The organism is Oscillospiraceae bacterium (assembly GCA_031265355.1).
In the GTDB taxonomy this organism is placed as follows: Bacteria; Bacillota; Clostridia; order Oscillospirales; family UBA929; genus JAIRTA01.
In genome coordinates this window covers 1-57,671 of sequence record JAISCT010000032.1, presented here as the reverse complement: position 1 = coordinate 57,671, position 57,671 = coordinate 1, and the positions used below count along the sequence as shown (strand labels likewise).

General features: G+C 62.1%; 30 protein-coding genes (1 of these 30 running past the window's edge). 15 read left to right on the top strand and 15 right to left on the bottom strand.

The genetic code is table 11. From position 1 onward, the window contains the following. A protein-coding gene (locus LBK75_04665; protein ID MDR1157585.1) for a copper amine oxidase N-terminal domain-containing protein crosses the window boundary here: on the bottom strand, positions 1-821 show its 5' portion. 529 nt of this gene lie to the left of the window's left edge; the window shows 821 of its 1,350 coding nt (coding positions 1-821); its start codon is at positions 819-821; the stop codon falls past the left edge of the window. Between the two features lie 353 nt (positions 822-1,174). Between LBK75_04665 and nifJ the strand changes: the two genes are divergently transcribed. The 7 genes from nifJ (at position 1,175) to LBK75_04630 (ending at position 27,880) form a co-directional block, all read left to right on the top strand. Further along, the gene (gene nifJ, locus LBK75_04660) at positions 1,175-4,768 is read left to right on the top strand and encodes a pyruvate:ferredoxin (flavodoxin) oxidoreductase (protein ID MDR1157584.1); all 3,594 of its coding nucleotides are present in this window, start codon (positions 1,175-1,177) and stop codon (positions 4,766-4,768) included. 257 nt (positions 4,769-5,025) lie between these two features. Further along, positions 5,026-5,898, top strand: coding sequence for a DegV family protein (locus LBK75_04655; GenBank protein MDR1157583.1), 873 nt, complete (start codon positions 5,026-5,028; stop codon positions 5,896-5,898). Positions 5,899-5,906: 8 nt separating this feature from the next. Further along, positions 5,907-7,793, top strand: a complete 1,887-nt coding sequence (locus LBK75_04650) for an ABC-F family ATP-binding cassette domain-containing protein (protein MDR1157582.1) — start codon at positions 5,907-5,909, stop codon at positions 7,791-7,793. A 44-nt stretch (positions 7,794-7,837) separates the two neighbouring features. Further along, entirely contained in the window at positions 7,838-8,659 is an 822-nt protein-coding gene (locus tag LBK75_04645) for a YdcF family protein (GenBank protein ID MDR1157581.1), read from the top strand. A 467-nt stretch (positions 8,660-9,126) separates the two neighbouring features. Further along, positions 9,127-26,079, top strand: a complete 16,953-nt coding sequence (locus LBK75_04640) for an Ig-like domain repeat protein (protein ID MDR1157580.1) — start codon at positions 9,127-9,129, stop codon at positions 26,077-26,079. A gap of 96 nt (positions 26,080-26,175) precedes the next feature. Then, complete coding sequence (locus tag LBK75_04635; GenBank protein ID MDR1157579.1) at positions 26,176-26,523, top strand: helix-turn-helix transcriptional regulator; 348 nt, start codon at positions 26,176-26,178, stop codon at positions 26,521-26,523. After that, a complete protein-coding gene (locus LBK75_04630) occupies positions 26,510-27,880 on the top strand; it encodes an FtsW/RodA/SpoVE family cell cycle protein (protein MDR1157578.1) in 1,371 nt (456 codons plus the stop codon). Before LBK75_04635 ends, LBK75_04630 begins: the two co-directional genes overlap by 14 nt. 17 nt (positions 27,881-27,897) lie before the next feature. Here LBK75_04630 and LBK75_04625 read toward each other — a convergent pair whose 3' ends face one another. Genes LBK75_04625 through murB form a run of 4 tightly spaced genes read right to left on the bottom strand, consistent with a single transcriptional unit; the run spans position 27,898 to position 34,115 of the window. Continuing rightward, complete coding sequence (locus LBK75_04625) at positions 27,898-31,374, bottom strand: DNA polymerase III subunit alpha (protein ID MDR1157577.1); 3,477 nt, start codon at positions 31,372-31,374, stop codon at positions 27,898-27,900. Next, on the bottom strand, positions 31,371-32,306 hold the full coding sequence (gene whiA, locus LBK75_04620) for a DNA-binding protein WhiA (GenBank protein MDR1157576.1): 936 nt from the start codon (positions 32,304-32,306) through the stop codon (positions 31,371-31,373). The genes LBK75_04625 and whiA overlap by 4 nt, the downstream gene beginning before the upstream one ends. 4 nt (positions 32,307-32,310) lie before the next feature. Then, positions 32,311-33,171: an RNase adapter RapZ gene (rapZ, locus tag LBK75_04615; GenBank protein ID MDR1157575.1), complete on the bottom strand. Its 861-nt coding sequence runs from the start codon at positions 33,169-33,171 to the stop codon at positions 32,311-32,313. Beyond that, the gene (gene murB, locus LBK75_04610; protein MDR1157574.1) at positions 33,171-34,115 is read right to left on the bottom strand and encodes a UDP-N-acetylmuramate dehydrogenase; all 945 of its coding nucleotides are present in this window, start codon (positions 34,113-34,115) and stop codon (positions 33,171-33,173) included. The genes rapZ and murB overlap by 1 nt, the downstream gene beginning before the upstream one ends. A 149-nt stretch (positions 34,116-34,264) precedes the next feature. Between murB and LBK75_04605 the strand changes: the two genes are divergently transcribed. The 4 genes from LBK75_04605 (at position 34,265) to LBK75_04590 (ending at position 41,830) form a co-directional block, all read left to right on the top strand. After that, positions 34,265-34,489: a hypothetical protein gene (locus LBK75_04605; GenBank protein MDR1157573.1), complete on the top strand. Its 225-nt coding sequence runs from the start codon at positions 34,265-34,267 to the stop codon at positions 34,487-34,489. 4 nt (positions 34,490-34,493) lie between these two features. Further along, the gene (locus tag LBK75_04600; protein MDR1157572.1) at positions 34,494-34,895 is read left to right on the top strand and encodes a HEPN domain-containing protein; all 402 of its coding nucleotides are present in this window, start codon (positions 34,494-34,496) and stop codon (positions 34,893-34,895) included. Then, positions 34,871-35,188, top strand: a complete 318-nt coding sequence (locus LBK75_04595) for a nucleotidyltransferase domain-containing protein (GenBank protein MDR1157571.1) — start codon at positions 34,871-34,873, stop codon at positions 35,186-35,188. Before LBK75_04600 ends, LBK75_04595 begins: the two co-directional genes overlap by 25 nt. Before the next feature lie 612 nt (positions 35,189-35,800). After that, positions 35,801-41,830, top strand: coding sequence for a discoidin domain-containing protein (locus LBK75_04590; GenBank protein MDR1157570.1), 6,030 nt, complete (start codon positions 35,801-35,803; stop codon positions 41,828-41,830). Positions 41,831-41,944: 114 nt separating this feature from the next. Here LBK75_04590 and LBK75_04585 read toward each other — a convergent pair whose 3' ends face one another. The 8 genes from LBK75_04585 to LBK75_04550 all read right to left on the bottom strand — a co-directional run bounded on the left by LBK75_04585 (position 41,945) and on the right by LBK75_04550 (position 48,418). Then, positions 41,945-42,166 (bottom strand): hypothetical protein, encoded by a 222-nt coding sequence (locus LBK75_04585; protein ID MDR1157569.1) that lies wholly within the window; start codon positions 42,164-42,166, stop codon positions 41,945-41,947. A 92-nt stretch (positions 42,167-42,258) separates the two neighbouring features. After that, on the bottom strand, positions 42,259-43,131 hold the full coding sequence (gene nifH / locus LBK75_04580; protein ID MDR1157568.1) for a nitrogenase iron protein: 873 nt from the start codon (positions 43,129-43,131) through the stop codon (positions 42,259-42,261). After that, a complete protein-coding gene (locus tag LBK75_04575) occupies positions 43,128-43,484 on the bottom strand; it encodes a dinitrogenase iron-molybdenum cofactor biosynthesis protein (protein MDR1157567.1) in 357 nt (118 codons plus the stop codon). Before LBK75_04575 ends, nifH begins: the two co-directional genes overlap by 4 nt. Positions 43,485-43,489: 5 nt before the next feature. Then, positions 43,490-44,998 carry a nitrogenase gene (locus tag LBK75_04570; protein MDR1157566.1) on the bottom strand — a complete coding sequence of 503 codons (1,509 nt, stop codon included), beginning with the start codon at positions 44,996-44,998 and terminating at the stop codon, positions 43,490-43,492. Between the two features lie 39 nt (positions 44,999-45,037). Next, positions 45,038-46,375: a hypothetical protein gene (locus LBK75_04565; GenBank protein ID MDR1157565.1), complete on the bottom strand. Its 1,338-nt coding sequence runs from the start codon at positions 46,373-46,375 to the stop codon at positions 45,038-45,040. A 32-nt stretch (positions 46,376-46,407) separates the two neighbouring features. After that, positions 46,408-47,292 (bottom strand): radical SAM protein, encoded by an 885-nt coding sequence (locus tag LBK75_04560; GenBank protein MDR1157564.1) that lies wholly within the window; start codon positions 47,290-47,292, stop codon positions 46,408-46,410. Between the two features lie 5 nt (positions 47,293-47,297). Continuing rightward, positions 47,298-48,239 (bottom strand): cysteine synthase A, encoded by a 942-nt coding sequence (cysK, locus tag LBK75_04555; GenBank protein MDR1157563.1) that lies wholly within the window; start codon positions 48,237-48,239, stop codon positions 47,298-47,300. 20 nt (positions 48,240-48,259) lie between these two features. Beyond that, complete coding sequence (locus LBK75_04550) at positions 48,260-48,418, bottom strand: YezD family protein (protein MDR1157562.1); 159 nt, start codon at positions 48,416-48,418, stop codon at positions 48,260-48,262. A 314-nt stretch (positions 48,419-48,732) separates the two neighbouring features. On the opposite strand from LBK75_04550, the gene LBK75_04545 reads away from it, so the two are divergent. From LBK75_04545 to LBK75_04530, 4 genes are all read left to right on the top strand, one after another. Further along, positions 48,733-49,179, top strand: a complete 447-nt coding sequence (locus LBK75_04545; GenBank protein MDR1157561.1) for an Rrf2 family transcriptional regulator — start codon at positions 48,733-48,735, stop codon at positions 49,177-49,179. A gap of 87 nt (positions 49,180-49,266) precedes the next feature. Further along, positions 49,267-50,421, top strand: coding sequence for a PLP-dependent aspartate aminotransferase family protein (locus tag LBK75_04540; GenBank protein ID MDR1157560.1), 1,155 nt, complete (start codon positions 49,267-49,269; stop codon positions 50,419-50,421). Positions 50,422-50,424: 3 nt separating this feature from the next. After that, a complete protein-coding gene (locus tag LBK75_04535; GenBank protein ID MDR1157559.1) occupies positions 50,425-51,600 on the top strand; it encodes a pyridoxal phosphate-dependent aminotransferase in 1,176 nt (391 codons plus the stop codon). An 85-nt stretch (positions 51,601-51,685) separates the two neighbouring features. Then, positions 51,686-52,615: an NAD-dependent epimerase/dehydratase family protein gene (locus LBK75_04530; protein ID MDR1157558.1), complete on the top strand. Its 930-nt coding sequence runs from the start codon at positions 51,686-51,688 to the stop codon at positions 52,613-52,615. Positions 52,616-52,870: 255 nt separating this feature from the next. On the opposite strand, the gene LBK75_04525 is transcribed toward LBK75_04530, so the two are convergent. Both LBK75_04525 and LBK75_04520 read right to left on the bottom strand, forming a co-directional pair. Beyond that, complete coding sequence (locus LBK75_04525; protein ID MDR1157557.1) at positions 52,871-54,181, bottom strand: putative DNA binding domain-containing protein; 1,311 nt, start codon at positions 54,179-54,181, stop codon at positions 52,871-52,873. 313 nt (positions 54,182-54,494) lie between these two features. Further along, the coding region (locus LBK75_04520) for an S-layer homology domain-containing protein (protein MDR1157556.1) at positions 54,495-57,671 on the bottom strand (3,177 nt) is incomplete at its 5' end.

The window sequence follows — 57,671 nt, the reverse complement described above, 5'->3', positions numbered from 1 at the left end:
TCGGCAAAACGGAGCAGAGCGCCGCCCAGCAGGGTCTGGTCCGACACCGCCGGCGTCTGCGGCGTGAAAACGAGGTAGGAGAGACCGCCGCCGACGGTCTTGACGTCGGCGTATTGATAACTCTCGTCGAACTGGGCCAGCCGGGCGTCCTCCCGGAGATCGCCCGTGCTGGTGCACAGGAGCGAGGACGCGTACACCTCCATCGTCTGGTTATGTGCAGAGAGTATGAGCCATGTTTCGTTGTCGTTGGACGGGGCGGGCCCCATGACGTCGGTGGCCGTGAGGGGGACGTCCCGTGTCCCCGCCGGCATATTAATAAGGAACTGACCGTTTAGCGGAGAGAAGGACTCCGAAGCCGTCTTGCCCTCCAAAAGCGGGATGCGTACTGGGTCGGAGAGCAGAACGAAACGCGCGTCGCTGTCCCACTCGACGCCAAGGCCGAAGCTTTCTCCCAGGAAACGGAGCGGGACAAAAGTGCGCCCGCCCACGAGCCGAGGGGGCACGTCGAGCGCTACAGATTCATCGTCCACATAGGCCATGTCGACCCCCAGGGCCATTGCCAGAGTGGGACCCGCGCGGCGGTCCGGAGTGATCACGGCCATGTCGGACTCGGGGTACCAGTCGACGAGGCAGCCCAGCGCCTCCGCAATGGCGCGCACCGGGACCAATGTCCGACCGTTCTCAATGAATGGATCGACGTCGAAAATGATCTCCTCGCCGTCCAGAAATACGCGGATCTTGTCGGGCGCGGCCAGTGCCGCCGGGCCGGCGCACAGTAACAGGCACGCCAACGCCAGCAACAGACAGATGCTTTTTTTCATGGCTTATGTCCCCTTTCATCTTCCGACTTGTCGTGACTTGTATGTTTATTATAGAAGGAAGATCAATGAAAGTAAAGAAAAATTTGTGTCATGTGCCGTAACCTTCTCATTGACCGGGAAAATACCGACAATTGTTAATGCGTTCAAACATTTCTCTTTTTTTTGCTTTTCGGTTTACATAGCCGGAAAATGATGATAAAATATGAGAGATTAGTGAGAGTGTCAGACATGCGCGCCGCGCTGACCCGCCGAGGGCGGGGTGTTTTTGGGTCGTTTGCAGCCCACCTCGCGAATCAGTTTGGATGAGATTTCCCCAAAAAGTGTGAAGATTCTACCAAGGAGGAAAACGTCGTATGGCAAGAAAGAAAAAAACAATGGACGGAAACACCGCGGCGGCGCACGTCGCCTACGCATTTACCGATGTGGCGGGCATCTATCCGATCACACCATCTTCGGTGATGGCGGAACTCGCGGACAAGTGGGCGGCTTCGGGGCAGAAAAATGTGTTTGGGCAGACAGTTCGCGTCGCCGAGATGCAGTCGGAGGCGGGGGCCGCCGGCGCGGTGCACGGTTCGCTCGCCGCCGGCGCGCTGACCACCACCTTTACGGCTTCGCAGGGCCTGCTCCTCATGATCCCCAACATGTACAAGATCGCCGGTGAACTGCTCCCCGGCGTCATCCATTGCTCGGCCCGCGCCCTGGCCTCTCATGCGCTCTCGATCTTTGGAGATCACTCCGACGTCATGGCCTGCCGTCAGACCGGCTTTGCGATGCTGGCTGCGACCAATCCGCAGGAGGTCATGGATCTCGGCGCCGTCGCCCATCTCTCGGCCATCAAGGGCCGCGTGCCGTTTTTGCACTTCTTCGACGGCTTCCGCACCTCTCACGAGATGCAGAAGATCGAGGTGTGGGACTACGACACCCTCGACAAGATGCTCGACCACGAGGCCGTGGACGCGTTCCACGCCCGCGCGTTAAATCCCGACCACCCCGTACTGCGCGGCACGGCGCAAAACCCTGACATTTTCTTCCAGGCGCGTGAGGCCTGCAATACATATTACAGCGCCCTGCCGGCTGTCGTGGAGGCTTACATGGACGCCGTAAACGCCGAGACGGGCGCCGACTACAAGCTGTTCAATTACTACGGCGCGCCCGACGCCGACCGGGTCATCGTGGCGATGGGAAGCGTGTGTGACACCATCGAGGAGACCATCGACTTCCTGGCGGCCCGCGGTGAGAAGGTCGGCCTTGTCAAGGTGCGGCTGTACCGCCCCTGGGTGAGCGAGAAGTTCCTGCGCGTCTTGCCGAAGACGGTCAAAAGCGTCGCCGTGTTGGACCGCACGAAAGAACCGGGCGCGCTGGGCGAGCCGCTCTACCTCGACGTCGTCACGACGCTCTCCGCTTCCGACCGCGCGGGCGTGCGCGTGGTGGGCGGCCGCTACGGGCTCGGGTCCAAAGATACGCCGCCCAGCAACATCTTTGCCGTCTACGCCAATTTGAAGAGCGGCGCGCCGAAGAACAGTTTCACAATTGGCATCTGTGACGACGTGACGGGTCTGTCGCTGCCGCTGGATGAGAACCACGACACGACGCCAGAGGGCACGGTCTCCTGCAAATTCTGGGGTCTCGGCGCGGACGGTACGGTGGGCGCCAACAAAAACTCCATCAAGATCATCGGCGACCACACCGACCTCAAAGTGCAGGCCTACTTCGCTTATGACTCCAAAAAGTCCGGCGGCGTGACCGTCTCCCACCTGCGGTTCGGCGAAAAGCCGATCAAATCCACTTATTTTGTCTCGAAGGCGGACTTCGTGGCCTGCCACAACCCGAGTTACGTCGACAAATACAAGATGGTGGAGGACGTGAAGCCCGGCGGCACGTTCCTGCTGAACTGCGCTTGGGATGTGGACGAGCTGGAGGCGCGTCTGCCCGGTTCCATGCGGTGCTGCATCGCCGCGGGCGGCATCACGCTGTACACGGTGGACGGCATTGGCCTGGCCCGCGAAATCGGTCTCGGCGGGCGCATCAACATGATTTTGCAGGCCGCCTTCTTCAAGCTCACGGGGATCATTCCGATCGATGACGCCGTAAAATACATGAAGGACGCCGTGGTGGCCACTTACGGCAAGAAAGGTGAAAAGGTCGTGGCGATGAACCACGCCGCGATCGACGCCGGCATAGAACATGTGAAGAAAATCGACGTGCCCGCCTCCTGGAAAGACGCGCAGGATGAGATCGTCCACAAAGATGTTCGGGGGGACCGGGAAGAGATCGTCCGGTTTGTAAAAAACATCCTGACGCCGGTCAATGCGCAGCTTGGCGACGCACTGCCGGTTTCGGCGTTCGCCGGCGCGGAGGACGGTACCTTCCCGCAGGGAAGCGCCGCCCACGAGAAACGCGGCATCGCGGTGGATGTGCCCGAGTGGATCCCGGCCAACTGTATCCAATGCAACCAGTGCGCCTATGTCTGTCCTCACGCGGTGATCCGCGCCTTTGTGTTGGACGGCGACGAGGCCGCCGCCGCGCCCGAGGGGTTTAAGACGGTCAAGATGACGGGTCGGGGCTGCGAGAACTACCGTTTTTCCATCACCCCGACCGTGCTCGACTGCACCGGTTGCGGCTCCTGCGCCAATGTATGCCCGGCTAAGGAGAAGGCGTTGGTCATGCGTCCGCTGGAGAGTCAGACGGCGGTGCAGGAACAATATGACTATGCCTTTGAGAAGGTCTCCGAAAAGACGATCGCCGCCTTCGCCCCCACTACGGTCAAGGGCAGCCAGTTTAGGCAGCCGCTGATGGAGTTCTCGGGCGCCTGCGCCGGCTGCGGCGAGACGCCGTACGCCCGTCTCATCACCCAGCTCTTCGGCGACCGCATGTACATCGCGAATGCCACCGGCTGCTCGTCGATCTGGGGCGGCAGCGCGCCGGCTACGCCCTACACGGTCAACAAGCAGGGCAAGGGCCCGGCTTGGGCCAACTCCCTCTTTGAGGACAACGCCGAGTACGGGTATGGCATGGCCCTTGGCATCGGCCAGCGCCGCGAGAGGCTGGCCGAGACGGTGAGAAAGCTCATTGCCGTCGATTGGTGCGTGCCGGAGCTGAAAAAAGCCGGCCAGGATTGGTTGGATGTCCTGTACGACGGAGAGGTCTCCAAGACGGCCTCCGAGGCGCTGCTGGCCGCGCTGCGCGACGGGATTGATCTGACGGGCACCGAATGGGAGGGGAAAACCTGCGACTGCGACGCCTGCCGGCTGGCGCGCGAGGCGCTGATCGACGCCGACATGCTGGTCAAGAAGTCCGTATGGGTCTTCGGCGGCGACGGCTGGGCCTATGACATCGGCTTTGGCGGGCTCGACCACGTCATCGCGTCGGGCGAGGATGTGAACATCTTTGTCTTTGACACCGAGGTCTACTCCAACACCGGCGGTCAGGCGTCGAAGGCGTCTCAGATCGGCCAAGTGGCCCAGTTTGCCGCGGCCGGTAAGACGCAGCCGAAGAAGGATCTGGCGCAGATCGCCATCAGCTACGGGTATGTCTACGTGGCGCAAATAGCGATGGGCGCGAACTACAACCAGACGATCAAGGCCATCACAGAAGCCGAGAACTACAAGGGACCGTCCCTCATCATCGCCTACGCGCCCTGCATCAACCATGGTCTGAAGGGCGGCATGGGCAACTCCATCGCCGAGACCAAGGCTGCGGTGGAAGCCGGGTACTGGCACATGTTCCGCTTCGACCCGCGCCTGCGGGAGGCGGGGAAGAACCCGTTCCAGCTCGACAGCCGAGCGCCGAGCGCCAATTATGGCGACTTTGTGCGCGGCGAGGTGCGCTACGCATCTCTCCAGCGCGCCTTTCCGGAGAGAGCCGAGACGCTGTTCGCGGCCGCGGAGAAGGCCGCCGCCGAAAAGTTCGCCCGCCTGGAGCGCATGAAGACGCTGTACGAATCATAAGGCAGTACGTCACCCAGCTTGCGCTTACAAAATGGCACAAAAACGGGCGCCGCGGGAGCAATTCTCTCGCGGCGCCCGTTTTTGTGCCGAAATGCTTGCCAGGTCTCCTGAATTTCTATATAATGAAGACCGTAGCGTCCCCAACCGCCCCCCTCTCCCGAGAGGACGATTTCTGTTTTTCATCATCCGCAGCCGTGAGGGCGGCGTTTGGCCGCCCTCAGAACCACCCATTTCATCATGCGAGGAGAGACAGCCAGATGTCGTATGTGTTGATGACAGATTCCGGGAGCGACCTGCCGCACACCTACTATCGGGCGCACGATCTCACGATGCTCTCGATTTATTTTTCCTTTGGGGACAAAACCGTGCCGGACGACGCCGGGCAGAGCATGACATACGCGGACTTCTATCGGACCGTGCGCGAGGGAGCCATGCCGACCACATCGATGGTTACCCCGGAGGACTACACGCGGGCGTTTGAACCGGTGCTGGCGTCGGGGCGGGATATCCTGTATCTCGCGTTCAGCTCGGGACTGTCCGGGTCCTGTCAGGGCGCCTGCATGGCGGCGGGAGAACTGGCGAAGAAATATCCGGACCGCCGCACCGTGGTGATCGACAGCCTGTGCGCCTCTCTTGGGCAGGGGCTGTTGATGGACTATGTGGTCTGCCAAGTGCGTGCGGGCCGCTCGCTCGACGAGGTGCGCGCCTGGGTGGAGGAGAACAAGATGCGCCTCAACCATCTGGTCACGGTGGACGACCTCATGCACCTGCATCGGGGCGGACGCGTGTCGCGCGCCTCGGCTATGATGGGCACCCTGATAGGGATCAAGCCGATGATCTACGTGAACCACGAGGGGAAATTGATTGTGGATTCTAAGAAGCGGGGACGCCGCCACGCGCTGGACCGTTTGGTCGAGTGGATGGGGGAATATGTGGACGACACGGAGTTTGACGCGATCGCCATCAGCCACAGCGATTGCGAGGCGGACGCCCAGTATGTCGCGGATCAGGTCTGCAAACGGTACCGGGTGGGGCGCGTCATCATCAACTACATCGGCGCCGTCATCGGATCCCATACGGGTCCGGGTACGGTGGCGCTGTTCTTCCTCGGGAAGATCCGGCAGCGGTAGCGCGCGGTATGATCGAAATCGCGGTATCGGGACTCGGCAAAGCCTATGGGGACAATCAAGTGCTGCTGGGTCTCTCGATGGAGGTTCACAGCGGGGAAAAGGTCGCGCTGGTCGGCGCCAACGGCGCCGGCAAGACGACGCTGCTGCGCATCCTCACAGGGGAGGAGAGAGCCGACGGGGGCACGGTGTCGGTGGCGGCCGGGCGGCGCGTCGGCGTGCTCTCGCAGATCCCGGCCTACCCGCTCGGGTACACGGCCGGCGATGTGTTGCGTACGGCCTTTCGGCCGCTCATCGCGCTGAGAGACGAGATTGAGCGGCTGGCGCTGCAGATGCAAAGCGACCACACGCCGGCGCTGCTGGCGCGTTATGGGGCACTGACCACCGAATTTGAGATGCGCGGCGGGTTTGACATGAAGACGCCGCTGGCCCGCGTGCGGACGGGGCTGCAGATTGACGACGACCTGTACGGCCGCGCCTTCGATACCCTCTCCGGCGGAGAGAAGACGCGGGTGACGCTGGCCTGTCTGATTCTCACGGATCCCGGCCTGTTGCTGCTCGACGAGCCGACGAACCATTTGGACATCGAGTCCGTCGAATGGCTGGAGGCGTACCTGGCGCGGGACAAAAACACCCTGTTGGTCGTCTCTCACGACCGGTATTTTCTGGACCGCGTCGCCACGCGCGTGATCGAGTTGGAGGCGGGCCGGGCCGAAAGCTACACCGGCCGTTACAGCGATTATGCGCGGGAGAAAGCCGCGCGCGTCAAGGTGCAGCGGGAGCGTTATGAACGGGAACAGCGGGAGAAGAACCGCCTGTTGGCCACGGCTCGGCGCATGCACGACTACGCCGGCGGCAACGCCAAACTGCACCGCCGGGCCTTTGCCATCGAGAAGCGGGCCGAGCGGGTCGAGGCGACCGGCCGGCCGCCGGCCGCGCTGGGGTCTTTCCACGTCCGGTTTGGAGAGACCGCCTTCCGGGCGGCCGACGTACTCCGCCTGCACGACATCGGGAAATCGTACGGTCGCCTGCTCTTTCGCGGCGTCACATTGGATGTGCGCGGCGGGGAACGCGTCGGCATTTTGGGCGCCAACGGCGCCGGCAAGACAACACTGCTGCGCGTGCTGGCCGGCGAACTGGCGCTGGACGCCGGCCAGATCTGGCGCGGTCCCTCGGTGCGGCAGGCGTATCTGCCGCAGGCCGTACGTTTTGCCCACCCGGAGCGCACGCTGCTGGACACGCTGCTTTACGAACAAAACGAGACGCCGCAGGGCGCGCGCGATCGGCTGGGGCGCTTTTATTTTCGGGGCGACGACGTATTCAAACAGGTGGAAAGTCTCTCCGGCGGTGAAAAAAGCCGGCTGATGCTGTGCCTGCTGATGAAAGATCAGGTCAATCTGTTGCTGCTCGACGAGCCGACGAACCATCTGGACATCCGCTCGCGCGAGTGGATGGAGGAGGCGGTGGCGGCCTACGGAGAGACACTGCTCTTCATTTCGCATGACCGCTATTTCATCGCGCGCTTTGCCACGCGGCTCTGGGTTTTCGGAGAGGACGGCCGTGTGGAAGATTTTTGCGGCACCTTCGACGAGTACCGAGCCCGAGCCGCCCAGCCCCCACCCGAGCGGACGAAGCGGGCGGAGCCCGTGCCTGGGACGTCCGCACCCGCGGACACAGTGCCCAAACGGGGTCGGGAACAGCGGGTGCGGGAGGCGCGTCTGCGGGGGTTGGAAAACGAGATCGGACAGCGGGAGGCGCGCCTGCGGGCGATTGAGGAGGAGATGGCGCGCTGCGCTACCGACGCCGGGGTCTTGACCGCCCTGCTTGAGGAGCAGAGCGCGCTTACAGAAGCGCGCGACGCCCTGCTTGAGGCGTGGCTGTCCCTGAGCGAGGTGTAGCGCGGTGTGAACCCCGCACCGGCGGCGAAAGGGGAGGATGCGCAGTGGCGGGGCCCGTTCGGCGGCCGCCGCGAGACGGCCGCGATAAAAATAGTAAAAAATGGAAAATAAAGGGCGGCGTCTCTGAGCGCCCCTCGTTGTGGGCGCTCTATTGGGCGCCGTCGGCTGCCGCAATCGGTGTGGCGTTTACATGGATTCCGGGGCTCTCGTTTTTGGCGCGGCTTCTGTGGTTGAGCGCGGCGGCGCTCGCGGTCTACGGTCTGACCGCGCTGTTGGGCCGCCGCACCCGGTGGCGCCGTCTGGCTCACGCCGCGCGCCGGGTCATGCAGGGGTTGTTCCTGCTCCTTTTGCTGAGTTTTTTTGCGGTGGAGGCGCTGATCTGGTCCGGTGCGCACAGCGACCCGGATACACCGGTGGACTGTGTGCTGGTGCTGGGCGCCGGGCTGCATGGAGAGACGCCCTCTGCGGCGCTCGCGGCCCGGCTGGAGACGGCGGCCGACTATTTGCGCCGGCACCCGGAAGTGCCGGTGATCGTGTCGGGCGGGCAGGGGCCGGGCGAGAGCATCTCCGAGGCGGAGGCCATGCACCGCTATCTTGTGCGCCGTGGGGTGGAGACGGAGCGTATCCGCAGGGAGGGAGCCTCGACCAGTACGGAGGAGAACATACGATTTTCCGCCGCGTTGCTGCCCGCGGGGCCGTTGCGCGTGGCCGTCGTCTCCAATGAATTTCATCTCTACCGTGCCCGCCTGTTGGCGCGGCGGCAGGGCTGGATACCCGTTGCAGTCTCCGCTCCAACGCCGTATCTCTATTTAAAAATCGCCGGCTTCATCCGCGAATACGCCAGCCTTTTATGGACGCTCTGGTAGCGTCCATAAAAATTTTTGTGGAAAGACAAAAATTCCTGAAAAAAGAAAAACAGGGAAGCCGGTTGATTTTGCAAAAAAAACCCTGTATAATATAGGTATCATTCGGAGTGCACAGACGAAAATCGTGCATTCCGTTCATATAAAGCAGAATGTTGCAGATTTTTCTATGCGGCTTAGCCATCGCGATTTGCTGTAGTCTATGCAGATACGACAGAATCTAATTTTTGAGAAATTCTTAAAATCAAGAAACTCCGCCCACTTAGACAGAGCAAAATATCACTGGACACCATTCTCACCACTTCTTAATTTTAAAAATGCACTATTTTCCGAGCCGCCAAGGGCGGTTTTGTGGGAAAGTTAACCATGGACGTCGCTGTCACAGGGCAGCGCGGCCGTCGCCCGGCGGGGGCGGCATTGATGGAAAATATTGGCACAAATCGTTGGTTTGCTATGGCGGGAGGGTTGGTATGAGGCTGCGCATTTCGGGAGCGGTACGTATGGCGCTAGTATGCCTGCTTGCCTTCATCCTGGTGCTGGTCACGGTGTTTGTGGGGCTGGGCGTACGGCAGGCCCGGGCCGACACGCAGCCGGCGGCGGCGCCGCAGTTCACGCGGCATCCGGCCGATTCCACCTACGCGCAGACTGCCAGCGCGCGCTTCTACGTCCGTGCGGCGTCCACCGACGGGGGGTACCTCACCTACCAGTGGTACCGCTCTGAAGGCTACGATGAGCCGCTCGGCACGGGCGGCGTACTCTCCGACGACGAGCAGCAGGCCATCAAGGAGAGCTCTGTCGCCATCGACGCTGAGGACAGCGGCACTTTCTCGGTACTTACCACCACGACGCCCACAGTCGAGGACACCACCTGGTATTATTACTGGGTCACGGTTGTCAATCACAAGGACTTAAGCGGCGACGGGGATACCGACGATCCAGGCGAGGCCGTTCCCCACGACAGCGCGTTGGCGCTTACCAAAGTGGTGGCGAGGACACTGCCCGACCATATCACAAATGGGGACTTTTCGACCCTGTACGCGCCGAACGGACAGAATACGATCTACTGGAGCAATGGCGGCCAGAATGTGAACGGTTGGTATACGATAGCCGCGCAAAGCCGACTCCCAAACTGGAAAACCACAGATTACAATGCCAGTGGAGCCAATATTGCCAATTTTGGCGATACGCGCCAGTCATTTCAGGTTTTCGCTCTGAACCTCAAACCGTTCGGGTACTCTGCCGAAAGCGATGCCGATGCGGTCGCCGAACCCGAAAACCCGACACGCGTACCGGCCAGCCCCTCTACGGGAATACGTCCAGGCGGTCAAAGTGCAGCAATGCAGACAACCGTGAAACACGGCGACAACGGAGGCGACACGGGCAATTTCGGCGCCATAGAGCTTGCGAACGCCAATACTTCGAGTGTGTATCAGGAAGTGGCGACCGTTCCCGGCAAGATATACGAGTGGTCGCTTGACCATATCCGGCGCGCTGACACCGGAAACAATGATGTGATGGCCGTCGTTATTGGTTCGGCTATCAATGAGCCGAGCGAACTCGGTATCGATTCTAATTTGCCGCAAACATACCCTGCCAGTGCTGCTAATGGTTCCAGTGAACTTCACTATCCCTATGGCATAAACTCCTCTACCTATTTCTATAAAATCGTCCAGGCTTTGGCCACGAGGCTAGGCGTGGGGTCTATCAATAATCTGACTAATTATGGTGGACAGAGTTTTACGCAGGAATACAACGGGCATACGTACTACATTTATATCGCCTCGACCGGTTCGTCATGGAAAACCTATTCGGGATCGTACACTGTTCCCGCAGGGCAGGGCACGACTGTGTTCGGATTTGTGGGCATCTATCCTGTGGGAGCGACTGGCAACGTCCTCGACAACATCTTCTTCGCCTCCGGCACCGATCTCAGTCCCACACAAGATGTCACCTATACGGGCGAGACTTCGATTGTCACTCCCACCAAGGCAGGCTTCGCCTACGCGCTTGCCGAGGTGCGCGGCTCGTCGATAAACGAGCTCACGGGGCTGTCAGCCTGGTATGACCCGGACGCAGTTGACTCCGGCGCCGCCGAGGTCGCCGTCGAGCCCTCTGCCACACTCGGCGCCGGCGGCTGGTACACCTCGTACGGTGCAGAGACCGGCACGGCTTTCGCCGCCGGCGGCGCGCTCACATTTAAAGATCTTGTGCCCGGCAAAACCTATCGTGTCGTCGGCATCCCGCAGGGCGCCGTCAACACCGGCCTGCACACCAACGAGTCCCCCGGCAACGTGCTCGACGACGGCTACTATCGCGATGTAAAGATCCAGGCCGCCTATGCGGGCGCTCCGTACGTACTGCCATCCTACGACGTGGAGATCTATGACGCGGACAAGGCGCGGATCACGCTGAAGAACACCAATTCTTCGGTGCAGTACGCGTTGCTGGCCGGTGACAGTGCGGCGCCGGTGACCTCGGGGCCGGCCTTGCCGTCCACGGCATGGAAGAGCGGTGCGGGCGGTACGACGGTCTTTGAAGAACTCGCGCTGGGCACAGATTACTGGCTTGTTTCCCGTCCCGCGAATTATACCGAAGTGAACTACGCCGTCGCCGCCTACAGTGATGACGGCGCGCTCGCGGCGCTCAGGATTGTCACGCCCGTCGTCGACGCCGTTGATCTCGCGGCCGCCGACGTCACGCGCGCGATGGGCGGCACCGGTATCGTCATCCGCGCGGCCGGCACGCGCGCGGGCTACAATTACGCCTTGGCGGACCCCGCGAACGGGGAGATCGTCTCCGGACCATTTGCGTATACCGGCGCCGCCGTCACCTTTTCAAGCCTCGACCCAGCCGCCGTCTATCAGGTCGTCAGCCGGGTGGGGGAGGGCACGTGGCTCAAGGGTGTGCGCGTCTATCCGTACCCGTCGGCCTTTGCGGTGGATTATGGCGCCGAGGTCGTGCGCAGCAACGCTGTCTCGGCGGGGGCGGCGGGCTTTATCCCGGCCGATACCGAGTACCGCGTGCGCGCCTCGGGCGGCGCGGCGCTGTGGCTTGTGGGCGACAACGCCGTGTGGCGGCGCGGGACGGGCACCGAGTGCTTGGAACTTACCCAGGCCGGCGTGGCCGTGGGCGAGGCGAGTGTCTTTGACGCGTTGGACGACGCCGGCGCGAGCGTCGCGACGGTCTTCTACCGCCTGGCCATCACAGACGGTTATGTGGGCCAAAGCGTGCAGCCTGAGTTGAGTCTGGCGGCGCCCGCGCGTCCGACGGCGCCCTTGGCGGGGGCGGGTGTTTGGAGCGTTGACTACATAAACGAGCGTTTGGTCGCCGGCGGCGCGGCGCTCCAGTGGCGGACGGAGGCATCCTCCAGCTATACCGCGCTTGCCGCCGGCGATTTTGCGGACTTTGCCGCGCTCGGTTGGAGCGCGGCCGTGGGGCAGCGTGTAGTGCTGCGTTATCCGCAGGGCGCCGCGGTCTTCGCCTCCCGTGACAGTGAGCCCGCCACGCTGCCGGGACGTCCGGCGGCGCCCGAGGGGCTGACGGCGGCGCTCGTCGAACCCGACGACCCGAGCGCCGGCATCACCGTAGGCAACCTCGAACCTGGCCGCGCTTATCAGTACAGCCGCGGCGTTGACACGGGTGAGAACAGGCTCTGGACGGATTTTATCCCAGACGCATCGAGTGTGAATCTGTTCTATGACGGGGAGGGCGGCGATTACGGCCTGCGCTATCCCGCGACGGACGAGGCGCCCGCCTCCTTCTACGCGACTGCGGTGCCTTCGCCCCTCAACGCCTCGGCCTTGAACCTCGGCTCGGCTACTTTCGGTGCGATGAACGCCGCGCCGCACGCGCTTACCATCAACAACATCGCTTCCGAGTCCATTACTTTGTTCGCCGATCAGGTTTCCTTAAGCGGTGCGGGTTCGCACTATTTCGTCCTTAACAATCCCGGTGCCGTCATCGTGCCCGCCGCGACGGGCGGAGCGGTGGGGCAGAGTCAGGCGTGGACCGTCACGCCGGTGGCCGGAATACCCGCGGGCAGTTATACCATCCAGGTAAATATCGCCTACTCCCATGACGAGCACGCGTATACCTGCAGAAGCAACGGGTATTTTACCGTGAACAAGGCGAATTGGAACCTGAGCGGGCTTGCCGCCGAAACGCTTGGCCTTACGAGCAGCGGTTTTGGGCTTGCGGTGACCGGCGCGCCTGAGGGCGTACAGCTCTCTTACCAGTTGGGCGGCGATGCTTTCAGCGCGTGGGATGGGGCGGTGGGCGCCGATGGAGTCACCCACCATCACTTCAGCGGGCTTGCCGCGGCGAGCAGCTACGCGGTGCGCGTGCGCGCCGCGGGCGATGACGACCACAACGAGAGTGCCGCCGTGGTGCTCCTCACGGCCTACACTGCGCAGGCCACGCCGGATGCGTCTGCCGTGGTGCGTGCCAACTACGCCGATGAGACGCTGGTGTTTGCCAGTGGCTGCAACCCCGCTGATTATGCCGTGACGGTGGCGGACAGTGGGGCTGAGCTCGGCAACCTCGCGTCGCTTACGTCACTGGCCGACGCGGGTGACTTCAACCTGTCGGTTGTGCGCAAAGCGGCCGGGCCGTACCCCGCTTCGGCGCCCGCATTTTTGTCGGTCGCCCGCCGGGCCGCGGCGCCGGCGGGCACCGCCGTCACCCCCGCTTCCGACGACAACACCGCCGATGGCGCCGTCAGTCTTGCGGGGACATTCCAGTACCGTGCGAGCCGCAATGGCGCCGATGTGACAAGTGGTTGGACGAGCGTTGCGGGCTCCGTCAGCGTGACGGCCGGGCGATACGAGGTGCGGCGCGCACCCACGGCCTCGACCTTTGCCTCGGCCATCGCGCAGGTGCGGGTGCTCTCTCTCAAACCGTCGGTGACGCTGCATGTGAAGACCTATGCCATCGCCGACGGCGGCGAGACCGTCTCGCCGAGCTACCTGACGCTGCCTGCGGGCTGGGCGCTTTCCACCGACCCCGAGCGCGCGGGGCAGTACGATCACAGTTACCTCATAAGTCCGCTGGCGCTGCCGGCGGTGGGGGCTGTGACAAGCCGAAGCCACGTGTTTAAGGGCTGGTATGAAAACGCCGCTCTCACGGGACCGACCGTGACGATGACCCCGAACGATGAGATCCTTGAGCATCGCGATTATTGGGCGAAGTGGGTTGTGCGTCCGACGGTCGCTACTGTGGCCAGTGTTGTGCCCGCGGCGGATGTGAGTACGGCAGCCCAGGGGCTTGCCGCAAACACGCCTGCGAAGCTCTCGGCGGCGCTGCCGGCGGGCAAGAGCACGCTTGCGCTGGGCGACCTTGTGGTTGTGGGGCAGTCGGGAGAGGGCGGGGCTGCGGCGGCCGTGCTGTACTCCGATCCCGGCTTTGTTTCCGTTGTAAGCGATTCGCTGCCGCTGGCTTGGGCGGACGAAGCGAACTATCCCACGCGGGCTTGGCTGGGGACGGTCTCGGCCGACGACGATGCGACGGCGGTGTACTACGAGCTTGCGCTGTACACAACGCGTCGGGTAAATGTGGCGGCCGTGACGCAGACGGGCGGCGCGTCGGGCGTCAGAACATCAACCGGTATCTCGCTGACGTTTGACGCGCCGGTCGCGGGACTCACCGCAGACGCCGTCAGCGTCGCCGACGGCACGGGGCGCGCCGTGAAGGGCGCGCTCAGCGGCGCGGGGGCCTTCTATACGCTCGATGTCTCCGGTGTGACGGAGGGCGCGGTGAACGTGACGCTGGCCGATTGGGTGGGCTATGATGTGGACAACGCGCCGCATGAGGTGGATATATATAAGGATACGGCGCCGCCGACGGGCAGCATCATCATCCAGGGCCATGCCTTTACGCAGTTTCTGGACACCGACACCTTTGGGCTGTTCTTCAAACAGACGGTGGATGTGACGATGACGGCCGCCGACACGGACGGCGACGGGCTTGTGAAGATTGAGTACCTCAAGGCTGCCTCGCCGTTTGCGAGCGCGGGCGCCGCGCAGGCGGCCTCCGGCTGGCAGACCTACACCGCGCCGGTCGCCGTGTTGCCCGGCGAGAAGTTCTTTGTGTACGCGCGGCTTACCGACGCGTCGGGCAATGTGGCCGTACTCCGCTCGGACGGCACGGTGGTCTACATGGACAGCGCAGCTGATACCGACAAGGTGAACTACACAAAGCTCTCCAGCGAGAGCAAGACCGTGAGCGTCGTGCGCAACGGCAACGTGATAGACGCCGTTACGCTGCCGGGACCTGCCTTTACGCCGCTGCCGGAGGGGGCCTATACGGTCTCTGAGGGCGGCGCGGGCAGCACCATTGCGCTGGCGGGGTCCTACTTGGAGACGCTTTCGGCCGGCGCGGCGGGCATAGACAGCTTCACACACAACTTTGTGGTGCACTACAGGCCGCTGGGCGTGGCGTATGTGGACGACGCCGGCGTGGGCACCGCGAACCAGGCGCCCGCGACCACGGCTTTTGACGTTGAGGTGCTTAAGGCCGTGCCGGCGCTCGCGCTTTCCGTGCCCCCCGCGCAGGCGGGCGGTGCGACCTACGGCGAAAACAACGTGACCTTGCGTGTGGACGTTGAGAGCGGCGGCGCGGTGCCCACAGGCGCCGTGAACTTCTACGACGGCGTTGTTGACGCCGCGCACCTGCTCGGCGGCGGTCCGATCAACGTAGAGCCCCATAGTACCGGCGGGCGGGCCAGTGTGACCGTTACCTTGTCCGCCGGTGTACATACGCTGCTTGCGGCCTACTCGGGCGATGACAATTACGCCGCGGCCGCGCCGCAGCGTCTCGTCGACTATACGGTGGCCCAGGCATCCCAGGGTGCGCTTATGGTGAAGGAGGGCGGCGCGGCGGTGACCGCGCTGAGCAAGGCGCGCGAGGACGTCTCCTTTACGCTCACCGTCGAGGGCGGCTTCGCGCTCGGCAGCGGAGCGGGCGCGAACAGTTATGTGTGGACAAGCAGCGCCCCGACCGCGGTCGGGGTGGCCCCCGTCGCGGACAGCGGCGGTGCGGCGGCCACTGTTACCCTGCTTACGGCGGGCAGCGCCACGCTCACCGTGACGCGGGCCGGCGACGCGAACCACCTCGCCGCGACGCCGGCGGAGGTGGCGCTTTCCGTAGCCGAGGAGACGACCAAGCCCGTGCCGGGCGGTGCGGCCGACGATACGCCGGACAGCACGCTTGCGGCGGCGAACCTCAGCGAGACGGGTCTCACGCTTTCTTGGAGCAAGGCGACCGACGCCTTTCCCGCCGGGCGGGACGCGGCGCTGCGCTACTTTGTGTACCTTTCCGTCTCGACCACCAACAACATCTCCACCCCCGAGGACTGCGCGGTGAGCGGCACACTGCTCAACACCGGCGGCAGCGCGGACATTGCCGCGTATGCCGTGAGCGGGCTTGCCGCCGATACGCCGTATTGGTTCAATGTGGTGGTGAAAGACGAGGCGGGCAACGCGGCCGCCTACGCGAGCCGGCGCGTGGTGACGCCGCTTGCGGTGGCGCTCGTGAGCGCCGCGCAGTACGGCGGTAAAAATGGGCGGGTGGCCTCGACGGGCGTCTGGCTTGTCTTTGACCGGGCTGTGACGGGCTTTGACGCCGCTCATGTGGATGTGACGGTCGGCGGCGCGTCCAGCACACAGCGCGGCGCCATCTCCGCCGGCGGTGACAGTGACGCTGCCACCTGGCTTGTGACATTTGCGCCCTTTACCGGGGCAAACGGCACGCAGGCCAGCATCGCGGTGAGCGGATGGACCAACGCCGCGAGCGGGCACAGCTACTTCTTTGCGGGTGGCAGCGGCTCGGGCAGTGACCCAGAGGGCAGCTCTGCCGCTTCGATGGCCTTTGCGTTGTACGCGCCCGTGGCCTGGCCTATGCCCGCGGCGTCTATCGATTATATCGGCGAGCGGCTTACGGGTCTTGCGCCGGGTGGGACCTACGTCTTTGCCAACGAGTCGCACGGGTACGGCGGCGAGAACGCCGTTGACGTGGACGGCGTCTACGATCGCATACCGTTCAGTGAGCTGGGCGTCACGCTGAGGATTGTGCGCAAGGGCGTTTCCGCAGGCGTGACGCTCGGTGATGACGACTTGGGCGCCGTCGATTCACCGGCGCAGGCGCTCGTCGTGCCCGCGCGGCCCGTGGCGCCGAGTGGGTTTGCTGTCGAACAGCCCGCCAGCATGACGCCGACGGGGATGCTCAGCAATGTAAACGCGGCGATGGAATACCGCGCGGCGTCTGAGGATGCGTGGACGCCCATCGGCGGCGAGAGCGTGAGCGGCCTCGTGCCAGGTACTTACTACCTGCGCGTCAAGGCGGTGGCGGATGAGAAGTTTGCCAGCGCCGAAGCGGTCTTTTATGTTCACGCTTACAACGCGATCCGTTTTGATGACGCGCTGCAGGGCTATGCTGTGGGCGGAGAGCCGGGCCAGGCGGCGCCGCAGACGGTGATCGGCGACGACACCATAGCGAATGTGACGTTTGTCTCGGGTGCCGCGGACGCCTTTACGCTGCTTGGCACCGGCGTGGACTGGACGATTGCGCCCAAACCCGGCCTTGCGCCCGAAACCCATGCCGCTCAGATAGAGCTGACCTACGAGAACAGCTCGACGTCTACCCAGGATGTCAGCTTCACCGTACATCCCAAGGCTGAGCTCGTGTCCGCCGCGGCCTCCTCTTCAGCGGGTGCAGACGGTCTGACCGATACGCTTACCCTCGCCTTCACCTATCCCGTCACGCTTGCCTGGGACAGTGTGACCGTGGGCGGTGCCGCCCACAAGCGCGCCGATGCACAGGCGGAGCTGGGCGGTTTTGTGGGCGTGAACGCCGATAAGACGGTCTACACATTGAAGCTCAGCCCGCAGTACGCTTATCACACCGGCGACGCCGTCGACGTCGCCGTCAATCTGGGGTCCGCTTACGCATTTCAGATCGCGCAGACGGGGCAAGGCGTGCTTACCGCGCACCCCCCGGTTGCCATCCCGCGCGCCCTCAAGGAGGCGCGGGTGTTGCCGGGGCCCGATGACTGGACATCTCTTATCCTTCAGATTACCTTTGACGACACGCGCGCGGTGACCGATCCGGCCACGCTGGAGTGGTTCGGCGACGGCGATTATACCGGACCGATCGTGCTCTCGGGCGAGGCGGCCGAGACCACCGCCGTCAATGGCGTGTTCCGCGTCACCGAGCGGGAGGGCTGGACCTACCGCGTGATGCTCGATGTGAGTGCGAGCGGCGCGCTTTTCGTCGGTCTGCCGACCTGGGATGTGGCGGCGGTGGATGCCGGACAGGTGGTGCTGGCGTCGAAAAGCGTCGGAGACTTTGCGTATTTCCTCGACGGCGAGGGGCACAACTACCTCACGAATATCAACGCCGAACAGGTACTGCCGGCCGCCCACGCGCGGGGCGGGTACGTAGCGCCCGCCTATGGGCTGCGCACGAGCAAAGAGATCGGCGTCGGCGTTGCGGACATCTATCTCGACGGCGCGCCGCTTGACGCCGGGCTCTGGCGTGTGAGCGGCGGCGGCCCCGCGCAGTTCATCTTCGATGGCGGCGCGCCCGTGTCCCTCGCCGATCAGCTCATTGTGACGCTTGAGGCGGACTGGACACGCACCGAGGGCGCGCATACCGTCCTGGCGGCCTTTGACGACGATTCGGCGGCGCAGGCCGTCGTCGCGGTCGAGGGCATCACGCCGACCTGGCCTTTGACGCTGCTCGGCTCCGAGGGGGCCGTGGGCTTTGCGGGCGGCGACCCCGGCGCGGGCGGTGCCGGCATGGCCACAGGCGCTTACGGTCCGGGCGACGGTTGCTTCGCGGCGGGCAGCGCGGTTGTCGTTACGGCCGCCGCCGCTGCGGCGGGCTGGCGTTTCGACGCGTGGGCGCAGACTTCCGCGGGCGCTGTCGTCGCGCTGCCGCAGGGCAGTCCGGGTACGATTACCATGCCGGCTGAGCCGCTCACGCTCACGGCGCGCTACACCGACGGTGCAGCCCCCGTGAGCACGCTGACGCTCGGCGGTTCCGGCGGCGTGGCCGACGGGGCCTGGACGGCCACCGGTTTGCTCACGCTTTCGGCCGTCGATGATGACGTGCGCGCGGGCGGCGACACCAACCCCACCGGTGCGGACCTGGGTACGGTCGCCTCCGTCAGCTACCGCGTTGACGGCAGGCCGACGGTCACTGTGGCGGGCGGCGAGACGGACGTCAGCTTGAGCGCCCTCGGTGCGGGTTGGCACACGGTCGTCCACTGGGCGACGGATGCGGCGGGCAACGCCGAGGTCGCGCATACGGCTGTGGTGGGTTATGACGCCGCCCCGCCGAGCGGTTCGATACGGTTGCGCGGGCTTGTGTTTGACAGATTTATCGCCGCTCCTGCGTTCGTGCGCTTTTACCGCGGCGACGTGGCTGTGATGCTGACGGGCGGTGATGAGACGGACGGTTCAGGTGTGGCGCGCGTCGAGTACTTGGTGCGCGACGCGGCCTTTGGCTCTGAGGCCGAGGCCGCCGTCGCTGTCGGTTGGGCGGAGGCGGACGAGTTCTCCCTCGGCGCGGATGGCGCGTACATCATCTACGCACGCATGACCGATAACGCCGGCAACGTGCGTGTGATCGCCACCGACGGTGTCGTGCGCTATACGGACGGCAGTCTTCTGACGGCGCCTGCGCCGTTTACCAAGACTTCTGAGTACGGCGTGAGCGCTGTGATGGCGCTGCACGGCAACACAGTCGCAAGCGTGAAGCGCGGCGATGACGTGCTCACTCCGGACGTCGCGTACGGCGTCACGGACGAGACGCTCAGCTTCACCGCCGCGTATCTCAACGATCTGCCGGTACCCGAGGCGGGCAGCCACAGCTTTGTCGTGCAGATCAACCCGCAAGGGCGTCCCTATGTGGCCGACGGCGCTGTCGACGGTACGGGCGGCGGCAATGGGAGCGGTAACGACGCGCCGGCGGAGATCATCGTCGCCCTCTCGATGGCCAAAGCGGCCTCGGCGCTTACACTGTCCGCCGAGCCGGCGGCGACCGTCTATGGAAACAGCACGCTGCTGAGCGCGACGGTGGCGCCGGGTGCCAATGGCACGACGGCGACGGGCGAGATGCGGTTCTTTGACGGCGAGACACTTTTGGGCGGCGCGGTGGCGCTGACTGCGGTCGAAGGGAAAGCCGTTGCCGCACTGACGGTTGGACTTGGCGCGGGCGGCCATGAGCTGCGCGCGGAGTACTCCGGTGATGGTAACTTCTCGGAGGGCAGCAGCGTGGCCGTCAGCTACGACGTCGAGAAGGCCGCGCAGGACGCCGTGAGCATTGTGAACGCGGACGGAGATGCGGTCGTCGGTCCGCTTGTGGTGGATTACGGCGATGACGCGTTTGTTCTGCGCGCCACCGGCGGCAGCGGCGCGGGCGTCTGGGTGTGGGCGAGCAGCAATACGGCGGTGGCTGCGGTGGATGAAGCCTCCGGCGAGGTGACTGTGGTCTCTGTGGGACATGCGGTGATCTCCGCGCAGCGGACGAGTGACGACAATTACAACGTCTCGGCGGTGGCCTCGTTTGTGCTGGAGGTCGAGCGGCGCCCCGTGCGCATCGAGGCTGTCGCGGTAAAGGACAAGGTCTATGACGGGACGGATTTCGCTGAGTTTGCGGCGGTGCCCGCGCTTGTGAATGCGGCGCCGGGCGACGAGCAGGCCATCTATGTGTCGCTCGCCGGCGCCTCGGCGCACTTTGTCTCAGACGGTGTTGGGGACCCGGCCGATGTCGGGGCGAACAAGACCGTGCAGGTCGGCGGCTTTGTTTTGGCCGGTGCGAAGATAGCCAGCTACGAGCTAGTGAGTGTGCCTTCCGCCGCGATTGCGGCGATTGAGAAGGCCGCGCCTGTTTGGGATGGGGCCGGCCCTGTTGTGAGCGGTGGGGTTTTGGGTGACGGCACCCTGTTTTATGGGCAGCGGCTTGCGAATCTCATGCTCGATGGTGTCGCCCGCGACATACGCGGGATGCCTCTGGACGGTACCCTTACGTGGGCGCCGACGGTTGACGTGACGCAGATACCGGGTAGCGACGCCGAGAGTGCCGCGGGTGGGCTTGCCAGTGGCTATGCCTACGACGTGGTGTTTGTGCCGGCCGACCCGTTTGTGACGAACTACCGCGCGCTTGCGGACACGGTTACGGTTGCGGTGCGGCAGGCGGCGCCCGAGATGGCGGGCAGGGTGGATGCGACTACCCCAGGACCGGCGCCGGTTGGCTCGCCGATCTTTGCCTCCGACTCCGGCCGGCCTGAGACCGAGACGCTGGCGGACTCGACCATCACGGGCGATGTGGTGTTTGCGTACGGCGGCGTTGAGACGGCGGTTGTGGGTATGTGGGTCTGGGATGACGACGCCAACGGCACTGCCGCCGCGGACATCGCGTACGCGAGCACGGATGCGGGCATTCACCACCCTTATGCACTCTTTGTGCCGGAGGATCCGCGCATAGCGCCTCTCTCGGTTGAGGCCGACGTCATCGTCTACTCGCCGCGCAGCGTGGTAGCAGCGCTGCCGACGATGGGGGCGGTGGCGTACGGCGGTACGGTTGGCCGCGCTGCGATAGGCGACGACGGGCGGGTGCTCGCTGTGAGCGCCGACGACGCTGACCCCGACGATTATGAGGACATCACGGCGTTTGGCGGCTGGCATTGGAAGAGTCCGGATACCCTTATCACATCCAAGACCGGCCGGCAGACCGCCGTGTTGGTGTTTACGCCTGACGGTGCGCACTTGGTCGACTTCGCTGTGTCGGCTCCAACGGGCTATCTCCCCGTCGAGAGGGCGGTCGAGCTTGAGGTTGCGCCCGTGACGCCGGAGCTTGCCTCGGCGGTGACCGATGTGCCGGCCGTCATTTTGGGCCAGGCGCTTTCCGCCTCCGACGTGGGTACGTCTACCTACGAATTTGGCGGCGTCGCGAATTTTGGCGACGAGGTGCTGAGCGGCCATCTTGCGTGGGAGGACAGCTCCCTCGTGCCGGGCGCCGCCGGCCATGAGGCAGACGGGCTGGGCGGCGCGGTGCGCGAGAGCGGGCTGTTTGTGGCGCGCGCGACCTTTACGCCGGACGATGCGCTGTATGGGAGCGCCTACGCGTCGGCGACGGTGGACGTGCGGCTTGTCGTCGCGGCGAGCGCGGCGACCCGGCAGGCGCTGAGCGATCGCTGCGACGACCTGCGCGATAGGGTGCTGCCCGCGGTGCAGGCCGCTTTGGCGAACTACGGCGCGGACGCCGTCGACGCCGTTGAGGACGCCTTGAGCGATGCCCGCGCCCTTCTTGACGCGGGCGTCGATTCCGAGGATGCCTTTGCGCGCGCGCTTGACGCGCTGAACGACGCGGCCGACGCGCTTGTCCACGACCATCCGATCATCCGGCAGGAGCCCCCGGGTACGTCTGTGGATCTGGACGAGGCGATGCTTGTTGAGGCGAAGGGCGACTTTGCGAGCGTGACATCGGTACACCTTGACGACACCGCGCTTGCGTGGGCGCCGGCGGCAGACCCAGGCGGATTGACGCTCTCGTTGCCGCCCGCGGCGGGTGGCACCGCGGTGGGCAGCCTCTTTGAGGGCGCCGACGGACGCAGTGCCGTTGCAGTGCTGCTTCCGGCGTTCGTCAATACGCTGGCGAAGGGCGAACATGTTGTCGTCCTGCAGTTTGCGGACGGCTATGCCAGCGGCTTTGCAGAAGTGCGGTTTACCATTGCGTATGCCGACAATGTGGCGCCGAGCGGCGCGATACGACTGCGCGGACTTGTGTTCGATGCCTTTATCGCCGCGCCTGCGTTTGTGCGCTTCTACCGCGGCGACGTGGCGGCGGAGCTCACGGGCGCCGACGTTGGCGGCTCGGGCGTGGCGCGCGTCGAGTACTTGGTGCGTGACCGTGGGGCGGCGTTTGCCACTGAGGCCGCCGCTGAGGCCGCCGCCGGTTGGGTGGCGGCAGACGGGCTTACCCTTGACGTGGACGGAGCCTTTATTGTCTATGCGCGTATCACTGACCGAGCCGGCAATGTGCGCGTAATCAGCACCGACGGCATCGTGCGCTACACGGACGGCGCACTGGCGGCGCCGCCGCCGCCGTTCACCAAGACCTCAGATACAGGCGTGAGCGCCGTGCTGGCGCTCCGGGGCAGTACCGTCGCGGCGGTGAAGCGCGGCGACGATTGGCTCCCGTCGGCGGCGTACCAGGTTGCGGGCGAAACGCTCACTTTCAATTCTGCCTATCTCAACAGCCTGCCGGCGCCCGACGCGGGCGGGTACGGCTTTCATGTGCTGCTCAACCCGCAGGGGCTTGCGTACGTGGAGGACGGCGGCGGGAGCGGAAATGACGCGCCGGCGCCTATCGAGCTCACCCTGTATGTCGTGAAGGCCGCGCAGGTTGCGGTGAACATTGTGGACGCCGGAGGCGCGCCGATGACGGGCGCGCTTGAGAAGATTTACGGTGATGCGGCGTTTGTACTCGGCGCCGAGGGCGGTTTGGGTATGGGTGCCTTTGTGTGGGAGAGCAGCGACGCGGAGGTGGCTGCGGTGGACGCTTCCACCGGCGAGGTGAGCCTGCGTTCCGCGGGCAGTGCCGTGCTCTCGGTGCGGCGGACGGCTGACGATAACTACAGCGCGTCGTCGTCGGCTTCGCTTGCGTTGCACATTGCGCGAAGGCCGGTGCGCATTGAAACTGTGGAGGTGGCCGACAAGGCTTACGACGGAACAGACGCCGCCGCGTTTGCGGCGGTGCCCGCGCTCGCGGGTGTGGCGCCGGGCGACGAGAACGCCGTCGGCGTGTCGCTTGCGGGTGCGTTCGCGCGCTTCGTCTCCGTCGACGTCGGAGAGGAGCCCAAGGTCGTGCTGGTTGGCGGCTTTGCCCTCGTGGGTGCGAAGGTCGACAGCTATGAGCTGGTGTACGTCCCCGAGCAGACGACCGCAACGATCGAGCAGGCTTTGCCGGTTTGGGACGGCGGCATTGCCGTGGGCGGCGGGCCGTTCGGCGACGGCACGCTGGTCTTTGGACAGCGGCTCTCGTCCCTGACCCTTGCGGGCGGTGCGCTTGGTGTAGACGGACTTGTGCTGCCGGGTACGCTTGCGTGGGCGCCTTCTGTCGGTGCGGCGGTGCCGGGCAGCGATGCCGAGAGCGCCGCGGACGGGCTTGATCCGGCCGGCTATGCCTGCGAGGTAGTGTTTGTGCCCGATCTTGCGTTCCAGCAGAATTACCGCACGCTTGAGGGTATGGTTGTGGTTACGGTGCTGCCGGCGGAGTCCGCGGCGGCCGGCGGCACGGCGCCGGTCGGCTCGCCGATCTTCGCGTCCGACTCCGCGCGGCCCGAGACGCTTTTGGACGCCCTGCCCATCACGGGCGATGTGGTATTTGTGTATGACGGAGTCGAAACGGCGGTCTTAGGCCATTGGACCTGGGACGATGAGAAAAACGGCGGGGAGGCCGCCGGCATCTCTTATGCGGGCATAGGGATTCAGCATCCCTTCGCGCTCTTCACACCTGAGGATCCGCGCATCGCGCCGCTTTCCGTGCCGGCCGATGTCATTGTCTACTCGCCGCGCAGCGAGATCGGCATGCTGCCGACGATCGGGACGGTTGGCTATGGCGGCACGGTCGGCGACGCTTGGATAGGCGACGACGGGCGGGTGTTCGCCGTGAGCGCCGACGACGCCGACCCCGCCGACGCGGAGGATATCACGGCGCAGGGCACTTGGGTGTGGAAGAATCCGGGGATGCGCATCACCGCCAGAAACGGCGTGCAGCGGGCCGTATTGGTGTTTAGGCCGAATGACGACGTGCTGGCCGATCTCACTGGGGAGAACCCCACGGGCTATCTCCCCGCGGAGGCGGCGGTCAGCATCGGGGTCACACCGGCCGTCCCGGTGGCCGTCTCCCTGTCCGATGTGCCCGGCATCACCTTTGGGCAGCCTCTCTCGGCCTCCGATCTGGGCGCGGCCCATTGTGAATTCAGCGGAGTGGCGGCCTTTGGGCAAGATGTTCTGGTTGGCGGCCTTATGTGGGATGAGCCTTCGCTCGTGCCCGGCTCCGCCGGCCACGAGGCCGACGGCCTGGACGGATTGGTGCGCGAGAGCGGATGCTTTGTCGCGTACGCCACCTTTGTGCCCGATGCCGCGCTGTATGGGGATGTCTACACGTCGTGTCCGGTTCAGGTGGTGCTGTCCGTGACGGCGAGTGAGGACACCCAGGAGGCGCTTTCCGAAGCCCGCGCAGCAGGGATTGAAGTGACGCTGCCCGCGGTCATTTCCGCCGTGGAGAACTATGACGCCGCCGCCGTTGCCGCGTTTGAGAAGGCCTTGGAGGCGGCCGAGAGTTTCCTCGCGGCGGGAGACGGTTCTGAGGACGCCTGTGAACGCGTGCTTTTGGCGGTTGAAACCGCGCTGGCCGCGCTTGTGCACGACCATCCCATCATTCGGCAGTCCCCCATGCGACCGATTGTGTCCACGGGCACGGTCGGCGTGAGTGTGGAGATAAAGGGCAGCTTTGAGACAGTGGCGTCCGTGACGTTTGACGGCGTTGCGCTTGTGGTGGCTCCTTCGACGGCGCCCGACACCCTGGTGCTCTCGATGCCCGTTCCGGAGGACGCCGCCGCGGTGGGCCTCCTTTCGAAGGGCAGCGCCGTGGTAGAATTGTTCCCCGCGTTTATCGACAGCCTGGGAAACGGCGTTTATACGATCGGCGTGTGGTTTGTCGACGAGCACGCCGGCGCGTTCCAGGAGACGACATTCGTCATCGAGCGTTCCAGCGGCGGCGGTTCCGGCAATGGCGGCGGTTCCGGTTCCGGCGGGGGCAATGGCGCCGGGGCCGACAGCGGCGGCGCCGGCGGGAACGATGATGATGATGACGCCGGCGAGGGCGATGTGTCCGACGGGAGCGATCCCGGCGACGGTTCCGGCGCCGACGACAGTGAGCCCGGCGGCCCCGACGCAGGCGACGGGACCGGCGATGCGGGTGACGGGCCTGGCGATGCGACCGGCGCCTCCGGCGGTGACAGTGTCGGTTCCGGTAGGAGCGGTGGGCCCGGCGGCGGTTCCGATGTCACCCGCGGGGGCGATGGGTCCGGCGATGGCAGTGTCGACGCCGGCGCTCCCGATGATCCCGCCGACGCCGACAGCGGCGGCGCCGGCGGTCCGGCTTCGAACGAGGATGCCGCCGGAAACGGCGACACGGAGGCGAATGAGGCAAGTGACGCGAATACGGACGGCGGCGGTGGTTCCGGCGGCCTGAATGCGGGCACGGACCAAGATGTGCCCGATGACGCCGTCGCGCCCGCCGGCGTTTCCGACAGTCCGCTGGTTACGGCGCTTGCGATTGGACTTCCTGTTATTGTAATTTTTCTGTTGATCATCTCTTTCGTACGGCGCCGCGCGCGCCGCAAAAAGACAGGCTGACGCCGCGGGGGTAAAAAAGTTCCATACCCCTCTTGACATAAGTAGATCATCTACGTATACTGATATGTAGATGATCTACTTATAGGGGGTTATAGGATGGCGCACGAAAAAAATTCTCTGTCGGGGCATACGACGATGCTGATCCTCAAACTGCTCGAATCCAAGGATCTGTACGGATATCAGATCATTGAGGAGCTTGCGCAGCGGTCGGAGGATTTATTCTGTCTCAAAACGGGCACGCTGTATCCCATTTTGCACGGTCTTGAAAGGGATGACATGGTCAGCTCCTACGAAAAAAATGCCGACAGCGCGCGGGTGAGAAGATATTATCGGCTCACCGGCAAGGGGAAGGGCCTGCTTTCGGAAAAGCAATCGGAATGGACGACGTATGCAACGGCGGTGAATCGAATCATGGAGGGAGGTGTGCGTTGTGCAACCGCATGAAAAAATCAAATCGTATGTGCACCTGGTGTGTGAGCAGATCCGGTGGAAAAAAGCGCACCCTCGAATTCACCAAGAAATGGAAAATCACATTGTCGACCAGCGAGACGCTTTTATGACGCTGGGACTGGATGAAGAGGCGGCCACAGACAAGGCCATTGCGAATACCGGCGATGCGGCGATGATCGGAGCGCAGCTCGACAGGACGCACCGGCCAAAGCCACAGTGGGGGATGTTTGCGGCGACGGCGGTGCTGTTGACATTCGGGTTGCTCGTCAGATTGTTTGTGTTTAACGATGAAGACAGGGTCGGTCTCATCTCTGTCCGGCTCTTTTTCACCGGTGTCGGCATGGCGGGCATGTTCATCGCGTATTTGGCCGATTTCTCGCTGCTTGGCAAATATCCAAAGACAATCTATTTTTCCATAACCGCGTTTTCGCTGGTTCTTCTTTTTCTTTCACCCGAGCTCAATCGCGGCCTGTATTACGCCCAATATGCCGCGCTGCTGTTCCCGCTCGCATGCGCGCTGGCGATTTTTGCTGCGAGAAACAAAGGATACATCGGTATCGCCCTGTGCGGACTGGCATTTGTGCTTCCGGGCCTTGTTTTGATCACGGCACGCGCCATCACTGGGTTTCTGCACTTCGCGATTGTCGGTATGGTGGTGTTCGGTGCGGCCGTTTGGAAGAACTGGTTTAGTATAAAAAGATTCCATGGATTCCTGCTTGTGCTGGCGTCTGTTGTCTTGCTCGCGATCGTATTGACGGCCAACATGAACGATTATCATTGGAAGCGGTTCGCGGCGGCCTTGCACCCCTCAGCCGATCCATACGGTATGGGGTATTGGGCTATGATGACACAGGAGTTGTTGCGCGGAGCAAAATGGTTTGGGCAGGGGCGCATATCGGAAGCATATATGGCAGGCTTGATGGAGCCAAGTGCGGCTTTTTACACAGACTCACTTCTGACTGCGCTCATATCGCTTGTGGGGTGGATCGCATTCGCGATTGTCGTCGGCGTCATACTCTTTTTCGTCCTCAAAGGATTTGCGCACTGTTTCAAGCAAAAAAGCAGCCTGGGATTTTTTGTGTCGCTCTCCATCATGCTGACGTTCAGCGTGCAGGTGATCAGTTACGCCCTCTTCAACCTCGGGATTCAGTTCGTTTCTCCGATTTCATTGCCGCTCATTTCTTACAGCAATACGGCGACGGTCATCAATTTGGTGCTGATCGGCTTTATGCTTTCAGTTTTCCGGACAGGCGACATTGTGACGGACGGAGAATCCCGGACGCTGTCGGCAAGAAATAAATATATCACGTGGGAGGGCGGAAAATTGACGATACATTTCAAAGCACAATAGCGTGGCGCCGCCGGGCGCTATTTCAGCACCACATTTTCGCCGCCGAACCAGTCGGACAGTTCGCGCAGCAGCCGGGGGTCCGGGTTGCAGACGGCGCCGAGTTTTCGGCCGGTGTCGCTGTGGTAGAGGACCGTCTTCACCGTGCCGGGGAACATCGTGAACAGTGCCGGCAGCCGGGCGGCCTTTGGGTGGTCGCCGGGCAGCCGGACAAACAGCGTCTGCGGCGGCGGGGGCGGTTTTGTCATCGGCGCCCCGTCAAGGGATTCGAAGTCGGCCAGCGGGCGCAGTTCGTCCACGAGGATCTGCGGCTCACGGTCCTCGCGGACGCTGATCCGCCCTGTCACCACCGCGGCGTGGTCGGTCTTGAGGTAGGGTCCGCATCGGGCCAGCACCGACGCGAACACCAGCAGCTCGATGGTGGAGGCCGTCGTGTCCTCCAAAGTGACGTAGGCCATCAAGGAATTGTTGCGGGTGGTCTTGGTGCGCACCGCGGTGAGCAGACCCGCCAGCGTCACGCGCTGCTCGTCCCGGAAGACCGTCGGCCCGCCTTCCTGCGAAAAGTCATTTAGAATCCGCCGTACAGGCACAGCGCCCGTGCGGCGCAGCTCGTCCCGATAGGCGTCCAGCGGATGCCCGGAGAGGAACAGCCCGGTGTACTCCTTTTCTTTTGCCATGCGTTCCCGCAGCGGAAGTTCCGGCACATCCGGCAGCGGTCGCTCGGTGCGCTTGCCGCCGTCGTCAAAGCCGCTGAACCAGTCGATCTGCCCTTCCAGATTCTTGCGGCGGGCGGCCTCCAGATCGCTCATGATGGGCTCGTACGCGGCGAGCAGCGCCGTGCGGGACGTGCCGAAACTGTCCATCGCGCCGCAGTAGATCAGACTTTCCGCGGCGCGCTTGTTGAGATCGGCGTCGAACATCCGCTCGCAGAAGGACTGGAGAGAGGTAAACGCCCCCCGCTCGGTCCGCTCGGTCAATAGGTCCCGGATCAGCGCTCGGCCGACGTTCTTCACGGCCACGAGACCAAATAGGATCCGACCGTCCGGCCCGACCGTGAAACCGTCCTCCGAGGTGTTGATGTCGGGAGGACAGACGGATATGCCCATCTCGCGGCACTCCGCGATGTATTCGGCGACCTTGCCGCTCCAGTCCAACACGGAGGTCAGCAGCGCCGCCATGTATTCGCGGGGATGGTGACATTTCAGGTACGCCGTCTGATAGGCGATGACGGCGTAGGAGACGGCGTGCGCCTTGTTGAAAGCGTAGTTCGCAAAGTCCATGATCTCATCGAAGATCGCCTCGGCGGTGGCGGCGTCCACGCCGTTTGCCACGGCGCCGGGGATTCCCTCGACGGCGTTGCCGAGGATGAAGTTTTCGCGCTCGCGCGCCAGTTCTTTCATCTTCTTCTTCGACATCGCGCGGCGCACCATGTCGGCCTTACCCAGCGAAAATCCGGCCATTTTGCGGAAGATCTCCAACACCTGTTCCTGATAGACGACGCAGCCGTACGTCACTTGCAGGATGTCCCGCAGCATCGGGTGCCGGTAGGTGACCTTCTCTGGGTGGTGCTTGCTCTCGATGAAGCGAGGGATGGAGTCCATCGGGCCGGGCCTAAAGAGTGCCACGACCGCGGTGATGTCCTCGATCGACTGCGGCTGGAGCCCCACGCACACACCGGTCATGCCGCCTGACTCAAGCTGGAAGACCCCGGAGGTCTTGCCGGCGATCAGCATCGCGAAGGTTTCCGCGTCGTTCTCCGGGATGTCGGAGAGGCGGAAATCCGAGCCGCGGCGGCGGATCATGGCCTCGGCGTCGTGCAGCACGGTCAGGTTGCGCAGACCGAGGAAGTCCATCTTGAGCAGCCCCAGCTCTTCCAGCGTGTTCATCGGGAACTGGGTGACAATGGCCTCGTCGTTTTTGGCCAGCGGCACGTATTCGGAGACCGGACGGGCCGTGATCACGACGCCCGCGGCGTGGGTCGAGGCGTGCCGGGGCATGCCCTCCAGCGCCTGGGCCGTGCGAATCAGTTTGTCGATGCGAGGGTCGTCACGGCACATGTCCCGCAGCCCGGGGGAGAGCTTCAGGGCGTTTTCCAGCGTCATATGGAGGGCGAAGGGTACGAGCTTGGCCACGACGTCTACCTCGGCGTAGGTGCAGCCCAGCGCGCGGCCCACGTCCCGAACGGCGGCGCGGGCCGCCATCGTGCCGAAAGTGACGATCTGCGCCACATGGTCGGACCCGTACTTGCCGATGACATAGTCGATGACCTCCTGCCGGCGCATATAGCAGAAGTCTATGTCGATGTCCGGCATGCTCACCCGCTCCGGGTTCAAAAAGCGCTCGAAGTACAGATCGTACTTCATCGGGTCCACATCGGTGATCCCCAGGCAGTACGACACCATGCTGCCGGCGGCGGAGCCGCGTCCCGGCCCGACCGGGATATCCCGGCCGCGCGCGAAATCGATGAAGTCGCCGACGATGAGAAAGTAGTCGACAAATCCCATGCGCTCGATCATCTCAAGCTCGTAGGAGAGCCGCGCCCGGTAGGTGTCCGGCGGGTCCGGGTAGCGGCGGGCAAAGCCTTCAAAACTCTTTTGCCGCAAAAATGAGACGCTGTCGTTCTGCCCGTCCGGCAGCAGGAAACGGGGCAGATGGTGCGCGCCGAAGGTGAAATCCACCCGGCAGCGGTCGGCGATGCGCCGCGTGTTGCGCACGGCCTCCGGGTACTCGGGAAAAAGTGAGGCCATCTCGTCCCCCGTCTTTACATAGAGTTCCTGGGAGGAGAACCGCATGCGGTCCGGGTCGTCGACGGTCTTGTTCATCTGGATACACATGAGGACGTCCTGTGTGTAGGCGTCCTCGCGGGTCAGGTAGTGAGCGTCGTTCGTCACGACCAGCGGGATGTCCGTCTCCTTGTGGATCCGAAGGAGCCCCGCCGCCGCCTCGGCCGACTCCGGCAGATTGTGGTCTTGGAGCTCCAGAAAATAGTTGCCCGCTCCGAAGACATCGCGGTACCACAGCGCGGTGTCGCGCGCTTCCTCGTAACGGTTTTTGAGCAAAAGACGGGACACCTCGCCAAACAGACAGGCGGAGAGGACAATCAGCCCTTCGGCATACTCGGCGAGAAGCGCCCGGTCGACGCGCGGTTTTATGTAAAACCCCTCGGAAAAACTCCGGCTGACCAGACGGCAGAGGTTGCGATATCCTGTCTCGTTCTCGCACAGCAGGATCAGGTGGCCCAGCTCCGCGTCCAGTTCGTGGATTCGGTCGCCCCGGCCGCGCGGGGCCACATAGACCTCGCAGCCGAGGATTGGCTGGATGCCGGCCGCCTTGGCCGCCTTGTAGAAGTCGACCACGCCGTACATGACGCCGTGGTCGGTGATGGCCGCCGCGTCCTGACCGATCTCCCGGAGACGCGCCATCAGCCTGTCGATCCGACAGGCTCCGTCCAACAGACTGTATTCGGTGTGCAGGTGCAGGTGAACAAAATCAGTCACGGAGTTCTCTCCTCTAAAACGCCGCCGCGTTCCGTCTCCCGGGCCAGCGACGTCAATTTCCGCAGCCGGTGGTTGAGGCCGGAGCGTCCGAGCGGGGGGTCAAAGCGCGCGCAGAGTTCGGTCAGGGGCTGGTCCGGGTAGCGCAGACGCAGTTCGGCGGTCTCGCGCAGGGGCGTGGGCAGGGTCTCCCACAGCGGGCTGACGCGCAGGCGCTCGATGGCGTCGATCTGCTCCATCGAGGCCGCGACGGTCTTGCCGAGGTTTGCCGTCTCGCAGTTGACTTTTCGGTTTACCCGGTTGCGCAGGTCCTTCTCCACTTTGGTCTCCATCAGTGTGAGCGCGGCGCGCGGCGCGCCGATGGCTGTCAAAAAGTCCTCGATCTGCTCGCTGGCCTTCAGGTAGATCACGTGATGGCCGGCGCGCAGCGTGATGCGGGGCGTGAAGTCTAGGGCGCGCAGAAGCGCCAAAACCTCTCGGCTGAGCGGCCCGTGGGGGGTGGCGAGTTCCAGATGATATTTTCGGTCCGGCCGCATCATCGAGCCGCCGGTGAGAAAGGCCCCGCGCACGAAGCCGCGCGTGCAGCACTCGTCCTCCAGTACCGCGTTGTTCAGGTGCAACGCGGCCGCGTCGGCGGAGCCATAACCGAAGCTCTCGCGCGCCGAGGAGAGTTTGGTCCGGTCCGAGAGCAGCAGCGTCGCCTTGCCGGCCGGCGGCCCGTCGGCGGGGCGCCGGTCGAAATCAAACCCAAAAGCGGCGCGGCAGAGCGACGCCAGCCGCCCGGCCACGGGCAGGCTCTCGGTGACGATCCGCATCTCCTGTGCCCTGAACGTGTGGCCGAATAACAGCGCGCCGTAGATCTCCGCCTTGACGCAGCAGGGCCTGTCCGCCGGCAGGCGGCATAACTCCCGTTTTACCTCTGAAGAGAACGACACGGGTTCACCCCCTGGCGATGTCCCGATGGGTCAGCATGGCGCGGTAGCCGATCTCCCCGACATACTCGTACAGCATCCGGGCGACAGTCACCGAGCGGTGGCGGCCGCCTGTGCAGCCGATGGAGATGACCAGGGAGGTCTTGCCCTCCTCTATATACTGGGGCAGCAAAAAGGTGACAAGCCCCTTGAGCAGCGAAAAAAACTCCTGCGTCTCCGGAAAGCGGTTCACGTAAGAGAAGACATCCTCGTCGTTGCCGGTGAGCGGGCGGAGCTCATATACGTGGAAGGGGTTGGGCAGAAAACGTACGTCGAACACGAGGTCCGAGTCGCGTGGGACCCCATATTTGAAGCCAAACGAACCGATCATGACCACCATAACCCGGGCCTGCGGGCCGTCGGAGAACAGATCGCGCAGGTGGTCGCGGAGTTGGTTGGTTGTCATGACGGAGGTGTTCACAATGTAGTCCGCCTGGCTGCGTACGGGCTCCAGCATGTGATACTCGTGCGCGACGGTGTCTTCCATCGGCTGCCCATCCACGGCCAGCGGGTGGCGGCGGCGGGTGGCCTTGTAGCGTTGCATGATGACCTCGGGGGAGGCCTCTACAAAGAGGATCTGATACCCGTACGCCAGCTCCGACAGTTCTCCAAGGGCTCGGAACAGCTCGTCGAAGGAGCGGTTGGAGCGCACGTCCGTCACCAGTGCCACGCGGTCGTACTTGCCCTCGGAGGCCATGCACAGTTCGGCAAACCGCGGGATAAGCTGCACCGGCATGTTGTCCACGCAGAAGTAGCCCATGTCCTCAAGCAGCGTGGCCACCTGGCTCTTGCCGGCTCCCGACAATCCCGACACAACGAGAAATTTCATCACACGTTTCCCCCCTCGCGCGGCGCCCCGGCGCCGAAGTCGCCCACCAGGCCGATCTCCGGCTCCAGCTGCACGCCTGTCTCGGCGCGCACCCGTTCTTGAATCTGTTCGATCAGCCGGCGCACATCTTCGCAGGTGGCCCCGCCGCTGTTGACGATGAACCCGGCGTGTTTGTCCGACACCGCCGCCCCGCCGACATGGGCGCCCTTCAAGCCGCAGGCCTCGATCAGGGGCGCGGCGTGCCCGCCCAGCGGTCGTTTGAATACGCTGCCCGCGCTGGGCAAGTCCAGCGGTTGGGCGGCGCGGCGGCGCGCGTCCAGCGCCTCGGTCTCCGCGCGGATCGCATCCGAGTCCCCGGAGGTCAGCGTCAGCGTGATCTCCAGGGCAAAGGACCCGCCGTGGTCGGTGAAGAAGCTGTGGCGGTAAGAAAATGCATGTGCGGGTCCGGTCAGCACGCCAAACTGGCCCACCGTGTCCACATATGAAGTGCGCCGCACCACGCGGCTCATCTCACCGTCGTAGGCGCCGGCGTTCATATAGACGGCGCCGCCCACCGTGCCGGGAATGCCGTGGGCAAAGGCCAGGCCGGAGAGTCCCCACCGCGCCGCCGCCGAGGCCAGCGCGGAGAGCAGCACGCCGCAGCCGGCGACGATCTCGCACTCGCCGCCGCGCCTGAGGCCGGCCAGGCCGCTGTGCGTCTTGATGACGAGGCCGCGCACGCCCCGGTCGCTCACCAGCAGGTTGGTGCCCTTGCCCATGAGCAGCACCGGCGTCTCCCGCCGCCGGGCCAGCGCAAGCAGCGCGGCCAGCGCCGCCGGGCTGCTCGGCATCGCCATCAGATCGGTCGGACCGCCGATCGCAAAGGAGGTGTGGCGGCGCATCGGTTCATCGACCAGCACCGTCATGTCGGGGCACACATCGAGGATGTCCTGACGATCAAGCAAAGAATAACCCTCCTGAACCAATGGTAAATATGTCAAAATATGGAATTCAAACCGGAAAATCTGCGCACACAAAAATAACACCGGCCCGGCCGTGCGGGCAAGACCGATCTTATTATACCAAACGCAGGCGAAAAATAGAAGGAGAGAATTTGTCTCTTCCCGAGTGCAGCAGTGACAGCAAGGCGAAGGGCTTCGCGCTCACGGTGTACCGCCTGTCGAAAGATGGAGCTCGGACGGACCAGAACACCTGGGCGGCCTACGCCGCACATCAACAAGGCGGGCTGGATCGCGTACACGCCGTCGATTACTACGGAGGCGGTGGGGAATGCTTTACAAACACTTCGTATTGGTATATAATGCTATCGTGGAGATGATCATATGGACGGCCTAGAAAAATTTGAGTATTGGTTTGACATAGCCAAATATGATCTCACTGTTGCCGAAAGCATGCTGAGGGATGGACATTGGCTTTATGTGGTATTTATGTGCCAGCAAGCTGTTGAAAAACTGGTGAAAGGTCTATATTCCTTTTACCTGCCAGATGCGCCGCCGCATTTGCACAACATCAAGGCAATTGTCAAAAAGTTTGAACATTGTTTGCCGCAGGCGGTGCCTATAGATACAATAGATTTTTTTGACACACTAACAGCATATTATCTGAACAATCGCTACCCAGATTATGTGAGCAAGCTGAGTTCGCAAATCAGCGAGCAGGAAGCGAGTGATACGTTGAGAACGACAAAGGAGGTATTCATATGGTTGCTGACATTGAAACCATAAATGATAAAGCAAGAGCTTACGCCGCTCAGGTGCGGCAGGTACTGCCGGTTCAAAAGGCGTATTTGTTCGGTTCTTATGCCAAAGGGACTGCCACTAGGCAAAGTGACGTTGACGTTTGTTTTTTCCTTGACAACTTCGGCGGGAAAAGGCGGGTGGAAATTATCAAAGAGCTGTTGAAATTAACGGAGGGATATGGCGATGTCGGATTTGAACCGCTGGCGTTGCCCGCTTCTGAACTGCGCAACGGCAATCCCTTTGCGTTGGAGATCACAAATACCGGGATTGAAATCTGAGTATATGTGTCAAGGGGACGTATAACATGACACATTTTCGAGTGCGCCGCATTTTTTCTCGACCCTTTGCGCAACACCAGAAACCGTAGAGAAAAAGATTGTGCATAAAGACCAAAAGCACCGTTTTTGTAGAAGAAACGGTGCTTTTTAAAGTTTTTGATAAGGTATACCTTTTCAAGCGTGTGCCGCAGGAGATGAACACTGTTATTATATTACACATAATTCGTAAAGTCAAGAGAAAGAAGTGATATTTTTTGTGTACTCTGACTAAGAAAAATGAAGCAAATCCTCTAAAACGACACATTCAAAAAGGTATAGTATAGCAAGCCATATAGGAGCCGCCGAAGACGTTGTGGCCAGTGGATCGTGTGTGAGTCCGGGGAATGCGGCTGGAAGCGGGGCGGTCACTTTGTGTGCAGACAAAGTGACCCGTCGGTGGGACCGTTTGTGCAGACGGTCTCAACCCGCAGGGAGAGAGTCGCAAATACTTGAGGCGGTTGTGTGTTTACCGGAGATGGCCTCGGCCCGCAGGAGGCACCGCGTGATTTACGAGTCACAGTGCCAGGTTGTTTTGGGCACAAACAAAACGTATTGAATGGAAAGGGAATTTGTATGAAACTTCGTAAAATCTTGGCGGTCTTTTTGGCCGTGACGCTGCTCAACGTACCGTTTGTTGCACCGCAGACTGCTTTTGCAGCGAATGCGGTCAATCTTGCGGCGGGAAAAGCCGTGTCGTCGTCGGGGAACGCCAACGCAAGCTGGGTCGCACAGAATCTGACCGATGGGAACTACAACAACGGTTGGAGCAGCGCCGCATGGAACGGCCCAACCGGCCATGCTTGGTGTCGCATTGATCTGGGCGCCGACACACAGTTTAACGCGATCAATATACTGGCGCGTAACTATCAAGGCATTGTGTGCTATCCTGTTTCGTTCATGATCGAGGCAATCACAGACAGTGGAACGAGCATCGTACTCGTCAACAAAACGGATGCGCCCACACCTACGGTGGACGAACCTTGGGCGGAGTATACGTTCGATACCGTAACCGCGAGGTATGTGTATCTGACGGCAACAAAAGTCAATGCCCATGCAGCTGGAACGTATCACACCCAGCTGATGGAGCTTGAAATTTACTTCACGGGATTGGACGCCCTTTTGGCGGAAGCGCTGACGCTTGAGGAAAATCAGTATTCTCCGGCGTCATGGCTGACGCTTCAGAATGCCATTGCGGCCGCTCAGAAGACACTGAGCAATCCCAGCTCGACAGAAGAGGAGCTTCAGAGAGCTTACGACGCACTCCAATCCGCCATCAATGCGGATCTGATGATGGGTGTAAAAAGTGTGAACATAAAGGTCGGTGACTCGGTTCAGATCACCGTAGAGCCGCCGCTGGGTGTGGAGTGGTCTTCGAGCAATTCGACTGTCGCATCTGTTGACCAGACCGGCCTCGTAACAGGGCACAGAAAAGGCAGTGCCGTGATAACCGCCGAACGTGGGGGTATCAAGAGGACTTGTACCGTCACAGTAAAGTCTGCCACAACTGAAACGCTCGCGAACGGATACGAGATCGACATGAGCGACTTGCCCAAAGTCAGCTTTCCCGAACATCCCGAATGGGAGGAGATTTATGACGCGGCGTGGCAGATGCACAAGTCCAATATCAAAAAGGCGGAGCTCACTCTCAACCCTGAAGGCGCTTATTATATGGATCCGGCGTTTGACGGCGGCGTGTATGCCTGGGACACAATGTTTATGATGCTGTTTGACAGATGGGGATACAATCAGTTCCCGACACTTTCGTCTCTGGATAATTTCTATTACTACACAGGGGCGGACAACGAAGGCAAGGCCATTGGGCAAATCGCCGGAACGTTTAGCTCCGATGTCGTTTCGTCCGATTTGTATTATGACAATTCCGCGCCGTGGGCGGGAGACGGCATATTCGGCAAACCGGCGGCTTCCACAGCGAAATCGCCTCAAGAGTTAAAATCCTTGGCATTTGTTGAAACACTAAACGCTGCGAGCGGTGCGGAGACTTGGGCGCTGGATTCGGACAATATCAACGACGGATTCCCCATCTTTGCGGCCAGTCCGGCGACCGTACAGTCTCCGGTATCTTTTGGCGGCGACGGCACCGAAGCCAATCCGATCCAAATCACGAGCACGGCCGATCTTGAAACGCTGGCGCTCCGCGTAAACAGCGGCGAAGAGCGCACAGCGGGTAAATACTACCTGTTGACCAACGACATAACGCTCACCGGCGTCCGCAACCACACGCCGATAGGCATCGAAACGGCGGGACGCGAATTTGCGGGAACATTCGACGGAGGCGGCCACACGATCTCCGGCATAAGGATTTACACGAGCGATGCGACACAGGGACTATTCGGATACATAAGCGGCGGAACAGTAAAGAATCTTGGCGTGATCGACGCGGTGATTGAGTCCGGCATCAAAAGCGGGTCGGTCGGCGAGCCGGGCGCGAACAGCGGCGCGATCGCCGGTCAGGCCAAAAACGGAGCGCGCATTGTCAACTGCTTTTCGCGCGGTGCGTATGTCCATGTCAAAAACGCGGCGGCGAGCGGAATCGTTGGCTTGCTGCAAAACAACAGTGTGATTGAGAACTGCTACGCCGTCGGGTTTATGGCCGGGAGCAAGCAATGTTCCGGCGGCATAGTCGGCTTTGAACAGGGCGGAGAGAATACTGTCAAGAACTGTTATGCGAGCGGCGAAGTTCTTTACAATGGTTTCGGCTACATACCGCGCGGGCGCTATCAGAACGGCTCTATATACACAAACTGGGATATGGTCACCGGACTCAATCCGCCGCTTTGGGCATGGGCGGAGTGGGACACATATAAAATCAGCGGCGACATATCCCGTTTCAGCAAAGTGATCAACGGAAGGACAATTTACCAGCGATTGATAGATCACTTCAAGTTCATCGAACGTGAACGCAAGGTTGAGAACGGACTTTACGGCAAGACATCCGGCGACAGCAACGGTTTCGACGACACGCCGAACCAGGACTACCCGTGGATTCTCCCCACTGCTGGCAAGGGCGAGCAGACGTATAACGATCTGAGTATGCAACAGGCGCAGCAAGCATATTATTTGGCGTTAATCGCGAATGAACAGGGCGATGTTGAAAACTACGAATACTTTACACAGCGGCACGCGCAGATATCGGGGTTGATTAACGAATTGATGTGGGACGAAGAAGCCGAGATGTACTCCAATTTGGCGCCCGACGGCGTGACGCATACCAACATCTCGACGCCTACCAACCTGTGGGCGCTGATTGCCCGCGTGGCGCCGCCTGAACGCGCCGAAAAGATCATCAAGGCGCATGGACTCAATTCGGAGAAGTTGTTCCGGCCAAACGGACTCGCCACTTCGGCATATGACTTTCTAGGGAATTCCAGCGGAGCATCCGCGTTCAGTCCGAAGGGAAAGTACTGGAACGGTTCTGTCTGGTCGCCTTCATCTTACCAATGGATGAGGGGACTCACCGAAATGGGGTACAGCGATATTGCCTTCAATGAGGCCGTGCGCCATGTCAACATGCTGAGCGACGTCTATAAAAAGATAGCGGGAGGAGCTTTCGGCAATAGCATCTGGGAATGCTATTCTCCTGATTATCTGCGTCCCGCGACGGTCAAAAACGATGCGGGTATTGCCAGGAGCAACTTTGTTGGCTGGACGGGTGCGCTTTCTATCGGACTCATACTCGACAACTTGCTCGGGTTGGATATCTGCGCGCCGCGCAACATCATAAACTGGACGCCGCGCCTGACCGAGGCGAACGCCGTAAGCAACTTGTGGTACTCGACGGACGGTGTGACAAACAGAGTTGATATTTCGGCGGAAAAGCGTCTCAACGCCGACGCCAGCGTCGTCTTCACAGTGAAAAGCGAACGTGCTTTCACGCTCAACATTGACAATGCCGGAGTGCTGACCACGCTGGAAGTCGAAGCAGGAGAGCATCAATATGTCGCCACCGGACCGAACACCCTGCAAAAGGCCCCCGCGTTGTCCATATCGGTTGATCCCATAAACGCCGGAGGCACGATACAAAAATCTATCGCGGATGAAAATGCAATCGATTACGTCATATTCAGCCAGAATGCGGACACCTCGGTGAAAGACGGAATCAAGTACCAACAGCATAAATTTGACGGCCACCAAATCTACAATGTGAATACGATTGGCTACAGAAACGCGTCGAAGCGCAGCAGTGCCCAGATGGTTGCACTGGGATATGCGGATGCATCGGAGATCGTCAAGACACCGTACAACAGCGAAACGGCAGACGACGGTTTCATGATTATGGCCGAGGCAGGCAACGGCGCTCGGCTGCTAAAAGCCGTCGTCGGAGTCAAAAATACGTCGGCTGTTTTTACGGCCAGACTTTCGGACGCTTCCGCCGCCCGTATTTCCCGGACACTTGAGGCGGGTTCAGATGAACAAACGTATATTGTGAACATTCCATTCCGGGCGGCTTCGGAGGACCAGTATGTCTATATCGAATATCGAATTCCGCACAACTCCGCTTCCGATTCCGAGATCAGCCTTAAGGGCATTTTCCTGGAGGATGTTGAGGGTGTGCCGTCCGCGCTTGTGAATGTCAGCGCCGTGGCGGGCGACGGCGTTGTCATTCTCAACGCATCCGATCCAGCGGGCGAAACAAATGACAATTATGTCGTCTACGTCGCCGTTCACAGCGGGGAGCGCGTTCGTTACGAAACCGATTCGCTCCCGTTTACCTTGACAGAGCTTCAGAATTTTTCCAGGCACACCGTTTTTGTGGCGGGCATGAAAGACGGGGTGGAAGGCATTTTAACATCGGCAGCGGCGATCCCAGAACCGGATGGTACGACTGATATCGATCGGGCGGCGAAAGACCTCGCGCTTACGCTTCCGTATATTTTGGACGACAACAAACCGGGCGAGGTCCGGATGAACCTTTTCCCAACCGTAAGGGGCGTTTTATACGGCAGCACGTTCGTACTGCAAAGCGCAACGGATGGAGAGCAGTACGGCTTGTCGAACGACGGTACAGTCAGACGTTCGCTGCTCGCCGACATAACAACCACGGTCGTGATTGCGGCGTCGCTAAAGGGTGTGACGGCCAGCCGGACCTTGACGCTGACGATTCCACAGGTAGATCTGTCGTCAGAACCGTATGTCGTAGGCGAGGCCAAGGCGCCGATAAGCGGCGTAGTCAATCTGACCGCGCTGGGTGACATTGATTGGGTTCAGTTCGCGACGCAATACGACACGGACTACGCAAAGAAGGCAGTGAGAGTTCCCGAGATCACCAACATCACCCATATCAACAGTTCGTATACCGAGGTGGCCGGGGACGCGCCCTTTACGTACACATACACCGACGCGATGGAAGGGACGCAACCGGGCAACAACAAATCCATCGTCTCCAAAGATCTGGGGAACGGCTTGACGTTCAATCTGCCAGGCGGTCCGGCGCTCAAAAAAGTCACAGTCTGCGCGGGGGTTTACAACGGGACGGCGCAGGTGGAACTGCTGATCAACGGTGTTTCACTGTACAAAGACAGCATCCGGTCGGCAACGACCGGAGACCATTTGCCGCTGAATAAATTCAGGTATTTCGAAATGAATTATTCCACGCCGAATCCGTACGATATCGTGCTCGTTCAGGTGACGTTGACCGAAGATAAAGGGCGCACCGCCAGCAGTCTCGTTGTTCCGTTCGTAACGCTGTCCGATAAAGGGATATTGCTGACGAGGCCAACGGTTGCAGAAGGGATAGCGTACACGCCAGTCAGCGGCGAGGTCAATCTGACCGAGCTGGGCGACATTGATTGGGTTCAGTTCGCGACGCGGTACTACACGGACTACGCGAAGAAGGCGGTGAGCGTCCCCGGGATCACCAACATCACCCATATCGACAACTCATATACCGAGGTGGCCGGGGACGCGCCCTTCACGTACACGTACACCGACGCGGCGGCGGGTACGCAGCCGGGAAACAGCAAGTCCATCGTCTCCAAAGATCTGGGGAACGGCTTGACGTTCAATCTGCCAGGCGGTCCGGCGCCCAAAAAAGTCACAGTCTGCGCGGGGGTTTTCAACGGGACGGTGCAGGTGGAACTGCTGATCAACGGCGTTTCAAAATACAAAGACAGCGTTCGTTCGACAACGACGGGCGACAACTTGGCGCTGTATAAATTCAGATTTTTCGAGATCAGCTACTTGGCGCCCAACCCGGACGACGTCGTGCTTGTGAGTGTGACGTTGACCGAGGACTACGGCAGAGGGAGAACGAGCCTTGTCCTGCCCTTCGCGGCGCTGTCTGCCGACGGAACATTGAGCAGTTCATACGGCGTGCGGGCATCCGTTTCGGAAGACGGGGCGAAAGGGGCTTACTCAATCTTCAACGCCAAGGACGAAGCGCTTGACGTTTTGTGCATACTGGCCGCCTATGACGCGGATGGAAGACTTGTCAATGTCAGCCGGAAAACACTGGGTGTAGATCCGTGGGGTTTCGGGGATCAGGTTGTCGAGCTGCCGTCGGATGGCGCCTTTGTCAGGGCCTTTCTCTGGGACGCGAATACGCTTGCGCCGCTCTCCGCGGCCGCCCGGGAGAACCGGGATTAATGGGGACGGCTAGCTGACGGCAACCATCATCGCAACAAGAAAGGGTTTGCGGCAAAAACGGCCGCGAACCCTTTCTTGTTCCCCCACCGGCATTCGAGTCATTTTTCTCTATTTTCAAGGCTTTCCGGCGTTTTTGTTGGTCATGCCATGTGCTTGCGCCATTTGATATTTTCGACAGATATCGTAGAGTCTCGCCTCAATTTCCCGCTTGCGCTTCTCGCGCTGCTCCGGAGTGAGGACGGGCGTGCGGCTGGTCAGTGTGATCGGCTTGCCCTGCATATAGACGGTTTTCGTTTCAACCGTAAAGCGCTGGCTCAAATTGATTGCCTGTTCCATTTTATAACCCCCATTCAAAGTATTCAGGTGATTTTTCTCAAATATAAAGTTTTTGACCTCCGCGACGCTTTTTGTGACCCGGCAGGGCGGCGTCAGATCGCTTCGCCCGCCGCGACTTTGCCTTCGGCCTGGAGCAGCAGTTTGTCGGACCACTTGGCGGCCCACTGCTGCAGTTCGGTCACGCCGAGGGGCGCGGGGATCGTGGAGACCTCGTGCGCCGCGATGCGCGCGGCCAGGGAGTTGTAGATCTGCGCCTGTTTGGAGTCCGGCGCGGCCTCGATCGTCGTCTTGCCCTGCAGTTCGCACTGCGTCACCGTGATGGACCGGGGCACGTATTCGACCACCTGCGTGCTGGTGCGGGCGACGAAGTCGTCGACGATCTCCCGCGAATAACCCTGGTTGATGGAGTTCGCGATGACGCCGCCGAGCAGCGCCCCGCCGGAGCGGCTGTACTTCTGAATACCGCGAAAGAGATTGTTGGCCGCGTAAATGGACATGAAGTCCGACGACGACACCGTGAACACGTGTTGGGCGATCCCCTCCCGGATGGGCACCGCAAAACCGCCGCACACGACATCTCCCAGAACGTCGTAGATCACGTAGTCGAGGGCCAGTTCCTCGAAGATGCGCTGGTGCTTGAAGAGCTCCACGGCGGTGATGATCCCCCGGCCCGCGCAGCCGACGCCGGGCGCCGGCCCGCCGGCCTCCACGCAGTAGATGCCGTTGAACCCCTCGAAGATCACGTCGTGGGCGTCCACCGACGACTTCTCCCGCAGGGTGTCCAGTACGGTGGGGATGTAGCTGCCGTCCCGCAGCGTGTTGGTGCTGTCGGACTTGGGGTCGCAGCCGAACTGCATGACCTTGAAACCCATCTTGGACAGCGCCGCGGAGAGATTGGAGGTGGTGGTGGATTTGCCGATGCCTCCTTTCCCGTAGATGGCGATCTGCTTGATCTGCTTGCTCATACGCGTGTTTCCCTCACTTCTCTGTCATAGTAGTCACGAAGCCGTGCCAGGGCGTCCTCAATCGGAAGTCCGATCTCAAACACAGAAATACCACTTTTTTCCAGTCTTCGCTTGGCGGGCGGGCCGATGCGGCTTACGAGCACGGCCCGGCAGTCCCCGAGCAGCGCGGCGGCGGCGTCCAGGGCGTTGTCCTCGTGCATCCCCCCGTCACAGACGGGCGGCACTGCCCTCCGCTCGACCAGCCGGTGCCCCTCCTTGTCGAGCGCGACGATGTAAAAACACCGGGCCCGCCCGAAGTGTTCGTTGACGAATTTGCCGTCTGTCGTGGCAATGGCGATGTGTATGGGCAGCACTCAAATCAACCTTCCGCTTTGATGTAGGCGAACGGGCTTTGCGCGTACCAAGAATCCCGGTAAGGAAGCGGGCAGTGCCGGGCCAGCTGTTTGTTGAACTGGGCGTTGGCCAGGATCCGCCGGATCCGGCGGGCCACCTCGAACACACCGGAAAACCCCATATAGTTGTAGGAGGGGCCGAACAGCGGCAGCAGCGGAAGGCCCTGTTTCGCGGAGATGTTGCCGCCGCCGGTGTGCCCCACGTAGAGGTCGGGGCGCAGCCGTTTCACGAGGTTGATCTGTTCAAAGGGCTGCTGGGTGGCGACGTTGAAGAGGACGTCGTCGATGTTGTCGAGGCTCTCAAAGACAGGCTCGGCAAACTCGTCGTAGTGGTGACCCTTGAAGCCGACGATCTCCAGTCCCAAGTCCTGCAGGATCTCCGCCGTGGCGAGGATGCGCACCTCGCCGCCGCCGAGGAAGGCGGTCTTCCCCCGAAGAGCGGGGCGGAAGGGGGCGAGCGCCCTGTCGAGCGCCTGTTCCTCCGACGCGATCAGCCGGTTCGCCTCCTGCGACAGGTCGAAGTGCGCGGCGATCTTGCGGAGCCACCGGGCCGTGTTCTTCCGTCCGATGGGGATCGTGTCGATCAGAAAAGGGATGTCGTACAGCGTCTGCAGGTGGCGGAGAAAGTAGTCGTCGTGGGTACCGCAGATGCTGACGTTCAGCGCGGATTCCAGCGCGTACTGGAAGTCCTCCGCGTCGGAATAGCAGGGCAGAAAGCGTACCTGTAAGTCGAGCGCGTTCAGCAGACGGGTGAGCTCCGTCTCGTCCGGGCGGGACATGGAAGAGACGTTTAAAATGTTCACCGTCCGGCTGTCGCGATAGCGCCGCCGCATCTCCTCCAGTTCGTCCGGCGCCACCCGGCGGTCCGCCCGCCGCTCGGGTTTTTTCACGAGTGTCCGCAAGATGCCGTGGTAGACGTCGTCGTAGGCGGTGGCCATGACCTTGGTCTTGAACCCGGAACAGTGTACCGGGACCAGCACGGCGGCGGTCTCCTCCTGCATTTCGGCCACCACGGCGTCCACGTCGTCGCCGATCAGAGCCGGCACACAGCTCACGGGGATCAAGATCGTTTCCGGGCGAAACATCCGCTCGGCAAAACGGATGGCCTCCTTCAGTTTGTTCTCCCCGCCGCCGATGACGTCGGCCTCATCCAGGTTGGAGTTCAACCAGATGAGACCCTCTGCGTTCGGGTCCCGCAGGCGCTTGAACGTCTGGCTGGTGCCCACCGCGCCGATCGAAGAGGCGCCGCAGCCAATGGGGCCGTGCATGATGATGACGGCGTTGCGCAACGTGTTGATGATGGCCTGGCTCAGTGTAAACTGGCAGCCCTGCGTCTGTGAGAAGGCGCGGCCGGCCAGGTTGAGGCAGCCGCCCGCCCGGGCGCACTGCACCTCGCGGCAGGTCCCGCCGAAGGCGATGCCGGCGCCGAGCCGCTCCTCCCGCACGGGAGGCGTTTTGGCGGATATATAGTTCAAAAGGATCCCTCCTGACTGTCGGCAGTGTTTCTTTCCCCTTCAGCGCCCGGAGACCAGCAGCGTCAGCAGGTCGCTCGTCAGCGTGAGTCCGCCGTTGTAGCCCGCGTAGGCCTGCTGGAGCACGACCCGGTTTGTCACCGGGAACGACACCGTGAGCAGCGGCCAGCCGAACCGCGCGGCCAGGTCCCGCTCGAAGACGGTGCCGATCAATACGGTGGGGGAGAGACCGTCGTAGTAGCGTTCATTGGCGCTCGGCGGCCACGCCTCCCGGATGTACCGTTCGAGCGACGAGGTGTCGGTGTCAAAGCGGACGAGCGGTTTGAGGCCGCTCTCCCACGCGTCGAAGCGATGTTCAATCGACCGGGTCTGCGCCTCGTCCAGAAAGTCTGTGACGACGGTGAGCACCGGCAGCCAGCCGAGTTCGTCGGCGAGGAAACGGGACACGGCCGGGGCGTAGTTGGCGTCCCCCGCTATTACGACATACCGCTGCAGGTCGACGTCGTTGTAGATGTCCGCCAGGCGCTCCAAGTAGTCGTAGTAGCGCGTCTCCTCGCTTTGGATCACGGCCTCGGCCGCCGGGCGCGCAACGCCGAGCGCGTCCGCCGCGGCCCGCAGGAAACTGCTGGTCTGAGCCGCGCCCACCGGCAGCGGCAGCACCGTGTACGGGATGCCGTGGAGAGCCTTTAGCACCTGCGCCGATTTGACGCCGTACACGTCCGAGAGTACCAGGGTGTGCGCGGCCTCGGCGGCGCCCCGCAAGTCCCGCAGCGTCTCGCTTTCGCCAAAGAAGGTGTGGGCGTGCAGGCCAAGACGCGTCAGCAGGCGTTTGATCTCGGCGAGATTGCCCTTGTAGAACGCGTCCTGCCCGGGCACGAGGCCAAGGAGATTGACGGTGCCTGGGCGCGCGGCGGCGGGGCGGGTAAAACGCTGAAACAGGCCCGAGAGCACCATGTCGTAGCCCTCGTAAGAGTTGCCCTTGAAACTCGGCGTGGGGATCGCGACGACCGGCGCCGCCTCGTTGGCAAACGCCTCGGCCACGGCCTGTACGTCGTCGCCGATCATCTCGACCATACAGCCGGTGATCACCACATAGAGGTCGCCGTCCATGAGATCCAGCGTGGAACGGATCTGTTCGCTGAGCCGGTCCTGGCCGCCGAACACGATCTCGCGCTCCACCACATTGGAGCTGCTCCAAGACGTGCCGCCGCAGTAGCCGCCGCCCAAATAGCCCGCGCCGGCGTTGCCGGCGTTGAATACGTTGAACCCGCAGCCGGCGCTCGCGTGGATGATGGGGATCGTCCGCGGCAGCGCGCGCAGTGTGAAGAGCGCGCCGCCCAGCGCGCAGGTGAAACGGGGCCTGTCGACAAATTTACGCATGAGCCGCCTCCTTTCTGAGGGTCCGAGAAGTGTCAGCCGTGAGAAAAGGTATTTTCACAGTGCAAATCCTCGTAGAGCCGGTCGGACACGTCCGTCTTTCCCAGCACGCCGCAGGCGTCCGCCCGGCAGTGCTGGCAGTGGCGAAATACCGGCAAAAACACCTCGGCGGCCGCGCGCGCCTCACTCAATTCACCGCAGTCCGGCGGCGCCAGATGGGCCAGGTCGCCCTGGGGGATCAGGGGGATGACATTGAAAATCGAGGCGCCGAGTTCGGCGCACACCTGGGCGATACGGCCGATATGGTCTCCGTTGTGTTCTGGGATGAGCACGGTGTTGATCTTGACCAGCACGTCCAGGGCCGTCAGGCGCCGGATGCCAAGGCACTGGCGCTCGATCAGGATGCGCGCGGCCTCCTCGCCCCGCAGTGTCCGGCCCTGCCAGACGATCTTTTCCACGATCCGGGCCGTGACGGCGGGGTCCACGCCGTTGACGGTGACGGTCACCGACCGCACGCCGGCGCGCGCGATGTCGTCCGCCAGATCCGGCAGCATCAGACCGTTGGTGCTCAGGCAGCCAAGCAGCATGGGAAACCGCGCGCGCAACGCCGAAAAGACGCGCAGGGCGTGGTCCGAGGCGAGGGAGTCCCCCGGCCCGGCGACGCCGACGACCGAGAGTTCCGGGCAGAGCGCCAGCGCCCGGCCGACGATCTCGACGGCCCGGTCCGCCGGCAAAATCTGCTGGGCGACCCCCGGCCTGTTTTCGGTCCTGTTGAAACGGCGCGTGCAAAAGCGGCATTTGATGTTGCAGTAAGGGCTCACGGGCAGATGGAGCCGGCCCTTGTTCGGCGCGCGGCCGAGGCAGGGGTGGTTTTTGGCCAGATGCGCGTAGCGCGTCTGCAGATGGGTCGCGCAGGCCATGGAAGTCACCTCACGATCTCGTCAAAAAGTGGCGTGGACAGATACCGTTCGCCGGTGTCGGGGAGCAGCACAACCACATTTTGCCCGGCGCTTTCCGCACGCCGGGCGACCTGTGTGGCGGCGAAAGCCGCCGCGCCGGAAGAGATGCCGACCAGCAGACCTTCCCGCAGGGCCAGACGCTGGGCGGTCTCATAGGCCTCCTCGGCGCGCACTTTGAAGATTTCGTCGACCACATCCTGCCGGAACACACCGGGGACAAAACCCGCCCCGATGCCCTGAAGCTTGTGGGGGCCCGGCGCCCCGCCGGAGAGCACCGGGGAATCGTACGGTTCCACCGCCACGATGCGGACGGCCGGATTCAGCTCCCGCAGGCGCAGCCCCACGCCCGTCACCGTGCCGCCGGTGCCGACGCCGGCCACAAAGACATCTGTGCGGCCGCCGGTGTCCCGCCAGATCTCTTCGGCGGTGGTGTTTCGATGGACCTCCGGGTTGGCGGGATTTTCGAACTGCTGGGGGATGTACGCGTTTGGGATCGAGGCGGCGAGTTCCTCCGCCTTGCGGACGGCGCCCTTCATGCCCAGCGCGCCCGGGGTCAGCACCAGCTCCGCGCCCAGGGCCGCGAGCAGCCGGCGCCGCTCGACGCTCATCGTGTCCGGCATCGTCAGCACCAGCCGGTACCCCCGGGCGGCGGCCACAAAGGCGAGCCCGACCCCCGTGTTGCCGCTGGTGGGTTCGATGAGGACGGTGTCGGCTGTGATCTGTCCGCTCTGTTCGCCCCGCTCGACCATCGCGAGGGCGATCCTGTCTTTGACGCTCCCCAGGGGGTTGAAGTATTCCAACTTGGCGATGAGCCGCGCCTTTACGCCTGCTTCCCGCCCGTAGTCCGTCAGCGCCAGCAGCGGGGTATTGCCGATCAGTTCCGTCAGTTTGTTTGCGATGTTTTCCATATGCGGACCTCCCTCCGTGGTCATATCTTGGTTTTTTCCAGTTTTTCCACCATCACAAGTTTGCCGTCGTGAATCACCAGCGTGATGGAGCCGAATTTGATCTCTCCCAGGTAGTGGATGATCTGCTTCAGCTTTTCTTCAGAGACACTGTTCGGTACCGAAAATGTAATCTCCCTCATGGTGTGTCCCCCCGTAACGGATTTTGGGTACCGCCGGCGCTAAATATTTACTATATATATATGTATTATATGAAATATAGAATATCCCAGAAGACAGCGTTTGTCAAGCCCTTCAGAGAAATTGGCGGGTATTTTGTCCCAGATATTTTGCGGGCCGAGGCAAACGCGCGCCGGGGGATGAGAATCTTGGCGCGGATTTTCGTCTCGGCCTTGACAAATGGGGATTCTTTGGGATATTGTATATTACATATGGAATCGGTTGGTGATCTTCGGGCGCGCCCGAAGGGAGACCGCAGCACAAGGAGGGTATCCCCATGCGAATTTCCGCCAAGGGGCGATATGCGCTGGCCGCCGTCACAGAGATTGCGCGGAGCTCGTCAAAGAACGAGAACATCTCCACAATCAGCATCGCGAGCCAGCTCGGAATCTCTAAAATCTACCTCGAACAGGTGTTTGCGCAGCTCAAGAAGGGCGGCGTTTTGGTCTCCGAAAAGGGGTCTCGCGGCGGTTACCAGCTGGCGCAGCCTCCGAAGAACATCACGGTGTGGAATGTGCTGATGGTCGTCGAGAACGCGCTGATGGACCCGGCCGGCAGCTCGGTAGAAAAGAGCGCGCCGGAAATAGCGATGGCGATGCAGTCGTTGGTGTTCGACGCGCTGGACAAGAGCATCCGCGACGCCATGGCCCGTGTGAGCGTGCAGGACCTGCTGGACTTTGCCGAAGCCCAGCGCGGCGAGCAGGCGTTTATGTACTACCTTTGAAATTTGTCTGTGAGGCGCTGCGCGCGGGGCGATGCGGAACAGGTGGCTGCTTGTAAGGCGCTGTGCGGCCGGGAAGGGGAGAGTGTGTTGGAATTTCAGACATTTTGTGTTCATGGAAGCGCTAAGAAATACGATGTGACAGGGGCCGTCAGTGTGCCGATTTTTCAGTCGGCCACGTTTGCGCACCCCGGTGTGGGAGAGAGCACCGGGTATGACTATTCGCGGCAGCAAAACCCCACGCGGGAGCATCTGGAGGCGCTGCTCGCGGGGCTGGAAGGCGGCGTCGACGCGCTGGCCTTCTCATCCGGCATGGCTGCCATCTCGCTGGCGATGGAACTCTTTGCGCCGGGCGACCATATCATTGCCTCCGACGACATCTACGGCGGTACCCACCGCCTGTTTTTTCACCTCTCCACCAAAAACGGGATCACCTTCAGTCTCGTGAATACCTCGGACCCCGCGCGGGTGGAGGCGGCCGTCACGCCGCGTACAAAGGCCGTCTTCGTCGAGACGCCGACAAACCCGATGATGCAGGTCACCGACATCGCCGCGGTGGCCGGCGTGGCGCGGGCGCGGGGGCTTCGGCTGCTTGTGGACAACACCTTCCTCACGCCCTGCTTTCAAAAGCCGCTGGACCTCGGGGCGGACATCGTCGTCCACAGCGGCACGAAGTACTTAGGCGGGCACAACGACACGCTCTCGGGCTTCCTCGTCGTGCGAGACCCGGCGCTCGCCGAGCGGCTGCGCTTTCTGCACAAGACCGTGGGTTCCTGTCTCTCTCCCTTCGAGAGTTGGCTGCTGATCCGCAGCATCAAGACGCTGGCCGTGCGCATGGAGCGCCAGCAGGAGAGCGCCCTGCAAATCGCCCGGTGGCTGCGGACCCAGCCGGGGATCGAGACCGTCTATTACCCCGGCCTGCCCGACCATCCGCAATATGAGATCTCCTGCCGGCAGACCCGCGGCTTTGGAGCCATGCTCTCCTTTGGTACGGACCGGGCGGAGACGGCGGAGCGCATCTTGCGGACCGTGAAGGTCATCCGATACGCCGAGAGCCTGGGCGGGGCGGAGAGCCTGATCACCTATCCGATGCTCCAGACCCACGCCGACATCCCCGAGACGGAGCGGGAGGCCAAGGGCATCACAAACCGGCTGCTGCGGCTGTCGGTGGGCCTGGAGGCGGCGGAGGATCTGATCGCCGATCTTGGCCAGGCCATCGCCGCCGGGCCGGACAGGGGGCGCTGAGCCATGGCGTACGACTTCGACCGGGTGATCGACCGCACGAACACCGACAGCCTCAAGTACGATTTTGCCCGCCGGCGGGGCAAGCCGGAGGGGATTTTGCCGCTGTGGGTGGCGGACATGGACTTTCAGGCGCCGCCCTGTGTGCTGGATGCGCTGATGGAGCGGAGCCGGCACGGCATCTTCGGTTATTCCGACGCCGGCGAGGACTACGCCGCCGTGCTGCAAAGCTGGTTTTGGCGCCGGTTCCGGTGGCGGATCGAGCCGGACTGGATCGTCAAGACGCCGGGCGTCGTGACCGCCCTCCATATCGCGGTGCAGGCGTTCACCGCGCCGGGGGACGGCGTCATCATCCAGCAGCCGGTGTATTATCCCTTCTCCTCGGCGGTGCGGAGCACGGGCCGGACGCTGGTGGTCAGCGAACTGGTTCTGAGGGACGGGCGCTATCAAATCGACTTCGCCGATTTCGAGGCCAAGGTCGAGGCGGGGCGGGTCACGCTCTTTATCCTCTGTAGCCCGCACAACCCGGTGGGCCGCGTCTGGACCGAAGAGGAACTCACGCGGTTGGGCGACGTCTGCCTCCGGCACGGTGTGCGCGTGGTCTCCGACGAAATCCACGCGGATTTTGTCTTCCCGGGCCGCCGGCACCGGGTCTTTGCCGATCTCAGCCCCGCGCTGCGGGATATCACGATCACCTGCACCGCGCCCTCCAAGACCTTCAATCTGGCGGGTCTGCAGATTTCCAACATCCTAATCGCGGACCCGCGCCTCAGGGCCGCGTTTGCGCGGGCGTACGCCGCCGCCGGGCTGAGCCAGCTCGGGATCATGGGTCTTGTCGCCTGCCGGGCCGCCTACGCCGGCGGGGAGGCGTGGCTGGAGGCGCTGAAGGTCTATCTCGTCGGCAACCTTGCGCTCCTGCGCGACACGCTGGCGCGGGCACTGCCGGCGGTGCGTCTGGTTGAGCCGGAGGGCACCTACCTCGCCTGGCTGGACTGCCGAGCGCTGGGGCTCACGGCCGCCGAGCTGGACGACCGGATTGTCCGCCGGGCCGGGCTGTGGCTGGACGAGGGCCCCATGTTTGGCGCGGGTGGCGCGGGCTTCCAGCGGATCAATTTTGCCTGTCCCCGGTCCGTGCTGGCCCAGGCGCTGACACAACTCGGGCGGATCGCCGGCGACGCCTGAGGGGCCGGGCGGACGCGGATTCGGGATACCTCAAGATACAGAGGGATACAGAGATGTTAAAGAGAGAAAAAAGGGGGGCGCGCGGATGAAGAAAGCGGTTGTCATTGGCGGGCGGGGCAAGGTGGGCGGCTATCTTGTGCCCATGCTCGTAGAGGAGGGCTTCGAAGTCGCCTGCGTCAGCCGGGGGCAGACGGAGCCCTTTGCGAAACAGGACGCATGGCGGCAGGTGCGGCAGGTGAACCTCGACAGGAGCGCGGCGGACTTCGCGGACGCGGTCCGGGCGCTGGGGGCGGATGTCGTCGTGGACATGATCTGTTTCGAAGACGCGGACATGCGCCGGCTGATCGGCACGCTGCGCGGCGCCGTCGCGCACTACCTGGTCTGCGGCAGCGTGTGGATGCACGGACCGAGCGGGGCGGTCCCCGTTCTGGAGGAGGAGGGCCGTTTTCCGCTGGAGGCATATGGCGTCGAGAAGGACAAGATGGACAAAACCATCGCCCGGGCCTTTGCGGAACACGCCTTCCCGGGCACGGCGGTACACCCCGGCCACATTGTCTGCCCGGGCGATGTGCCGATCAATCCGCAGGGATGCAAGAGCTTGGACGCGTTTTACACCCTGCGGGCGGGGGCGCCGCTGTATCTGCCGAATTTCGGCATGGAAACCCTCCACCATGTCCACGCGCGGGACGTGGCCGGCGTATTCCTCGCGGCCATCCGAGCCGGGGCGCCGGCGTTTGGGCAGGGGTTCCACGCGGTGTCCCCGCGCGCCGTCACGCTGCGGGGCTACGCCCTGGAGGCGGCCGGCTGGTATGGCCGCCAGGCGGACCTGCGCTTTGAGCCCTACGACGTCTGGAAGACGCGCGTGAGCGAAGAGGAGGCGGAGGCGACACTCTCGCACATCGCCCACAGCCCCAGCGCCTCCACAGAGAAAGCGGCGCGTCTGCTCGGGTTTGCGCCCCGGTACACCTCCTTCGAGGCGATCCGGGAATGTCTCGCATCCCTGGACGCGCTCTGATGTCGGCGAGGGATGTGTTTAAAGACATTGAAATGTAAAAATATGGAAGTATAGAGTCTCTTCGCGGCGCACAGCAAACAGGCAGGGTCCCCGGACGATGTTCGTCCGGGGACCCTGCCTGTTTGCTGTATGTTGTGTGGTGGTTGTCGAAGAGTCGAACGGCTTTCCTGCCGGCTACGCAATAGCTACGGGCTACACTTATTCCTGTATAACTGATTTGAGCCAATCCAGTGTTTCCAATGCTTCGCAGGTTTTTTATACGAAACTTGGATTAGAAATGAAATAGCGTAGTTTGCGGGTATCACCCTTGCGGATCAATTTGCCGTCTTCAACCAGTTTGCGGAGCACCTTGCCCGCTGCCGTTTGAGCCACTCCGAGTAGTTCCTCCGTTTGCCTGCGGGTAATTGAGCCGTGTTCTTTGAGGTAGTTCACAACTCGTTCTTGCGGCGTTAAAGTGTTAGAATCAATACGCGCTGTGACATGGTTTAAGTTTGGCAGTATCATTTTGAACACATTGGGGGTGACCTCAATCTTCGGCTGTGTGCGTGAGGTTCTGTAGCTCTCAAATATTTTTAAGATACCGGTACCGTAGGCTTCAATCAGCTGCAAACGGTAGAATACCGCCGCGAGGTTTTGATTGCGGCAGACGGAGTAGCCCGTCATGATGTCGCCAATCTCAATGCTGCCGACCAAACCGCCGGGAGAGATGAATTCCGTGCGGTCGGTGAATATCTTTATGAGAATACTCCCGCTTGTCGCGTACTCGCGGTGAACGACAGCGTTAATCAATGCCTCGCGCAGAGCCGCATCCGGATAATCGCGTGTGTCAATTCGCAACAGCTTGTCAAATGTAGCGTTCGTATTGTTGTTCAGGTCAAGGTACTCGTAAACCTCGCCAATTTGCCTGAACAGCGAGCCGCCAAACTCGCGTCGATCTTTGAATGTGCTTTGTGTTATATCTTGAAACACCGCCACTTTGATTGTGTGCGGGCATTGCTCCGACAGCAGCAGCGCGAGATTTGTACAGATGCGGTCATCGGTCAGCAGACCAAGCGTCGTCATCTGCGGTTCACCGAACGCGATCTTGCGAGCGGCAAACTCCGTTTCGGCAGAAGTGAAAATCAACGCCTGTTCAACGGAGCGTAGTTTCTCATAACTGTCGCCGTCTGTCTCTCGTATCATTTTGCGAATGGCGGTGTCGGTCGCCGGAACACTCGCTGCTCCGTGGCGCACATACACACCTTCCGGGCGAATACCTTTACCCGCAAGGTAATACGGACGCTCCGTACCGCCATGAATGGTGATGGCGATAATCTGTTTGCCGTCAACGTTCTCAACCCTGCTCTGCGCGAACATCGTCACATCGGGCTTGATGCTATCGCGGAGCATATTGTTTATATTCAATAGATCAGCGTCTGCGTCAGCAAGCCCAACGACATCTCCGTTGTTGTCTACACCGACATAAAGCATTCCGCCGCCGCTGTTGGCAAATGCGATAACACTTTTCTTGATTTCGTTGACGACCTCAGATTTGAGTTCAACAGTTTCGCTTTCCTTAAATGCCATATCTTCACCTCGCGTTTTATACACTTGACATTCTAACACATATTAACTCACGTGTCAATAAGCGGAGTTAGAAAAGTCGACTCGGTTCCCGAGTTTGTTTTTCATAAATGCGTACTGCTTTGCGAATAAAGCAGTCAAAGTCCATGCACTCGACCTGAAAAAGCCAATTAAATTCATATAATTCGGCACCATAAAAACCTTGGCTGTATTTCAGCTCATGAACCACACTTCCGCGTTATATGTGTGCAATACGCAGGGTCCCCGGACGAACATCGTCCGGGGACCCTGCGTATATCGATTGGCTTTCTGCCAGTTATGCGGCGGGTTCCGTAGATGCGGGCTCCGTAGAGTCGACGGGCGCCGAGGCCGAAGCCGAGGCGACATAGTCGATGACGCCGCAGATGATCTTTGCGGTTTCCTCACGCGTCGCGTACGCCCGCGGATCGAAGACGCCGCTGCTGCGCCCGGTGACGATGTTCAGCTGTCTCAATGTCTTCACCGCATCCAGTGCGTAGCTTGCGATCTGCGCCTCATCCGGGAACGCGCCGCCGTCTTCGATCGCCGGAAGCGTCACGTCCAGCGCGACCAGCCCACGGTAAACAATGGTGCACAGATCCTGACGGGTGATCGTGCGATTCGGGGCAAAGGCCGTTTCCGAGACACCGAGCACAATCTCGTGCGAAGAGGCGATGTCGACGACACTCTTGAACCAGTCGCCCGCGGTCACGTCCGCGAATGACTTGGGTGCTTCGCCGGCCTCAAGTTTGAGGCCCAACACGATCATCTTGGTGAATTCGGCGCGTGTCACGTTGCCCCGCGGGTCGATGGTGCCGTTCGGGCGGCCGGAGATGATCTCCGCCTCCACCAGCCGTTCCACAAATTCGGTGGCCCAACTGGAGACTTGGCCCGCGTCGGAGAAACCGCCCAGCGGCCCGCTGGGCGCATCAGGGGTGACGGGCGTGCTGGGGATACTCGGAGTCGTTGGCCCGGTTGGGGTATACCCAGAGGACGGAACCTCGGCCCAATGTGCATACAGTATGAGATCCGAAGTCACCGGATTGGCAAAGTTCCACTTGCTTCCGGTGGTCGCTGCCGTGTACCAACCGCTGAACGTGTAACCATGCCGAGAGGCGGCGGTGGGCTCAGTGGCTGGAGTGTCTATCAGGACCACCTGAGATGGGGTTGTCACCGTGCCTCCGTTGGGGTTGAAAGTCACGGTATATGTGGCCACCTCACCGGTCCCGAGCGAGAAGAGCTGGAAATAGTTCAGTCTGTTCGTCAGCGCGGTACCTGACGCCGTGGCGGTTGTCACCAAGTAGAGATCATGCTCGCCGCTTGTCGGCAGAATGGGCAGAACTACGGTTCGATATGTCGCATAAGAAGCGCCCGCCGGGATGATCGTCGGCCCGCCGATTTTGACACCGCCGTCGGCCGTGTTCTGGCCGTCGATCCATAGCTCCAGGGTGGAACTCGCGGTGGTGGCCATCCGGATCTGGAAGGAGCCCGCGTCTGTGCCGAAATCGACTTTCTTATAACCCAGTACGGCCTGGTTCACCTCGGCTGTCACCGCGGCGGTTTGGTAGAGACCCACTTCGTTGCCGCCGGCCATATAAGTGGTCGCTGGGTTGCCGGTGCTGCCGGCGGTCGCCGTGTCCCAGTTCTCCGCTTGGATCATCTTGCGGCCGTCTTTGCGGCTCTGGTTTTGCAGCCGGATCGTGCGGGTGACGAAGATGTCCAGGTTGTTTTTGAGTGTGGCCTTTACCACGACGTCTCCGTTCCCCGTGCCCGCGGCCGTCAGCAGGCCCGCCTGATCGATCGTCGCCAGGGTTGTTGCGGAAACCCCGTCACTGCCGTACACCGCCCAGTCGAGCGCATTGGCGGGGAGAGTGGTGTAGCCGGACCCGGGTGTGGCGTACAGGAAATACGCGCCGCCGATGTTGACTCTCTCGGGCGCGAGGAACACCGCCGTCTGCTGGTTCGTGCCCTGCCAGCGCGAGATGTTGTCGTTCGCGCCAAAGGCGGCGCCGGTCCGAAGCAGCAGATAATCCACGGTTAAATTTTGGCTGTCGACGGTCACTTTGTTACTGTCGAGCTGGTTGGTGATCAGGATGTCCTTCGTGGCCGTCTGGTTCCCAGCTGTGACCGTCACGGTGACGGTCCCGTTGTTCGCGCCGGTGGCCGTAAGCACGCCAGTGGCGGCGTTGATCTCCGCGAGCGCCGCGCCGGTACCACTCTTGTTGGCGACACTCCAGGCCACTGCATCCAGGGCGGTGACGGGTGTGAGATTGGCCGAAAGCGTCAGCGCCCCACTCTTTTCGCGGATGGAATCCAGCGAGTAGAGCTGATCGATCGCAATGTCGGTGGCGGTTTCGGGGGCGTTGAACTGGAGCCACTCAAGGACGGCGCCCCGCTTCTCCGTCTCGATGTAGATATCATAGGTGCCCGTGGTTACGGTGACGTTCACGCCGTACTTCCGCCACTCCGGCTTCACGTAGGCGTCTTTGTAGGTTTGGCCGTCCACGCTGCCCGGGTATACGCCTACCGGTCCGATGCCGAGCCCCGTGGCCAAGCTGCCCGGGCGGGTGTCCGTGAGAGCGATGGTAGCGATGGTGGTGGCGGCGGTAAGCTCGGTGTCGGGATCGCCACCTGTTGGTAGCGCATATACCGTCAGGCTGCCGGTTCTGTCGGAACCGGCCTGCACGGTCAGACGCGCGGGCGCCGATGTGAAATCGACGTTTTTGAAGCTGATCCACGCGCCGTCCTTCCGGAACTGGATGGCTGTGTTGGATTTGTACGCGATGGAGGCGCTGACCGTCTCGATGTCGTCCACCTGCTCGCCCTTTTCGCTGTAGTCGTCGAGGTTTTCCGCCAGTGTGAGCTTCTTGAGGTCGCGCTTCGTGGCTGTCAGATCTACGCCGTTGTTTACGCCGACGCCTACAGCGACCGTCAGCATGGCGTCGTTGCCGCCGACACCGTCCATGTCGTCTGCGTCGGCCGAGGAGCCGCCGGCCGTGATGACGTAAGCGCCGGCTTCTACCACATAGCCGCCGGATTCCACGTCCCACACGCCCAGTTTGTCCTGCAGATCGATCACAAAGCTGAAGGATTCTTCATCGCCTGGGGCGATGTCATGCAGCCGCTCGTAGGCGATCAGCTTCTTGATGGGCTGTTTGATCCGCGACTCAGTGTCCGCGAAGGCGCTGTAGATCTGCACGACTTCGTCACTGGTCTTGCTTCCGGTGTTTTTCACCTTGCCGCTGACGGTGAACTTGCCGTCGCTGATGGCGGAGACGGCCACGTTGGAATATTCGAACTGGCCGTAGCTCAGTCCGTACCCGAAGGGGTACAGCGGCACTTTAGCGGATGGGAGGTACTGATAAGTTCTCTCTCCCTTGATGATGTCGTACACCATGATGCCGTTGTTGATCGTGCCGTTCATGTTGCTGAGGTTGTCGTTCGTCGCTTCGCTGTAGTCGGGGAAGCGGTAGGA

Excerpts from the sequence above, each read along its gene's own strand:
- nifJ (MDR1157584.1), top strand. The coding sequence starts at position 1,175 with ATGGCAAGAAAGAAAAAAACAATGGACGGAAACACCGCGGCGGCGCAC.
- LBK75_04655 (MDR1157583.1), top strand. The coding sequence starts at position 5,026 with ATGTCGTATGTGTTGATGACAGATTCCGGGAGCGACCTGCCGCACACC.
- LBK75_04650 (MDR1157582.1), top strand. The coding sequence starts at position 5,907 with ATGATCGAAATCGCGGTATCGGGACTCGGCAAAGCCTATGGGGACAAT.
- LBK75_04640 (MDR1157580.1), top strand. The coding sequence starts at position 9,127 with ATGAGGCTGCGCATTTCGGGAGCGGTACGTATGGCGCTAGTATGCCTG.
- LBK75_04635 (MDR1157579.1), top strand. The coding sequence starts at position 26,176 with ATGGCGCACGAAAAAAATTCTCTGTCGGGGCATACGACGATGCTGATC.
- rapZ (MDR1157575.1), bottom strand. The coding sequence starts at position 33,171 with ATGAAATTTCTCGTTGTGTCGGGATTGTCGGGAGCCGGCAAGAGCCAG.
- LBK75_04600 (MDR1157572.1), top strand. The coding sequence starts at position 34,494 with ATGGACGGCCTAGAAAAATTTGAGTATTGGTTTGACATAGCCAAATAT.
- LBK75_04595 (MDR1157571.1), top strand. The coding sequence starts at position 34,871 with ATGGTTGCTGACATTGAAACCATAAATGATAAAGCAAGAGCTTACGCC.
- LBK75_04590 (MDR1157570.1), top strand. The coding sequence starts at position 35,801 with ATGAAACTTCGTAAAATCTTGGCGGTCTTTTTGGCCGTGACGCTGCTC.
- LBK75_04585 (MDR1157569.1), bottom strand. The coding sequence starts at position 42,166 with ATGGAACAGGCAATCAATTTGAGCCAGCGCTTTACGGTTGAAACGAAA.
- nifH (MDR1157568.1), bottom strand. The coding sequence starts at position 43,131 with ATGAGCAAGCAGATCAAGCAGATCGCCATCTACGGGAAAGGAGGCATC.
- LBK75_04565 (MDR1157565.1), bottom strand. The coding sequence starts at position 46,375 with ATGCGTAAATTTGTCGACAGGCCCCGTTTCACCTGCGCGCTGGGCGGC.
- LBK75_04560 (MDR1157564.1), bottom strand. The coding sequence starts at position 47,292 with ATGGCCTGCGCGACCCATCTGCAGACGCGCTACGCGCATCTGGCCAAA.
- cysK (MDR1157563.1), bottom strand. The coding sequence starts at position 48,239 with ATGGAAAACATCGCAAACAAACTGACGGAACTGATCGGCAATACCCCG.
- LBK75_04550 (MDR1157562.1), bottom strand. The coding sequence starts at position 48,418 with ATGAGGGAGATTACATTTTCGGTACCGAACAGTGTCTCTGAAGAAAAG.
- LBK75_04545 (MDR1157561.1), top strand. The coding sequence starts at position 48,733 with ATGCGAATTTCCGCCAAGGGGCGATATGCGCTGGCCGCCGTCACAGAG.
- LBK75_04535 (MDR1157559.1), top strand. The coding sequence starts at position 50,425 with ATGGCGTACGACTTCGACCGGGTGATCGACCGCACGAACACCGACAGC.
- LBK75_04530 (MDR1157558.1), top strand. The coding sequence starts at position 51,686 with ATGAAGAAAGCGGTTGTCATTGGCGGGCGGGGCAAGGTGGGCGGCTAT.
- LBK75_04525 (MDR1157557.1), bottom strand. The coding sequence starts at position 54,181 with ATGGCATTTAAGGAAAGCGAAACTGTTGAACTCAAATCTGAGGTCGTC.